Genomic DNA, 57,671 nt, shown 5'->3' with positions numbered 1-57,671 from the left:
AGAGAGAAAATACTCCAAAAGGTACTGTCGGTCATATTTTTTATCGCTATATTAATCGGATGTCAGAAAGATTATTTTGACCCGGAATATTTTGAAAAAAATTACATCATTCAAAATATCCCTAAAAATTTCGATTGGTCGAATATTTCGACCCTGGATGTGACAGTCCTCCCTTATGACACTCATAACAACAAATATTTTTATACCATCGAAATATTTGACGAGAACCCAGTATTCGAAAAAGAGAAGGCGATCCTATTGGCCAAAGGGGTAGGCAGTCAGAATCAGACGTTTCAAACATACGGCTCTGAGCAATATCAGTCGTCCCATAGAAGAAAGTACGGACGGTTTGATGTGGGGCTTGCTGGTACCCCGTTCTTTCCGTTATCCGTCCGAAGCGATCTCGATACTAAAAGCATACCCGGATTTCGAAAAATGGGTAAAATCAGGAGGTACAAATTATTTGGAATGGTATAAAGCCCCCAGCACAAACGATGCGTACATTTACAGATAACGGTAGAAACACGATTCCTATGAAAATGCTTTTTTTAATTTTTCATGGCTTTGCCGAATATAACGGCATCAGTAAAAAAATATTTTATCAAAAAGACGCGTTGAAAGCCTGCGGATGGGATGTCCGGTTTTGTTATTTGGACTCGGATGCGGAGGGCAATCACATCCGACGGGTCGAAGAAACAATAATAGATAACTACGGGAAAGGATGGATCGCCAAAATAAAAAAACGAACGGCATATAGCCACCTGTACCGGTATATACTGGACAATGACATCCGTTTCGTTTATATGCGATACGATCATAACGCCAATCCGTTCCTGATCCGCTTTCTAAAAAAATTACGTAACAAAGGAATTAAAACTGTCGCAGAAATTCCTACCTATCCCTATGATCAAGAGTATAACGGTCTGGCTTTAAAAGAAAAACTAATGTTGTACGCGGATAAATTTTTCCGGACATCCATGGCTAAACAACTTTTTCGGATCGTGACATTTTCCGGCTATACCTCCATCTGGCATGTTCCCACGATCAACATCTCCAATGGAATCGATTTCAGCCGGATAAAATTAAAAACACAAAACGACTATTCTTTCCGAGAGTTTCATCTGACGGGGGTGGCAGACATGCATCGCTGGCATGGCTACGACCGTATCGTGGCCGGCATGATAGAATATTATAAACAACCGCACGATACGGACGTGTATCTCCACCTGGTCGGAGGAGGAATGCCGGATATTTTAAACGAACTCCATCAAATGGCCACGGACCATCATTTGGAAGAAAAAATATTTTTCCACGGCCCCGTATTCGGGGAAGAATTAGACAATATATTCGAACAAACAGACATGGGAGTTGCCAGTTTAGCCAGGCATCGTAGCCAAATTTCAAAGATCAAAACTTTAAAAAACAGAGAATACGCCGCCCGGGGAATACCATTCGTCTATTCCGAAACAGATGAAGACTTCGATCGTATGCCCTATATCATGAAAGCCCCGGCCGACGATTCGCCTATAAATATCCAATCTCTTGTCGACTTCTGGCAAACACATCCCTTTATACCGGCAGAAATTCGGAATTCCATCGAACCGGCTCTTTCGTGGACACAGCAAATGCAAAAAATAACCGATGTCGTAACCTCAAGCAAAACTGAACCATGAATCTTAAAATAGCTTATTGTATCCCCTCTCTCTATTACCCGAGCGGCATGGAACGGGTTCTTACCTTGAAGGCGAACTATTTCACAGAAGTCTTTAACTATGAAATCTATATCATCATCACTGACGGGAAAGAAAAGGCTCCTTACTATCCGCTTTCTCCGAAAGTGAAACTAATACAATTGGATATAAACTTCGATCACCTTTACGGTCAACCCCTCCATAAACGAATTGTCGGATACCGGAAAAAACAACGACTATACAAAAAACGTTTGAAGGAGATCCTTTGCAACATTCGTCCGGATATCACCATATCCATGTTACGGAGAGAGATCAATTTTATCAACTCCATACCGGACGGTAGTATAAAACTGGGTGAAATCCATTTTAACCGTTCCAATTACCGGGATTTCAGCAACGAAAAGTTACCGCATTGGTTGCAACAAATAATAGCCAAATTCTGGATGAATCAACTGATACGGCAATTGAAGAGATTAAAGAAATTTATTGTTCTTAGTCACGAAGACAAAGGATATTGGAAGGAATTGGACAACGTCGAGGTAATTTATAACCCGCTCTCTTTTTTTCCCGACAAAACTTCTTCTTTGGAGCCGAAACAGGTCATAGCCATCGGAAGGTACGTACCGCAAAAAGGATTCGACCGCCTGATCGATGCCTGGCAATACGTGGCCCCCAAACATCCGGATTGGACATTAAAAATATACGGCGACGGCATGCGCTCTCAATTAGAGGCCCAGATACATCAATTACAATTGGAAAAATCATGTATTTTAGAACACTCCGTCACTGACATCGTTGATAAATATTGCGAAAGCTCTATATTTGTCTTGAGTTCCCGTTTTGAAGGATTCGGTATGGTCATTATCGAGGCCATGGCTTGCGGTGTTCCCCCCGTTTCATTTACCTGCCCCTGCGGCCCCCGGGATATTATTCGGGATGGACAAGACGGCCTCCTTGCAGAAGACGGCAATATAAAACAATTAGCAGAAAAAATATGTTATTTAATCGAAGAGAACGAGGAAAGAAAAAGAATGGGAAAAGCCGCACGTATACACGTGGAAAGATTCAAAATAGAACACATTGCCGAGCAATGGAAACATCTTTTTGAACAAATATTACCTCGAAAAATATAAACAAAAATCAGCCACTATGTCTTGGTATTCAAAATATCTATCCGTTTACAATAAAACCTATGATGAAATTCCTCCCCAAACACTACAAGAAATAAGGGAGAAACTACAACGTATCAATCAATCGGAACAACCATTAGTATCCGTCGTCGTCATTGCTCATAACGAAGAAAAACATTTGGCTGCCTGCCTTTGGTCCCTTAGCGATTCCCTTTGCCGTTATCCTATGGAGATCATAGGAGTAGACAATAGCTCTACGGATCGTACGGCGGATATTTATAAAGCTTCCGGTATTCCTTATTACAACGAAACACGAAAAAGTTGCGGATATGCCCGCCGATGTGGTTTGGAACAAGTCCGAGGTAAATATTACATCTGCATCGATTCCGACACCATGTACCCCCCCCGCTACGTGGAGACCCTTATCCAAAAATTAGAACAACCCGGGGTTGTTGCCGTATCTTCTCTCTGGAGTTATATTCCAGATAAAGATCACCCGTGGTTAGGTCTCAAAATATATGAATTCATGAGAGATACCCATCTCTTTTTACAATCTTTCAAAAGACCGGAACTAAGTGTCCGGGGATTGGTGTTCGCCTACAAGGTCGAATACGGGAAAAAAGTCGGCTACCGTGTCGACATCATCCGGGGCGAAGACGGATCTATGGCTTTGGGGTTAAAGAAATTCGGAAAAATCGCTTTTGTTCGAAAAAGAAAAGCACGGGCTGTAACAGGATACGGAACGGTAAGTGCGGACGGCTCCTTTTTCAACAGCTTTAAAACACGAATCATCAAATACCTTTCAGGTATGAAAAGTTATTTTACCACCAAAACAGAATATAAAGACGAAGATTCAAATCTTATCAAATAAAAATTATGGCAGCACTTCGATTCATGCTTTCTTTATTAATGATTCCAATTACGTTGTTCATCGCACTAAGTAGTATTACGGGAGCATTGGCCGTTTATGTTCATCCGGAAACCTCCTGGGCCATCGCTATTCTCGGCTTACTCCTTCCTGTCACATTAACTATGAACCTCCTGCTTTGTATATATTGGGCGATTAAAAAAAAGAGGTGGATTTCCGTTCCCATCGCAGCGATCCTGTTAAATATCCCTTATCTTTTATCCTTATTCCAATTTTCACCCTCTTCTAACCCCGAGGACGATAAGATTCGCATCGCGACCTACAACATTTTAAATTTTAAGAACTTAGAATCCAATCATACCTCCATTCCCGATATCGTGAACTTCTCGGAATCGAATAACGTGGATATTCTCTGTTTGCAAGAATACGGTGAGTCCAATCAAGAAAACGCAATCTCTCCGACTTCCCGTTTTTTAAGTTTACCTTATTCGGCTAAAAGCTGGTCGCACCAAACCCATACTTCCAATTACGGAATTGCCATATTGAGTCGCTACCCTATCATCTCCTCCCAAAATATAAGCTTTGATTCCCCGACAAATAATGCCCTGTGGGCAGATATAAAGATCGGGCAAGATACGATTCGCATTTTCAACGTACATATGCAAACGACCAATTTCAGCCAAAAAGAGAAACAATTACGCCAACAACTTTTGAAGGACACTCCGACAGGCGGGAAAAAGGCGGTAAAAGAAATCATTATGACGTTAAAAAATAATTTAGAGATACGGGCTCAACAAGCGGAATTATTGCGATCCATCATCGATACTACCCGGTTTCCGACTATCGTATGCGGAGATTTTAATGATCCTCCCACTTCTTACGTCTATCGTAAAATCAGAGGGAAACTGAAAGACAGCTTTATGACAAGCGGAAACGGATACGGATATACTTACCGTAATCTTTGCAAATTATTCAGGATAGACTATGTATTATATTCTCCTGAAATTCACGGGACTTCCTATCGCTCTCCCTCCCTCCCCTGGAGTGATCATAATCCTGTTGTTACAGGGATCGAATTAGTAAAATAATATTATCTTTGCTTACCTATAATTATTCGGAAATGGAAAATGATTTACCTCGTACGGACCCTATTCAACAGAAAACCTCTTCGGAGAAAGATTATCCCCCTTCTCCTGAAGAAACAGAGGAGATCATTCAAGCCATGAATTCGTCTAATGAAGAGATATATGCACTCAGAACCGACGGATCTCTTTATTATGCCAACGATCAAACCAAGATAAGTTACAATTTAAATAAACCGATCTCTACCTATTTTATTTGGGATTTTCATTTGGAAATAACTCAGAAGAATTGGCCTGAAAAATTAAAATTCTTCAGGGAGAACTCAACAGGATGCAGGTATATTTCCAGGCATAAATACCCGGACGGAAGCAGTAGACCCGTAGAAATAGTCTCCAGAATCATAAATTACCAGGGAGAAGAAAAAATATGGGTATTTTGTAGGGATATCTCTTCAACCATACGACACGAGAATAAGATTAAAGAATTAAACAGTCTGTTTAATTCCGTCTTAGATAATATTCCGGTCTATCTCTTTGTTAAGGATACCAAAGACCTCCGTTACCTGTATTGGAATAAAGCGTTTGAAATACATTCACATATTCCGACCGACTGCGTTATCGGTAAAACCGATTTTGAAATATTTCCCAATGAAAAGGATGCTGAACATTTTAGAAACGACGATCTTCGTTTATTAAGTACGGGCAAGGATATCGAATTCATCGAAACTTACCAAAACAAGTCAGGAGAATTACGTACCGTCAAAACATTAAAAACCCTAATCCGGGACGATAAAGGAGAGCCTACTTTTTTAGTGGGAATTTCATGGGATATCACGGATATGAAAAATTCTGAGCAAGAACTCATCAAAGCCCGGCTAAAAGCAGAACAATCGGATCGGTTGAAATCGACTTTTCTATCAAACATGAGTCACGAGATCAGAACTCCGCTTAACGCCATCATCGGTTTTTCCCGGTTGATCTGCGATCTTCCGGATCAGGAAGAGAAACGGAACTACATGGAAATCGTAGAGAATAACTCGGAATTACTCATCCAACTCGTCAACGACATACTCGATTTATCCAAGATCGAAGCCGGAACCCTGGAGTTTTACGATAAACCGACTGATATCAGCGAATTATGCCAAAAGATTTTGCAGATGTATCAACATCGTACGGCAAAAAACGTAACGCTGTTATTGGACCTCCCCGCGGAGTTAATCATACAGATCGATGGAAACAGACTGGCACAAGTCCTTTCCAATTTAATTACCAATGCTATAAAATTCACGTCCAAGGGGTACATCCGTTTCGGATATCATTTGTTAGGAGAAAAAATAGAATTTTATGTGATAGACACGGGATGCGGTATCCCACGCGAAAAATTAAATGATATTTTCAGCCGTTTTACCAAGCTCAACTCCTTTTCTCAAGGTACGGGACTCGGTCTTGCCATCTGCAAAATGATCGTCCAAAAAATGAAAGGGGAAATCTCCGTTGAATCGGAATTAAATAAAGGCACTACATTCAGGTTTACGATTCCTTATCGTTCGACTCCATTAAAAAGCACGGAAGAACCTGTAAATCGAATCAACGTAAAAGAAGAGATGGACACACAATACACGATTCTAATCGCAGAAGACGTAGAAAGTAATTTCTTGCTTCTAAAAGTCCTGATAGGTAAAAAATATAAACTATTACACGCCTGGAATGGTATTGAAGCGATTAAATTATTTAATGAAGAGAAACCGGATCTCATCCTAATGGATATTAAAATGCCGGAAATGGACGGTTTGGAAGCGACCCGTATTATTCGGGAAAAATCCAAAGACATTCCAATCATCGCTTTAACAGCTTTTGCTTTTAACGATGATCGTACCCGGACGTTGGAAGCCGGATGCAATGATTTTTTGACCAAACCGATATCCTCGTTACTCTTAAAAGAAACCCTCGAAAAATATTTAAAATAAGATGCTCGGAATAGACTATTTTTTCTGGATAGCCGCCATTATCGTTCTCTATACCTACATAGGCTACGGCCTCCTTCTCTATTTACTCGTCAAAATAAAAGAAAAACGACACCCTGTTCAACCGTTATACCTGCAAAAACCGACCCCGACGGCAACCCTCCTAATTGCCGCCTATAACGAGGAGGATATAGTGGATTTGAAAATGGAAAACTGTAACCGGCTCAATTATCCGAAAGGTAAACTAAACATCGTATGGGTCACGGATGGAAGTACCGATAACACGAATCTAAAATTAGCTGAATATCCGGAGATCACAGTCTTGCACGTCCCCGAAAGAAAAGGAAAAACAGCTGCCCTTAACCGGGGAATGCAATATATACATACCCCTTTCACTGTATTTACAGATGCCAATACCATGTTAAACCAAGAAGCGATACGGGAGATCCTAACCCCGTTTTCCGATCCCGCTGTAGGTTGCGTCGCCGGAGAAAAGCGAATTGTTGTCGAAGATAAAGATAACGCTGCCGCAGGAGGAGAAGGTTTTTATTGGCGATACGAATCCAAACTGAAATCGTGGGATTCCCGCCTGTATTCAACAGTAGGAGCAGCAGGAGAACTTTTCGCCATCCGTACTTCACTTTTCAAAACCATGCCGGAAGATACGCTATTAGACGACTTCGTCCTATCCATGAGCATTGCCTCTCAAGGCTATAAAATCGCTTACAGAGATGCGGCATACGCCATAGAATCCGCCTCCGCCGATATCGGGAACGAACAAAAAAGAAAAGTACGTATTGCCGCCGGCGGACTGCAAGCTATATGGAGGCTACTCCCCTTGTTGAATATCTTCCGTCACGGCATATTAAGCTTTCAATACATCTCCCACAGGGTCTTGAGATGGTCGATCACACCCGTACTCCTCTTTCTTCTGTTTCCTTTAAATATTCTACTCGTCAGTCTAAAGCCGGAACAAACAGGCTACATGATCCTGCTCGTCCTTCAATCTCTATTTTATCTTATGGCAATTGGAGGAAGTATTCTGCAACGACGACACATCAAAGTAAAAATTTTATTCATTCCTTATTACTTCGTATTCATGAATCTGAATGTAATAAAAGCCTTCTTCTATTTACAGAAACACAAAGGGACTGGAGCCTGGGAAAAGGCCAAAAGAAAACAATAAAGCCTCGAACCTACACGTGTTCCACGGCACTACCGAACAATTCCATAATTAAAAATACCTCATTCGGCCACTGAATTTTACATTTTCCGGAAATAATCAATCGTTCGTAATAACCCCTCTCGTAACGGAATAGCCGGTTTCCAATCCAATACTTTTTCTGCCATAGTAATATCCGGTTTTCTCTGTTTCGGATCATCCGAAGGCAACGGCTTAAATACGATTTTTGATTTAGACCCGGTGAGCTCTAAAATCTGATGAGCCAATTCCAAGATGGTGAATTCATTCGGATTACCTATATTCACGGGTCCTGTAAAACTATCGTCCGTTTGCATGGTACGGATCATACCTTCGACCAAATCATCCACGTATTGAAAACTACGGGTTTGCGAACCATCTCCATATATTTCTATATCCTCCCCGCGTAAGGCGTTAACAATAAAATTAGATACTACACGTCCGTCGTTTATTGACATACGAGGCCCATAAGTATTAAAAATACGTACAATTTTTATCCGAATCATCAGTTGCCGATGATAATCCATAAACAAGGTTTCAGCACACCGTTTACCCTCATCGTAACAGGAACGAATCCCGATAGGATTTACATTTCCCCAATAATCTTCAGGTTGCGGATGCACGATAGGATCTCCATATATCTCACTCGTAGAAGCTTGCAGGACCTTGGCATTGGACTGTTTGGCCATTCCCAGTACATTAACAGCCCCGATCACGGAGGTTTTCAATGTTTTTATCGGGTCATATTGATAATGAATGGGAGAAGCAGGGCAAGCCAAATTATAGATCTCATCCGCATCTTTTATAATATACGGGTATACAATATCGTGATTTACCAACTCGAAACGAGGATGATCCAATAAATGGGCAATATTTTCCCTTGCACCGGTAAAAAAATTATCCAAACAAGTAATCCGCGCTCCTGTTGCCAACAAACGTTCGCATAGATGGGAACCCAAAAAACCTGCCCCCCCGGTTATCAATATCTTTTTCATTTTTTCATATTTAGGAATTATAAATTTTCATTTACACCCCAACAGCCCCTTATAGCCCCTATCTATACATTTTCTCCGCTTGTGCTTTTATAGTATCACTCGTAATATAATCATCAAAATCCATACGTTTATCGATAATTCCGTCAGGTGTCAACTCGATAATCCGGTTACAAACCGTTTGAATGAACTCATGATCGTGCGAATTCATCAATACAACGCCTTTAAATGCAACCAACATATTATTAAATGCCTGAATAGATTCCAAATCCAAATGGTTTGCGGGAGAATCCAATACCAATACGTTTGCATTTGTCAGCATCATGCGGGCAATCATACAACGCATCTTCTCTCCCCCCGATAATACTTTCACCCGTTTATATATATCCTCTCCGGAAAAAAGCATCTTCCCTAAGAAACCGCGTAAAAAAGTCTCGCTCGTGTCCATTGAATATTGTCCCAACCACTCTACCAATGTCATATCCGTTTGAAAAAAGGCCGAATTATCCAACGGTAAATAGGCATTGGTAATCGTTACACCCCAAATATACGATCCTGTATCAGGCTTATCATTTCCGGTAATAATCTCCAATAAAGCCGTCATTGCCCGGGGATCTTTCGACCAGAATACGATCTTATCCCCCTTATCCACGGTAAACTCTACGTTCCTGAACAACCACTTCCCCTCGACCTGCTTACTCAAGCCACGTACATCGAGAATCCGATCTCCCACTTCCCGTTCCGGGGTAAAAATTATACCGGGATATTTCCGGGAAGAGGGAAGAATTTCCTCTACATTCAACTTTTCCAACATCTTCTTCCGACTCGTCGTTTGCTTTGACTTAGCGACATTAGCACTAAATCGCTGAATGAACTCCAACAACTCCTTCCTTTTCTCCTCCGCTTTTTTATTTTTAGCCTGGGCCTGACGTAAAGCCAACTGACTCGACTCGTACCAAAAACTATAATTACCGGCAAATAGCTGTACCTTACCGAAATCGATATCTACCGTATGAGTACTAACGGCATCCAAGAAATGCCGGTCATGCGATACGACTAATACGGTATTTTCGTAATTGGACAAATAATTTTCCAGCCACATCACAGTCTCTATATCCAAATCATTCGTCGGTTCGTCCAACAATAAATTATCCGGCTTACCGAACAACGCCTGAGCCAACAAAACCCGCACTTTCTGTTTACCGCTCAAATCTTTCATTAACGAATAATGCCACTCCTCCTCTATTCCCAATCCACTCAATAAAGATGCCGCATCACTTTCTGCATTCCAACCGTCCATCTCCGCAAATCTCTCCTCCAATTCGGCAGCCCTGACCCCATCCTCATCCGAAAAATCGGGCTTCGCGTATAATGCATCCTTCTCCTTCATTACATTCCATAAATCCAGATATCCCTGCATCACCGTATCCAATACCGTACACTCATTATAAGCTTGATGATCCTGTTTCAATACCGATAGCCGTTCTCCCGGACCGAACATCACGTTTCCACGCGTGGGTTCCAAATCCCCGCTTAACATCCGTAATAAAGTCGATTTTCCCGCACCATTCGCCCCAATCACACCGTAACAGTTTCCCGGAGTAAATTTTAAATTCACATCCCGAAATAAAACCCGTTTTCCAAATTGAATCTCTAAATTTGAAACTACAATCATTCTATTATATCTTTTTTATTGATAATCAACACATTTAACCTCTAAAGAAACGCCTGCAAAGATATGTTTTATTTCCAAATCTCACAAATAAAGATTAATACAATACTTTATATCGTTACTAATCCCACAAACGTTCCGATACCCGGAAAGCAATCCCCTTTCTCCCCCGGCAAATACTCTTCTCCGCCCAAATACTATGCTTTGAATCCTTTGTTCATACAGCGGATCAAGGCTTCTTTCCATTCCGGAATCTCTATTTCGAATTCCCGCTTAATCTTTGCCTTATCCAATACCGAATAGACCGGACGTTTCGCCTTTACCGGGTACTGATCCGTAGAAATAGGATTTACCTGACAACTCTCTCCGGATAAAGAAACGATCTCCTTTGCAAATTCATACCAAGAACAACTACCCTCATTCGTGTAATGATAGATACCTTCATGTTCCGGTAATTCATCATTCTCTAACATCTTTATTATAGCATCAGCCAAATCTCCCGCGTAAGTCGGAGTTCCCCATTGATCATCCACCACATTCACCTCCTCTTTTTCTTTAGCGAGGCGACAAATCGTCTTGACAAAATTATGCCCGAATGACGAATACAACCAAGCGGTGCGAATAATAATATGCATGCAACCGGAACGTTTGATAGCCTGTTCTCCTTCTAACTTGGTACGCCCGTAGACAGTCTGCGGATTCGTTGCCTCTTTTTCCGTGTAAGGATGATCATGAATTCCGTCAAAAACATAATCCGTGGAGATATGTATCAATAAACAGTCCAATCTCGCGGCAGCCTTAGCCAAATTAGCGACGGCATCCCGATTGATTAAAGCCGCTTTCTCCTCCTCTTCTTCGGCCCGATCTACCGCAGTATAGGCAGCACAATTAATGATCGTATCGATTTCATGCACCTCGATGAACGAACATATTGCTTTTAAATCCGTTATATCCAACTCCTCTACATCCGTGTAAAACACCTCGTCTAACAATGAAAACTTTCTTTCCTGAAATTCCGAGCCTAACTGTCCGTTAGCCCCTGTTATCAATATATTCGCCATACCTTAAAAACACTAAACATGAACTTTATCAAATTTCTCAAATTCCGAATTTTTGCTGATGTACTCCGGTACGATCATTTTCATTTTACAAATCATTTCCGGAATATTCACAGCCGACGATAATTCACAAATCTCCTTCAACTCCTCTTTTATCTCCTCATAGTCATACTCTCTGACTTTAGCAATACGGATCTTATCGTGCATCGTGGGGCTCGTATTCTCCTTATTACTCAACAACTCCTCGTATAACTTTTCCCCGGGACGTAAACCGGTATAAACGATTTTTATCTCTTTATCCGGAACAAACCCGGACAATTCTATCATACGCCGGGCCATATCCGCAATCTTCACCGGTTTTCCCATCTCAAATATAAAAATCTCACCGCCGTCACCCATGGTCCCTGCCTCTAACACCAATCGACAAGCTTCCGGTATCGTCATAAAATAACGAATAATATCCGGATGAGTCACCGTCACCGGTCCCCCGTTTCTGATTTGCTCCCTGAACCGGGGAATCACCGACCCGTTAGATCCCAAAACATTCCCGAATCGGGTAGTAATGAATCGGGTTCGTCCCGCGTATTTCCCGTCTCGAATAGCCACACTCAAACTCTGGACATAGATTTCCGCCAAACGCTTCGAGGCTCCCATCACATTCGTAGGATTCACCGCCTTATCCGTAGAGATCATGACAAACTGATCTACCCCGTATTTTACGGAATAATCCGCCATATTGCAAGTCCCACATACATTAACCAACACGGCCTCACAGGGATTCAACTCCATCAATGGGACATGTTTATAAGCCGCCGCATGAAAAACGACTTGCGGATGGTACTTACGAAAAACGAAATCCACCCGCTCCGGAGAGCGTACGTCCCCGATAACCGGAACGAAAGAAGTCCCCGGATAACGATCTATGAATTCCAACTGTATATTATGCATAGGTGTCTCGGCCGAATCAAAAAGAATCAACTGTCTGATCTTAAAACGAGTCAATTGCCTGCAAAGTTCGCTTCCTATAGAACCGGCAGCCCCGGTAACCATCACTACTTTACCTTCCAATTTAGCCGAAATCTCCCGCATGCTGATTCGAATCTCATCGCGTCCCAACAAATCCTCCAAGCGAATGGTTTTCATTCGGGGACGAGGCAGATTGCCATCGTATACCTCTTCGATTCCGGGAAGTATAAGCATTTCCAAACCTCTTTTTTGACAAAAACGTACCAACCGGTCCTGTTCGTCCTGGGCCGTCCAATAATCCGGAAAAACAATGCCTTTAACCTGCAAGCGCCTTACCAGACGATTAAAAGACTCCTCTCCCTTCACGGAATAAACAGAGACTCCGGATAAGCGGTAATGCTTGTATCGCCTGCCTATCGTCAAGTATCCCACTACCCGGTAATTAGGTAGGAAATTATTAGATAACGTAATATTCAACGAAGCACTTTTGCTATCCATACCATATATTAAAACCCGCTCGACCTGGCCTATCGAATGCGTCTTTAAAAATTCGTACACATTGATAAACAAGACCCTCAGGGAAACCAATACGACGGCACTAAAATTCAAATCGATAATCCCACCCAGCAACAAACGGTTTACCGAAACCTCCGGAATGATCCAATGAATGGTAAAATACAACAATATCACCTTCAAAATAATAGCCACCCCGATACGCCACGTTTCCTGCAGTGTCGTATGCCTCACGACTCCCCGATAAGCATGCAATCCCAGAAAAGCCAACAAGCTATACACGGCTGACCATACCGTCAATCCCCCCACATACCCCGCCTTTATTGGCGTTTCTGTCACATACATAATAATAAAATAAACAAACAGAGTCACGCCAACGGATAAAATCAAATCTATGGCCAATACGATCCATCTGCTTATGTATCTCGAGTGTACAATTTTAGAAGCCAAGCTCCTCAGCTCGAACAACTCATTCATGATTCACTTTAATTTAACCGATGCAACCTATAACTTTAAGGAATCATATTCCTTTTACGTCCTTAAAATAAGGACGATTCTTATCCTTTTCAGATAAAATCATAACATCCGCAGGCAATCTCCAATCAATCCGCAAATCGGGATCATCATAACAAATACCCGCCTCATACTCCGGAGCATAAAAGTTATCGCATTTATACTGAAAAACGACCTCCTTGCTTAAAACGACAAAACCATGTGCAAACCCTTTCGGGATAAATAATTGCCGCTTATTCTCTCCGCTTAACTCTATCGCCAAATGTTTTCCATACGTGGGAGATCCGGTCCGTATATCAACGACTACATCCAAAATCATACCGCTCACCGCACGAACCAATTTCGATTGCGTGTAGGGAGGCAATTGGTAATGTAACCCCCTCAATACTCCGTGTACAGAACGAGATTCATTATCCTGTACAAATACTACCTTTCCTACTTGACGTTCAAATTCCCGCTGAGAAAAACTCTCGAAAAAATATCCCCGCTCATCTCCAAAAACCCGAGGTTCTATGATCACGACTCCCTCTATATCTGTCTTAACTACTTTCATCCGATAGATTATTATACTACAATACTCTAAATAGCAGAACCGTACATCTTTTCATAATAGGTTTGATAACCGCCGCTCGTCACGTTATCCAACCACTCCTGATTTTCTAAATACCATCTTACCGTCTTCTCTATCCCTTCTTCGAACTGTAAAGAAGGCTCCCAACCCAATTCCTTATGCAGTTTCGTCGAATCGATGGCATACCGCAAATCGTGTCCCGCCCGGTCGGTCACATAAGTGATCAACTTATCGGAAGTACCCTCCGGCCGCCCCAACAAACGATCCGTTACCCGGATCATCACTTTTATCAAATCGATATTTTTCCATTCATTGAAACCGCCGATATTGTACGTATCTCCTACCCTTCCTTCATGAAATATCAAATCGATCGCCCTCGCGTGATCCACCACGTATAACCAATCCCGCACGTTTTCTCCCTTGCCGTATACCGGAAGCGGCTTATCATGACGTATATTATTGATAAACAACGGAATTAACTTCTCAGGAAATTGATAAGGCCCGTAATTGTTTGAACAATTGGAAATTTTTATCGGCAAACCGTAAGTATCATGAAAAGCTCTCACGAAATGGTCGGAAGAAGCTTTAGAAGCAGAGTAAGGGGAATGGGGATCGTATTTCGTCGTCTCCACGAAAAAACTTCCGTCGTTTTTCAACGCTCCGTACACCTCATCGGTTGAGACATGATAAAATAATTTACCCTCGAACTCTCCATCCCAAGCCAATTTAGCGGCCTGCAACAAACTCAATGTTCCCATCACGTTGGTTTGAGCGAACGAAAAGGGATCTTTAATGGAACGATCCACGTGACTCTCCGCCGCCAAATGAATCACACCATCGATGCCATATTGACGAAAGATCTCCTGAATCCTGTCGAAATTACAAATATCCTCCTTCACAAATACATAATTAGGACAATGTTCGATATCCTTCAGGTTAGCTAAATTTCCGGCATACGTCAACTTGTCCAAATTCACGATCCGATATTCAGGATATTTATTTACCATCCATCTGACCAGATGCGAACCGATAAACCCGGCTCCACCGGTAATCAATATATTTTTCATCTTATTTCAAATTAAAATATTTAAGCTAAAAGTTTATCGAAGAACAAGTATACGATGAATTTACCCGTATCTTCCGACATACGCTCCGCTTCAGTTACTCATTCTAACTATTTCAACAACTTCAAAAGGTATTGCCCGTATTGATTTTTAATCATCGGTTGTGCCAACTTTTCCAATCGTTCACTTGTTATCCATCCCTTCCGGTAAGCGATCTCCTCCAGACAAGCAATTTTTAAACCTTGCCTTTTCTCTATTACCTCCACAAAAGTAGAAGCCTCGGCCAAAGAGTCGTGAGTTCCCGTATCCAACCAGGCAAATCCCCGTCCCAATAGTTGGACCTTTAACTCCTCTTCTTTCAGGAACTCCTGATTTACCGTGGTGATTTCCAGTTCTCCCCGGGCCGAAGGTTTTATTCCTTTTGCAACCTCAACAACCTTATTCGGATAGAAATACAGCCCCACGACCGCGTAATTGGATTTAGGTACTTTCGGCTTCTCCTCTATGCTCAGAACATTCCCTTTGGAATCAAATTCGGCAACGCCATAACGCTCCGGATCGCTCACCCAATAACCGAATACAGTCGCTTTCCCTTCCACCTCCGCCATTTTCACGGCCTCCGATAAACTCTTCGTAAAAGATTGCCCATAAAAAATATTATCTCCCAACACCAAACAAACAGAATCCTCCCCCACAAACTCTTCACCTATAATAAATGCCTGAGCCAATCCATCCGGAGAGGGTTGCTCGGCATAGGAAAAACAAACGCCATAATCCGACCCGTCTCCCAACAAACGCTTGAATCCCGGCAGATCTTGAGGCGTCGAAATAATTAAAATATCCCGGATTCCTGCCAACATCAATACGGATATCGGATAATATACCATCGGTTTATCGTAGATGGGCAACAATTGTTTGGATACCCCTTTCGTGATCGGATATAAACGCGTGCCCGAGCCTCCTGCTAATACAATACCTTTCATTCGATACGACTATTTACTTTATGAATCGCACAAACATACAACTTTTTAACTTCAAATCTTAACTTTTAAAACAGAAATCCTTTATTAACTCATAAATTACTAATTTAAAAAGCAGAAAAGGAATATCGTTTCTTTCTCCTAAAAATCTATATCTCCATTATATTTTCCTTCCCCAAAGGCGTGTAAGGACCGTCCTTCACCTCGAAAATGACACTACCCCGCTCCAATACTTCTAACGTATGCCATTGTCCGGCGGGAATGTGAATGCCATGAATTCCCGCTAAAGGATTCAACTGGACACTCTCTGTCAATTCTCCTGTTTCATCGTAGAACAATACCTTTATTTTTCCTCGTAACAATATATAAGTTTCTGCCGTCGCGATATGACGGTGTATCGGCAAGATAGTCCCCGGTTCCAAAGCATTCAATAAACGCTGAGCCCTTGCATCCAACGTTTTATGAAAATTATAATTCATTCGTAACCTCGGATTCTCCTCCGCTTGCCGAGAAACCTCATTCAATAAATTTGTATCGATCAAATCCATATGTTTCATCTAATTCGCTAAATTAAAAATAAAAACCTTTATCCCTCCGTCTCCTGCCAGGCCTGAAACAAGACCTCGATCGGATGCAGGGCCGTTCGTCCCGTTCCATCCTTAATCTGTTGACGACAACTGGTTCCGGGTGCTGAAATACAAACGCCTTCATCCGCATTCCTTATTGCCGGAAACAGAACCTGCTCCCCTATCTTCATGGACAACTCGTAATGCTTTTTCTCGTAACCGAATGCCCCGGCCATACCGCAACATCCGGAAGGGATCACCTCCACCTCATAATTCTCAGGTAAAGACAACATGATCTTAGAAGGCTCGACCGATGCTAAGGATTTTTGGTGGCAATGCCCGTGCAATAAAATTTTCAACGGCTTACGAGTAAATTGCCCCGACCGGATATTCCCTTTCCGTATCTCCCGCACTATAAATTCATCATACAAAAGGCAATTTTTCCCCAAAGAAGAAGCTTCGGCTTTCAGATCGTCTCCGACCAAATCGGGATATTCGTCTCGAAAGGAGAGAATACAGGAAGGTTCAATTCCCACCAACGGGTTCTCGTCCGTCACGATATCCTTTAATAAAACGACATTTTTACGGGCTATTTTCTTTGCCTCTTTCAACAGCCCCTTGGACAGAGCCGTTCTTCCGCTTTCCACGTGCTCGGGAATCACCACCTCATATCCCAATCCGCTCAATAACTCGATCATACGTATACCGACCCGCACATCCATGTAATCGGTAAATTCATCGGCAAACAGGTATATTTTTCCCCGGGTCGTATCCTTATTACAAGACCGATGGCGGGTAGCCCAATGCCGTAACGTCGTTTTATACAATTTCGGTATACTCCTTTCAGGTGCGAACCGTAAAAGTTTTTTCAATAAGCCGCCTGTCAACGGATTGGATATAAATACATTATAAAGGGAAGGCAAGTACATACCCCAACGTTGTATCCGACTCAGGTTCGCTACAAGTAAAGCTTTCAGAGGCACACCGCAAACATCGTAATGGTGTTGCAAGAATTCAGCCTTATAACGGGCCATATCCACGTTTGAGGGACATTCCGATTTACAAGCCTTACAGGAGACACAATTATCCAATATTTCCAACACTTCCGGCTGGTCGAATATCCGTTCGGTTCTCGGACGAGCCAACAGTTCCCGAAGTACGTTCGCCCGGGCACGCGTCGTATCCTTTTCATCCCCCGTCGCCCGAAAACTCGGACACATCGTTCCCCCGAACTCGGTTTCCTTCCGGCAATCCCCGGAACCATTGCATTGTTCGATAGCGCATACCCATCCCTTTTGCCGGGAAAAATCGAAATAGGTTTTCAAATCATCCTCCCCGGCATGATCCTCTTTGACCCTTAAATTCTTATCCATCGGAGGAGTATCTACAATCTTTCCCCGGTTGAATATTCCTGCCGGATCCCAACAACGTTTTACCTCCCGCATCATCTCGTATACCTCTTGACCGAACAATACCGGAATAAACTCACCCCGCAACCGACCGTCCCCGTGCTCCCCGCTCAATGCACCCTTATGTTTTTTCACCAGTAATGCCGTCTCCTCCGCCACCTGCCGAAACAACCTCCGGTCCCTCTCTTTTTTCAAATCCAAAACAGGACGCAAATGCAATTCTCCGGTCGCAATATGGGCATGGTAGACGCAACTCAATCCCATACGTTCCAACATTGCCCCGAAATCCTTCATATAAGCCGGCAAACGTTCCGGAGCCACAGCCGTATCTTCAATCACCGAAACCGGTTTCGCACTTCCCGGCATTCCCGACAACAACCCCAATCCGGCTTTCCGCAAATCCCAAACCCGTTTGATATCCGTCCCGTACAATCGAGGATAATGATAACCGTATCCGTGCTTTTTAAAATCTTCCTCTATCGTATCCGCCAACCGATCGACCTCTTCACGGGAAGAACAAGCCAACTCTACGATTAAAATGGCCGCCGGATCCCCCTGAATAAAAAAACGATTTTTATTCTGCGCTATATTTCCTTTGCTCAATTCCAAAATCGTCCGGTCCATCAATTCTACGGCCATCGGCTTATGCTTCAAAGCCACTAAATTACCCTCGAATGCCTCTTCCAGCGCAGAGCAATGAATGCAAATCACCGCCTTTTCATCCGGAGGCAAAGCCACCAAATGCAATTTCAATTCCGTGATAAAAGCCAAGGTCCCCTCGGAGCCGGCTATCAACTTACAAAGATTAAAAGGTTCATCATACCGTTTATCGAAATAACCCGAATACAATAACTGGTCCATAGCATATCCCGAGTTCCTCCGACGCAATGCCGGATCCGGATAATGTTCGAGAATTTCCGTTTTGTGCTCCCGCAACATCCCCACCACCTTCCGGTATATCTCTCCTTCCAACGTATCCGACTCCAATTTTCCTTCCACCTCGTCGACCGTCAAACCTTTCAACACGACCTCCGTTCCGTCTCCCAACACCACTTTAGCTTCCAACAGATGATCCCTGACACTGCCGTATACCAACGAATGCAACCCGCAAGAATTATTTCCGACCATCCCTCCCATGCAACACCGGTTGGATGTCGAAGTTTCCGGTCCGAAAAACAGCCCGTACGGCTTCGTGTACGAATGCAAAGCCTCCAACACGACTCCGGGCTCTACCCTCACCCACTTTTCCTGCACATTCAACTCCAGGATCCGATTCATATGACGGGAAATATCCACGACCAAACCATCCCCCACGACCTGACCGGCCAACGAAGTACCGGCCGCCCTCGGGATCAACCCGACTTCATTTTCCCGCGCAAATTTCACGATCTCCTTTACATCCGAAGCATCTTTCGGGTATACGACCCCTAACGGCATCTCCCGGTAGGCCGACGCATCCGTCGCATAAATTACCCGATGGAGCAAATCAGACTCCACTTCACCTTTTATTCTTTGGGATAAAATATGTAAGTCCATTTCAATCTTAAATCCATTACACGCTAATAAGCTACAATATTATATAAAAAAGGCATGTGATAAAAACACATGCCCTAAACTTTTTATTATTACACTCCAATTACCTCTCCCATCCGAAAGGATGCTTCGCCAAAGGCAATTTGGCCAACGGGTGATAATCCCCTTTTAACCCGACAGGGGTCGCGTGCCGGATATCATGCACGATATTGATACAATTCCGGGCCTCTTCTATCCTGAACCCTTCTCCCGCCAATATTTTCCTGTAACTCTCCGTGTGTAATTCGGTAAATCCCTGGCTGAACTCGAATTCCTCTCCCTCGATCTGAATGGAACGATACGTTCTTTTCTCGCCTTCCACGGCATTCTCCGGCAGATTATCCGCGTTAATACTCAGGAAATAACGTACCCGTGCCCGTTTCAACCCGAGGTACCCCGCTACCCGGTCATGACTCATCACGTGAACGATGTTCTCCTTTACCGGACCGAATATCCAGGAAAGCATATCGTAAAAATGTACACCTATATTGGTAGCCACCCCACCGCTCTTGTGCTCGTCTCCCTTCCAGCTCGTGTAATACCAGTTTCCCCGGGAAGTGATATAGGTCAAATCCACGTCGTACACCTTATCTTCCGGCCCCTCGTCTATCCGTTTCTTTAACGCTTTTATGGCCTCGTGCAAACGCAATTGCAAAATCGTATATCCCTTGTGGCCGGTTTCCCGCTCCACCTCTTCCAAGGCATCGATATTCCACGGGTTCAACACCAACGGTTTTTCGCAAATCACGTCCGCCCCCAACCGCATCCCGTAACGCATGTGCGCGTCATGCAGGTAATTCGGAGTACATACCGACACGAAATCGATCTGCTTCTCCGTTCCTTTCAACTTCGAACAATGCCTGTCGAACAACTCCATCTCGGTAAAAAACGAGGCCTCCGGAAAAAAGCTATCCATAATTCCCACGCTATCGAACTTATCATAAGCGGCAATCAACCGGTTCCCCGTATCCTTTATCGCACGCAAATGCCGGGGTGCAATATATCCTGCTGCCCCTATCAACGCAAAATTCTTCATATTATCTGATTATTTTTATACATGTCAAAAAAATGATTTTAAAATACTCTTTCACGGAACGCCTATCAATATATTTCATATTATAACGAATCTTATCCGGCATAATCAATTCCACATACGCTTTATCAGGATTAGAGGCTTGTCCTAAAATCCGATTCTCGTCGATATACTCTATCGAAGCATAATCGGTTATTCCCGGAAGTACTGATAATACCTTTCTCTGTTCTCTTGTATATAAATCCACATATTTTCGTACTTCAGGACGCGGACCGACCAAACTCATATCTCCACAAAATACATTGAGAAGTTGCGGTAATTCATCTAACTTATATTTTCTCAAGAAACGTCCGACACGAGTAACCCGCGAATCATTTTCCCCTACCGTTATCAATCCTTTTCGATCAGCTCCTTTCGCCATAGAACGAAATTTATACAGTCGAAAATCGTTTCCGTTTTTCCCAACACGTACCTGTCGAAAGAATACCCCTCCCCGACTGTCCAATACAATGCATACGGCAATAACGATAAACAAAGGGAACAGGACAATCAGTCCTACCAAAGAAAAGAATAGGTCAAAAAAACGAATCATAAAACGATTATATCACATCTATAACTGATTCGACAACAGCTGTTACGACTTCATCCACCATTTCATCGGTCAATCCGTACCAAACAGGTAAAGAAATCTCCCGACTATAATTATCATAGGATATCGGATAATTTTCTACCCTGTAACCTTTATCCTTAAAAGCACTTAGTAAAGGCAACGGTTGAAAATGTACGTTCACGGCAACGTTTCGATCAAAAATCTTTTGAATAATCTCATCCCGTTGTTCTTCTGTAATCCCTTTTATCCTCAAACAATACACATGATACGAGCTTATTTTATCTGCCGTTTTATATATCGGTAACTGAGCCCATGCATATTTCGAAAAAGCCTCTTCGTACCGTTTAAAAATACGTTCTCTATAAACTAATGTATCCCCTTCGTAACGTTCTAATTCCACAATACCGATAGAAGCCTGAATATCGGTCATATTACCCTTGAACCCGGAAACTAAAACGTCATAACGCCAAGACCCTTTTCTGGTTTTGGCCAAAGCATCCTTATTTTGCCCATGCAACGTATAGGTACATAAATAACGGTAGACCTCTTCGTTATCGAATGGCTTCGGTAAATTCAACATAATTGCTCCACCTTCCGCCGTAGTCAGATTTTTCACCGCATGAAAAGAAAATACCGATACATCGGCCAGACTTCCCGCTTTTCGTCCTTTATATTCTGCTCCAATAGAATGAGCAGAATCGGATAAAACCAGAATTCGTCCCAGTCTCTTTTGTTCCTCTGTCATTGCGGTAAACATCTCTCGAATGCAGGAAGATCGTATCAACTCAAAAATAGCATCATAATCACAAGGCATTCCTCCTAAATCAACAGGTATTATAACCTTTGTCCGAGAAGTAATTGCCTTTTTAATACCTTCTACCGAAATATTAAAGTCATCCGCATTGACATCTACCATCACGGGTTTCGCTCCACAATGTACGATTACGTTAGCCGTAGCACAATAAGTATAAGCGGGAACAATCACCTCGTCGCCTTCGCCTACGCCGAACCACCGCAACACAACCTCCAAACCGATCGTATTTGAATTTACAGCCAATGTCGCTTTATTTCCGCAATAGGCGGTCAAACACTTTTCAAATTTTTTTGTTTTCGGACCGGTTGTAATCCAACCGGATTTCAACGTGTCAACAACCTCGTCGATGATCTTTTGATCCATCCGAGGCGGTGAAAAAGGTATCATATAATAAAGATTTTAAAATTAAGACCATACATTCCATTGCTTTATAAACTGCCGCCTATAAAAACATTTACTTAAAATAAACCACATGTAAAGCTTACCGAAAAAGTATAAAATTAAAGAGCAAGAAAAACAGTATATACACGATTAAAATGTTCGTAACACGTCTAATATTCTATCTCCAGCATCCCCATTTCCATATAAATGATTTTTAAAGCTGCCTTTATCTTTCAACCACAATTCTTTCACACAAGTCAATATCCGGTCCGCATCACGACCCGCCAACAAATTGAATCCACCTTCCACCAATTCCAACCACTCGTTTTATCCCGCATGGTTAAGCATAATTTATCAAAGAAATAAGCTTTTTTTTCAAGCCTCCACTACCTATCGTAAGCAAGTTACGGTTTTCTAATCACACAGCATTTCAAAAATACTGTTGTACGAAGTTTAGCTATCTATAAAAACAACCGGACTACTTCAAATGCTTCGGCAAATGGCGCTCCTACCTGGACACCACGGGCTTTTGCCAAGGAATAAATAAATTCTTCAGACAAGTAATCCCTCTTCCCCTGCGACTCATACTCCTTTAAAGCAAGAACTTTGGCATCTATATCTTCTTTTGAGAGTCTAAAAAAACATTGGGTATTAAATGTCATATTATTCCAGATCAATTCATAACCCAGTATTGTTGTATTTTTAAAAGCCCTGACACCTTCCTGTGCGATAGTAGTGTGATCCTGATGTATATCATGTAGACTGGGTATAAAAACCAAATCGTAAGCTTTAGTTTTCCTAATTCTTATAAGCTCCTCCAATATCTCCTGACGCACATAATTCAGCTTACGTACCTGATAATTATATATAATAAGATTTTCCGGTTTTATCCCTAATTTGAGTGTAGCTTTTTTAACTTCGGTTTTTAAAATATCTTTGGGAAACCCAACCGGAACTGACTCCTCAGCAGTAGAAAATGCTACATAGGTAACCTCCTTACCCTGTTGTATCAAAGAGTGTATCGTTCCCCCAAGTCCCAATTCCCCATCATCCGTATGAGGAGCCAAAACTAAAACATTATTAAAATTCATCATACCTACTTCATTAATTCTTTTGCAGGATTGCCAATTACTGTAGAATCCGCTTTTACATTTTTTACTACTACTGCCCCAAGACCGACCAACGCATTATCCCCTATACGTAATTGTTGTTTAATAGAAACATTCGGTGCAATCCAACAATTACTTCCAATATGAACGCCTCCACCAAGTACCGTTCCGGCAATAACCATAGAATTGTCATCAATTACAACATTATGGGCAATATGTACCAGATTATCTATTTTCACATGATTCCCAATGATCGTTGCGCCCAAGGTCGCACGATCTATAGCCGTATTTGCACCAATATATACATAGTCACCTATTACAATTTTGCCCAAATGACAAAAATGTACCGGAACTCCCCGTTCATCCTTTTCAAAGCCAAACCCGGACTGCCCGATTACAGCACCTGATTTAATATGCACATGTCTACCGATCTCACACACACCTTCAATAACAACGTTAGGAGAAATAAAAGATCCATCCCCTATTTTTACCTGCTTCCCTATATAACAGTTAGCCCCGATACAGACCTCTTTCCCTATTTCCGCACCCGATTCCACTACAGCAGTAGGATGTATTCCAACCTTTATCTCTTCTTTGGAAAAAAAATGCTCCAATACCCTTAAATAATCAAGTCTCGGATTGGAGGATAAAATATGAGATACGTGCAGCCGACCTTCATATTCGGAAGTAACAATCGCCACTATATTTTTCGCACTATTGAGAATATCTACTATAATCGTATCGAATCGTTTGGCAAATACCACACTACCCGGCTTTATGTCGTCTAAAGAAGCATAGGTAACAAACTCCCCATCAGCACCAATCAGGTTTTTATTTAAAAAATAAGCTATTTCAGAATATTTCATATTATTTTAATTGTAAAATTCCCTAATTTTAGAAACAATATAATCCTACTTTCAATACGAGATAAGAAAATGCCACAAAGCGCACATCGTGTCAACAGATATTTATCCCTTAACAGCATTTATAAACTTACCAGCCAAAATAGAGTAACTCAGATTCTGTCTTACGAATTCCTCCCCATTTTTTCCCTTTTCTTTCAACATAAGTTCGTCCTGCGACACCAGATACTCTATCTTTTCAGCGATTTTCTCGTGAGATTCGGCAGGCACAGAAACACCGCAATCATACTCGGTAACCCAGTCATTCGCAGCATTGATAGCATGCAAAATCGGTTTTCCGGACAACATATAATCAATCAATTTATTAGGAGAAATACCAAACCGATATAATGGATTATTCGCCCCACCAATATATAACACATCCATGCATAAAAGCAAAGCCGGAATCTCGTTTTTATGCACGGGATCTAAAAACATCACATTCTTAATTCCTTCTTCCGCAACTCTACACATTAGCCGTTCTTTCTCATGTCCTTTACCCACCAGAACGCATACTATATCGGGATTATTAACTAATTTCATCGCATCTATCAGAATATCAAGAGCATTAGATTTAGCATGTCCGCCTACATAACCTACTATTTTTTTCCCCGACAATTTCATCTGTTTCAACAAATCCTGATATTTACAAACTATATTTTTATTTTCTACAGTCCATTCCTCTTCATTAAAACCATTCGGAATATAGACGAACTTTCCACGTGCCAACCCGTGTTCCAACATATGCATTTCCGCATTAGGCAACATTGAAACAACTCTGTCCACGTTTTTATAAGCATAATTTTCGGCGAATTGAATGACCTGAATAAACGGATGCCATTTTGAATACCCTCCTATTTCCATAGGGGACAATGGCCATAGATCATGCACCTCAAATATTAATTTTGCATGATACTTTTTTGCTATTCTTCTTGCCGGAAATATATCTAACGGATAGGTAGAGGAGGCAATCACCACATCGGGACCGAATGATTTACATACATTCCTGAAACAAAACAGTAATTTAACGACAAATAAAAACATTGAACATATCCGTCCTATTCCATTCCCTTTATAAGTATTGGTCTTCACCCAATAATAATCGACTCCGTCAATATTCTGCTTTCCAGAAACAGGCTGTGTTTTTCTAAGATGGGAAAAAGTAGCACCCACAATTAATACTCTATTTCCGGATTTTATCCATTCCTTAGCCATATAATAAGGACGAAACTCCATACCCAGTTCAGGTGAACCAGCATAATGATTAATTAATAATATTTTCATCGAACCAATGAAATTACCGATTTCACTTTGCCATTTCCATTTACTGGCAATGTATCTACGTATTCGAAATCTACTTTTACTTCTCCGACTTGACTCTTCAATCTTTTTTTAATCTTATTTTCTTCAATTAAAGGTCGATACAAATTGCGATCGACAATTAGTTTTAATACAAAATCAGTATAAGTATGCTGAATTAATTGAGATTGAATGAGCCCATCAACCCCAATAAATAATCCATGAAAACGAACCATTTTTCTTCCATCAATGCCAACGACAACATCTTCAACTCTTCCTATTATCTCATCTATTTTAAGCATCTGATGAGCTGTTTGCAAATGCTGATCAGCTGCCAATTTTGCTAAATCACCTATACGATACCGAATCAAAGGTTGATCAAAATTCAATAAACCTGTTGAAACTATTTCACCTATTTCTCCATTAGACACAAAGTTTCCAGATTCATCTATAAATTCCATTATACCGACATCGGGATTCACTAATAATTCACCAGCCGGAGATTCCGAAATTAATCCACAACCTTCACATCCGCTGTAAGAATCAAATACTTTACATTGAAAAACTTCAGAAATAACTTGCCGCATTTCCGAGGTCAATTTTTCGCTAGAAGTTATCACGGCCTTCAATTGAGGAGCTCTTAATTTCGACTTTCTAATAAAATCTGCAATAAAATAATTACTCATCGCATACCCTGTCATCCACTCTATTTTATGCCTAAACATTCCTTCTACGTAATCCTCAATTGTTTTTTCAGAAATATGATAAGCTGAAAAATAAGTCTGCTTTTCAAAAATATTATAACGATAGAAAGGGGGAGTCATTCTCGCTTCGGGAACAACTCGACGTCCACCAACCATACCTCTTGGCATTTTGTAATCAATACCCGCCCAATTCCTAACGCGAGTTTCCATATATGCCGAAAGACGTTGTGCAACATAATCCGGCATATAAATATGTACAGGAGTCCCTGTAGAACCGCTACTGTGCTCAAAATAGCCTTTTGCCAATTTGGTTGACAACATCGTTGTATCACCATACCTTCGAAAATCATCTTTTGTCGTATATGGTAATAATTTTAATTGGTCTAATGTGATATTTGCCAAAAAATCTCTTTCAATACCCAGCGAACGATACCTTTCATTATAAAAAGGAACGAAATCAAAAGCATGTATTAGTAATTTCCGCAATATAACAGTTTGATAATTTTTCCATTGCTCGTAAGTGTATAATTCTCGTTCTCGAGTTGCTCTAATTTCTGATAAAAAATCTCCCTCCAAACGATGTTTTTTCCAGAAATAGCCATAAATAGAGATTCCTATATTTTGTAGGCTTACAGGTAAACTATTGTATATATTTTCTATAGATTTATTCATTCAATTTATATTCATAAAATTAACCTATCATATCTCTAGATAAATTATCATATAATTTAAGAAGCACAATTTCCTGAGTCCCCCAATTATATTTTTCTTCAACAGCACGCCTCCCATTTTGTCCCATAAGTTTTGCAGTGTCGGGATTCTTTAATAGAAATGATATCGCATCAGATATTTCTTTTTTATTTGTAGGATTAACACATATACCACAATTATATTTTTCAATAATTTCACGCCACTCTTCAAAATCAGTACATATAATCGGTAATCCCGCCATCATAAATTCAAAATTTTTGATAAATCCAATTCCTCCTTTTTTACCTCCAATACTCGGTATAAAATCAAGAATGGCAACACCTGCAATTGAACGATCATACATATCGTAAACTTGTTTTCTATTGACATATCCTAGATATTCCACTTTTCGCCAAGCTGATTTCTTTTGTAATATTGTCATATAATCTCTATCAACCGCTCCTGCTAGTAAATATTTCACGTCTTCTAATTCTTCCAATGCATCAAGTATTATATGATGCATGTATACAGGAGATATACTGCCCGCAAAACATATAGCTTGTTCTTTATTTATATCATGGTTCGAAACATATTCAGTCAAACATGGAAAATTTGTTACACATACAGTATTTTTATTTATTTTTTTCAATCTGTCTACAATCGTATTATTCACTGAAATTACCGCATCAAATATTTTTAAACATTTCTTTTCATAGATTTTATATGCAAAAGAGACAATATTTCTAAATAATATTGGAAGCCACCTTCTGTTTAATATTTGCTTCGGAACATCTTCGTGTGAATCAAAAATTACCTTCTTCCCTATTTTCTTCAACTTCACCCCATAAGGTAACAACTCAGGATCATGAATATGGTATATATCTGCATCAATTTCCAATGCTTTAGAAAAGACAATATTACTCGCCTTAAAAATTCTGTATAATCTATTTGCATAAGAAATATTTACACCTACAATGCTTACTCCATCAACTACTTCGTTAAAAGCATTAGGCGCAATAAGTGTAACCTCATAACCTGCAAATGCTAAGGATCGGCACTCTTTTACAAAAATGCGAACATCTTTTGCCGAGTGAACGCTTGTTAAATGACATATTTTTATTTTCCGCATAACACTTTGACTATTCTTTCACTTGCATTTCCATCTCCATACGGATTCACAGCCTTACTCATTCGATCGTAATGCTCCTTGTTATCCAACAGTACGGATACTTCTCCCACAATTTTATTATAATCGGATCCGACGAGCCTAACAGTTCCAGCATCTAAAGCCTCCGGGCGTTCCGTCGTGTCACGCATGACTAAAACCGGTTTTCCTAAACTGGGAGCTTCTTCTTGGATTCCGCCACTATCCGTGAGTACAATTGTACTTTTTTCCATAAGGTAGACAAAAGAGAGGTATTCCAAGGGTTCAATAAAGAACATATTGGGTGACTGTTCGGAATCAAAAACCTCGTGGATAGGCTTACGAACATTCGGGTTCAGATGCATGGGATAGACAAAATCCACATTTGGATATTTTTCTGTTAAAAATTTTATGGCTTTACACATGTGAATAAATCCATCTCCGAAATTTTCTCGTCGATGTCCGGTAATTAAAACCAAACGACGATTATTTTCTAATCGTTCTACGTCGTAACCGCTTTTCTGTAAAGATTGTTTCAATCTAATATTTAGAGCCTTATCACTTTTTATTTTTTCGACAACCATATATAAAGCATCGATCACCGTATTTCCGGTGACAGCGATTGATTCTTCTTGCACATTTTCCGCTAACAGATTTTTTTTACTCAATGGAGTCGGGGCAAAGTGAAACGTTGCAATTCTTCCGGTAATCTGTCTGTTGATTTCTTCTGGCCAAGGGCTATACAGATTGTGTGTGCGCAGTCCGGCCTCGACGTGCCCCACTGGAATTTGCTGGTAGAAAGTAGCTAGAGCTGTCGCTGTTGAGGTCGTGGTATCTCCATGCACAAGAACCACATCTGGTTGAGTTTTTTTTAATACGTCCCGCATACCTGTCAATACTCGAGCTGTCACATCGTATAGATCCTGCTCTTGCTTCATGATATCTAGATCGTAATCCGGATTTATATCGAAAAGGTCTAACACTTGATCTAACATTTCACGATGTTGCCCAGTCACACATACACTTACATCAAAAAAAGCAGGATACTTCTCAAGTTCTTTTACTAAAGGGGCCATTTTAATCGCTTCAGGACGAGTTCCAAAAACTAACATCACTTTTTTCATAATTATATTATTATCTTAATCAGACCAGATACCATCAGGATTTTTTCCTGTTCTTTCAAAATATTTATTTTTGTTAAAATTAGAACGATAGTCAAAATCATACTCTCTACCTAATGCACAATAAATAAAATAATTTGAATAAGGAATATAAGTATAACTGACATACATGTTAGAACAAAACGACATGATAAGATACATGAAAACAAAAACCCTTACAATCTTTTTGTATTTTATAATATTGACAAGAACTATAGACAACGTAACAGCAAACACCGGTTCATAATACATGGCAAGTCTATGCAAAGTCGGTAATGCATAGGAGAAAATATTAAAAAAAAAGAAAAGGATGGCAATAGAATAAAGTTCCTCACCATACTTTTTTTTCATTATTACCTCTTTGTTGATAACAATTATCAAAAAAAATATTAAACCCATGATACGTCCAATAGAAAATAAAGAGAAGGTTACTAATTCAGCATTATTATAATATCTACCTAATAATAATGCTATATCTGGATAAAAACGTTCGATAAAATAGACTGAATTACTCGGATTAACCAGAAAAAAAAGAAGGCAATACAAAATTATCAATATAAATTTGTTAATCCTTATATGCCGGAAAAAAATCGTAATTCCAATTACTAAAGAAGAAATGTGAAAAAAAAAGGCTATAGAACAAAATATAATAAATTTACCCATTTTCTTTTGCATAGCAGCTTCTATGGCATACATACAAATCCCTAATGCAATCATATATCTAAAAGGGTTATCGACAAAGAGGCTCATCCCTCTCGTCATCAAAAATATGGCAAAAGCTATATAAAAATCGTCAGCATATCTGTAAATGAATTTTGTTATAATAATGAAAACAATAAATTTAGTCAATATTAAAAAAGGAAAAAAACCGAATCCCAACGTCTTCATTAAACATACATAAAAGTAAAATCCCTTTTCGTGTTCATATGTTGATAATAAAGACCAATTGGCATGAGTATATATAACTTCATAATTTCGCCAGTCACTACCGGTCATATAGCCCCCACAAAACACAAATGCACCCAAAAATACAACAATGGAGACTATTTGGGGACTATATTTTGGTAACTTCCCTATTGAAAAGAAACCTAATAAACATGAAATAGAAACTGGCAACAAATATGCTAACATATTTCTTTATATATTTTCATTAATATATCTATAGTATTGCCATATTGAAATTTTCCCTTCAAATCCAAAGCAATTTCTCTATAATAAGAATACTTATCAAAGAATAACCTTAAATTAGGGAACTCAGGAATAAAGACACCATTATTAAATTTTTTGATAAAATCCGACAATGTAACATTTTCCTTATTAACAATTATCGGAACACCATTATTCACAGCTGAATATAATCGATTGGGAGCACAATATTTATTATTGTATGTTTGATCTCCATAAAATAAAACGGCAGCATCAATATAACAATACAGAGAATTCAGTTGTTTATAAGGAATGAAACCCATCCAATGTGTTCTTTCTTTATAATTCTCCGGAATATGACTTAGAAAATCAAAATAATCATATTCGGATACTCCAATAAAAAGAATTATCCAATCTTCTGGAATATTTCTCAAGATACTTAATAACAGATTTCCACCTCTATGGGGATCAATAGTACCCTGATGAAGTAATATTTTCAATCCTTTCCTTTTTATATCATGAATTTGTGCAATAAACCCTTGATCTAAAATGCCTATCGAAGGTTCAAAAACATAATTATCTATAGTAACACATTTCTTTATATCATTTTTATGAATGTAAAACACGGCTTTCCTTCGATATTCATTCGTTTCAATGAGTATATCTGAATATTTTATAATAGCATATTCTATCCAATAAAAAAAAGAAGGAATATTTTTATCCCTATAATGATATAACTCCTGATCATTATAAATCAACTTAGAACGTCTGAACAATAGTTTATATAATAAAGCAGGTAACAAACAAACTTCATAATGCAATTGAATTGTTACAGGCCTTTTGCGCAATAAAAAACATAAGGAGTACACATAAAATTCAAAAAATACAAATATTTTTGATAATTTATTACTCGGTAATCGTTTTGATAAAAGATAAGGACGTTTAATTATAACATTATCAGGAAAAACAGGCAATTCATAAGCATTTTCTCTCAACAATTCATATAAATATACTTTATCTTCAGGAAAAGCCAATGCTAGTGTCCTAATCATTGCACATACCCGTCCGTCATATCTTAGATCTGACCTGAAAGTGATGACATGATTTCTCATCGTAAAGAATATATAATGTTCATATTTCCGAGTTATATCTTCAAAATACTCTCGTGAAGACGTTCCACCATTTCATAGGCTTTTTTATGCTCCATTGAAATAATTAATTCTATTCGTTCCTGTATCTGAGTATATTCCCCTTGTATTTTTTTTATATAACCCATACATTCAGATATATCATACGGATAATGCCAACATGGCATCTCAAACAATTCAGCTATCATTTCAAGTTTAGGTTCTATGCCTATTGTAATAAAAGGCTTATTCATCAATGTTGCGACAACGGCACCATGATAACGTGCTGTTATGAATAAATCACATTTTTGCAACTCATTCATAAAACTATCCAATGACATTACATTCGGCTCCCATTGTTTTACATTAAAATTATTAGCTACCAAATATTGATAACATTCTTGATCGGCATAATCCGCAAAAGAAAAAAATGTGATATCATGATACTTCGTAAGTTCTACTATACTATGAATAAATTTCCCATCATCATCTGTAAACTTCCAATCCCTAAATATGATAGCAACCGAAGTTATTCTAGAATTTCTGTGATTATTATTTTTATATTTATCCCAGAAATATAATGGTATAGAATATACTAAATCAGATCCTAGGATATATTTAATCTTATTTTCTTCACATATTCTACAACTTAATAGATCCCTTACTATTAAAATTTCAGCTGATTGTAATAACTGTATTGTCGAATTATAATAATTATCTTTTTTATAAAAAGGTCCAACACCGATTCCAACAAAGATGATTTTTTTATAAGAAAAGGTAATTAACCCTAATTTATTTAACAACCGTAAACACAATATACCAGGATTTTGAATATAATACAACAACCTTTTTATTGCTGGAAAACTCCTATCAGTTTTATTTTTAAAACTAGCAAATTGAGTTCCTCCAGCGTATATAATGGCATCAAACTTTCCTTTTAATTCACAAGACTTTACTATTTTAATATCATCTACAATATTATCCAAATATTTGATATTTTCAGCAAGGAAATAATAATCGCACTTGTCTGACACTTGTGTCATAGCCAAAGAAATAGCATATATCAGTAAATCATCCCCAAAATTCTTATTACCTATACAACCTCTTATCAATACTCTTTTCATCATCTACCGAATCTAAATTTTCTAAAAATAAATTCAATTCTATTTTTTATATATTCTTTCTCAAAACTATCAAGTCCTAAAAAATAGATAGATAATACAGTACAAATAACACATAATACAATACTTAGTAAAAAATGTAATATAGTAAGATCATCTATATATTGCATTACATAAAAAGGTATTATAAAGGCGGTACAACCAACTAATAATGCTCTTATAATTACAACTTTCATATATATTTTTATATTTAAGGAGATCAATCTCTTAAGCATTACTAATCTTGCGACTAAAGCTATGCTTGATAAAATAATACCTACATACATCGAATATTCCGGTCCGAATCTGAATTTAAAGAATATATATGTTAAAGGTATATTTAAAAGCAATAAAGTTCCAACAACAAACTGATACAACTGAATTCTTCCAGTAGCCTGTGATGCTATCATCAGTGGATATGAAATACATCCAATCAAAGCATCTATAATAATTAATTTACAAAAAATTGAAGTATAATCAGGCACTATTTTTAACCACACTTTCAGTATATACTCTGTTTCCAATAATACGGGTAAGGCAATTATATATAATAAAAAAAAAGAATATTTTGAGCTTTGAAATATCAATGACATCATATACCTCTCATCCCCAGTTGCATAAGATTTAACAATCTGTGGATTTACTGCTAATTGAAAGTTACTAGTAAAAGATTGAATTGCGGTATTTACCTGAAAAGCTATTGCACGAGCCGCATTAATTACAGGACCGAAAAAGATATTCAATAAAATATTAATACCTTGATTATAGCCTATAGAGGCAGCACTTCCAAATAAACTCCAGCCTGCATAGGAAATCATAACTTTGAACAAATTTCTATCCCAAATAAAATTAAATTTACTTTCATTAAATCTTCTATTACAATAAATTTTATAAAAAGTTGTAGTAATAATTACTACAAACAAGGATAATACTGAATACAATTTTAGTTTATCATTACTCACACCAATTAATAGCAAAGCTGCTATCAATTTTAACACAACCTCAAAGATACTGAGATAAGCATAAGCATTCATTTTCTCGCGAGCAATTATTCCAGCCTGATAAGGTACTCGAACAATTAAGAAAAAAAAAGAAAAAATAGTACACTGATATACCCAGTGTGCAGCATCTATCCGTTCTATAGGAATATTTAAGTGGTGCTTAATAAACCAAAGTCCAATTGATTCGGCAAGTATTAATATAAATATACCTAATAGTAAATGAATCGTTACAGCAGTACTAAAAACTCTTTCCAATTCGAATTGGTTCTGACGGCCTAATTCAAACGACAAAAATCTTTGAGTACTGACAGCCATTGCTGCATTAAGAAATGAAAACATCGCAACAACACCTCCTACTACATTATAAATACCGTAATCTTCAACACCTAACGCATTCAACACAATACGTGATATATATAAGGAAATTGACATCGTAAATAATAACCTTATATATAACATAAAGGTATTTTTTGCAATCAGTTTACCCTTTTCGCTATTCAACATATTGTCTTGCTTATTTACTATGCTGTATTTTCAACTCGTACAAGGAATTATAGCCCAATATAGATTATTACAACTTGCTTTTTAATCCTCTGATTATACGAAATTTCCTAACGATATTTAATATAGAATTCGTCGAATATGAATAATCTGTATGTTGGCAATTTTCTCCTTTAATTAACCCTTCAAATTCGTCTCTGGTAATGTTTAACTTATAGAGCACGTTTTCAATATCAGCCTCCATTTGTGCTTCATTATACAAAGGTTTACCTAATTCAATTAAAGCCTCTTCCCGAGTCATTTGCCCTGAGACTATCAAGCTTGAAAAATGAGACTTTCTTTTATCTACACCAAACTTATGATATAACCAATACAACTGAATAACTTTAGTTAATGTATTCTCTAAGTGTTTTGCCTCATAATAATTAAAATCACAAAATTCCTCCAATTCTGTAATTGCTTTTGCCTTATTATAATCAATATAATTTAAGGGTTTAACTGTCTTTATCCCATAAAAAAAACGATTGATTATTCTCTTATTTTCTGAAATAAAATACAACTTATCTATTGGTTGCTTTCCAAAACGATCGTGAATAGCCTTTATATTTTTAACATCCAAAGAAGTGTGAGTATTACCTTTTTGCAATACAGACTCTAACGAAAAATTACCACCCGATAAAAAATAAGATATATGATATTTCTTCATTAAGTTATATATAAAAGCAAATAGTATATTATCTTGTGGAATAGCCAAATTAGGAACCTTTGCTCTTATATACGAACAAGTTAAATCATTAAATTGTTCCGAATCAGGCTTAATAATCTGCAAATCGAGATTTGCTTTATCACATAACTTTTCAATATTATTAATTGCCACAGGTGCGTCAAAACCATCATCTATATGAACAGCCAATATTCTCAGGCCCCATTTACTTCCGAGCATCGCTAAATATGATGAATCGAGTCCTCCAGAAATTCCCATTAAACAATCATATTTTTTAGATTTTCCAGCATTTTTAATCTGTTGTATCAAATTATTTAATTTCTCTTGCCCCTCTTTATTTGGAAAATATTCATAATTCATTCTAGCAATCGCTTCCGTACAATAATTACAATATCCGTATTTATCGAAAGTTATTAAATGATCCCCATGATTATCCATCACACATCTATTACATCTCCTATACCCCTGCATAAAACCTGTTTTTATTAATTCTTATAAGCTCCAATATTTCAATTCTTGAATTTTACCCCGGTACATCCCTTTCACATCAACCAAAACAGCGTTATCATACGTCAAGGATTTGAAGTACTTTTCATCCAGATTTTTGTAAGCGTCATGCGATACGGCCACGATAACCGCATCGTAATTATCACGGGGTTTCTCGATGAGCTTAAAACCATACATTTGCTTTACCTCCTCAGAATCCGCGTAGGCATCAACAACATCCACGTCTACTCCGAAGTCTTTCAGTTCGCTGATGATATCCACGACCTTCGAGTTCCGGATATCCGCAACATTCTCTTTAAATGTCATTCCCATGACCAAAACGCGGGCTCCCAGGATATTCTTCCCCATCCCGATCATCTTTTTCACGAGCTTTTTCGCAATATACCCGCCCATCGTATCATTGATAAAACGACCGGCACTGATGATCTGGCTATGGTATTTCAACTCGTTGGCTTTATAAACCAGATAATAAGGATCCACGCCGATACAATGCCCGCCAACCAGTCCGGGATAAAACTTCAGGAAGTTCCACTTTGTTCCGGCTGCCTCCAGCACATCGTAAGTATTGATCCCTATCCGGCTGAAAATGATCGACAGTTCGTTCATCAGGGCGATATTCACGTCCCGTTGCGTGTTCTCGATGATTTTCGCGGCTTCCGCCACTTTTACATTCGGGGCCCGGTGAACGCCCGGTTTTACGACCAGCTCGTACACCTTGGCTATCGTGTCGAGCGCTTCCGGGTCACAGCCGGAAACGATCTTTATCGTGTTGGGCAGGGTATGTACTTTCTCTCCCGGGTTGATTCGTTCCGGAGAATAACCGAATTTAAAATCGACCCTGGCCCTTAAACCTGAAATCTCTTCCAAGATAGGAATACAATCCTCTTCAGTACACCCGGGATATACAGTTGACTCATAAACGACATAATCCCCTTTTTTCAAGGCCTTGGCCACGGAACGGGTAGCCCCTAACAAGGGAGTCAGATCGGGTTGATTATGATCGTCGATAGGCGTGGGAACCGCCACGATAAAAAAGGAAGCTTCCCGCAACTCGTCGATAGAGGAAGTAAATTTTATATCCGTCTCCTCGAAAGCCTCGTGTCCTAATTCTTTACAAGGATCGATCCCCTCCCGCATCTTGGCAAGGCGCTCCTCGTTGATATCAAAACCGATAACCGATATTTTTTTGGCAAATTCGAGTGCTATCGGCAAACCTACATAACCTAATCCGACCAAAGCTAATTTGGCCTCTTTATTAACTAATTTATTGTACATAATGATTGTATAAATGTCTTATAACATTAGATGATCTTCCACGGAACGTGACTACAAAAATATTTACCCTCGAATTTTTGACACCAGCCCGTCTTTCAGACGGTACTTCTCGTGACTCTCCGGGCATTCGGCAACACCATCCTCGTCGAAATGAAGGCGGTGTCCGTACTCGCTCATCCAGCCTAATTGCCGGGCGGGATTGCCCACTAACAGGGCGTAGGCAGGAACGTTCTTCGTCACCACGGCGCCCGCCCCGATAAAGGCATAAGCCCCGATATCGTGACCGCAAACAACGGTGGCGTTGGCTCCGATGGTAGCCCCTTTCCCGACATGCGTCTGCGCGTACTGTGATTTTCGGTTAACGGCACTCCGGGGATTGGTCACGTTCGTGAACACGCAGGAAGGCCCCAAAAACACGTCGTCATCACAGGTCACCCCGGTGTATACCGACACGTTGTTCTGCACCTTCACGTTATTTCCTAACACGACCTCCGGGGAAATCACCACGTTCTGGCCGATATTGCAATTTTTGCCGATCGTGCAACCGCTCATGACATGACTGAAATGCCATATTTTCGTTCCTTCCCCAATCCGGCAATTCTCGTCTATCACCGCCGTCTCGTGGGCGAAATACTCTTGTTTCATGAACAATATATATTATTTGTAAAACTCCTTTATCCTCTCGATAACGATATCCTGTTGGCCGGGTGTCAGCTCCGTGTGGATCGGGAGCGATAACACGGAACACGAGAGTCTTTCTGCCGTGTCGAGCGTTCCCGCCGCCCGGGCGATCGATTTGAACGCCTCCTGTTTTTGCAAAGGCAAAGGATAATAGATCATGGCCGGTATTCCGGCTTCTTCCAAGTATTTTTTCAGGGCATCCCGTTTTCCATTCAACACTTTCAACGTGTACTGGTGATACACGTGAGTGGTGTAAAGCATCTCCTCCGGGACCACGATTCCCGGAATATTCCGTAACCGGGCCGAGTAATACCGGGCCGCCTCGTGCCGGGCCTTCCCGTACTCGTCGAGGTGTCTCAATTTCACGTCCAACACGGCAGCCTGAATGGTGTCGAGCCGGGAATTACATCCCAAAACGTCATGGTGATATTTCACCCGTTGACCATGATTGGCAATCATCCGGATTCTCCCGGCCAACTCCTCGTCATCGGTCATCAACGCCCCCCCGTCACCGTAACAACCGAGATTTTTCGACGGGAAAAAGGAGGTACAGCCGATATGGCCCATGGTTCCGGTTTTTTTTCTCGTTCCGTCCGCAAAGGTATACTCTGCCCCGATGGCCTGCGCGTTGTCCTCCACCACGAACAGCCCGTGTTCGGCAGCAAAAGAGAGGATCGGTTCCATGTCACAACTTTGCCCGAACAGATGCACCGGCACGATGGCTCTCGTCTTCGAAGACAAGGCATTCCTTATGTTATCGACAGTGACGTTAAAAGAGGCGTAATCCACGTCCACCATGACAGGCGTGAGCCCCAGCAAGCCGATGACCTCGGCCGTGGCCACGTAAGTGAAGGCAGGCACGATTACCTCGTCGCCGGGTTGCAAACCTAAAGCCATGAGAGCGATCTGCAAAGCGTCCGTGCCGTTTCCGCAAGGAATCACGTGTTTCACCCCGCAATAATCGGCCAGGTGACCGGAAAATTCCCTAACTTTAGATCCGTTAATAAACGCCGTCGAATCCAACACCTCCTGTATTCCGGCATTTACCTCTTCTTTTATTTTATCATACTGACCTCTCAGGTCCACCATCTGAATGTTCATCATATAAACTAATGATTATCTCACCATTAAAATGGATTAATTAAAGTAGAATAAAGATTCTTGAACGAGCTCTACTCCAAGATCAAATATCGACCGATTAATGATATATATCCTCAAATATAGAGTAAAATAAATATATGTTAATATATACTGTATTTTCTGATTAGAGACTCATGAGTTATTTCATAGCTCCGCCCGGTCAATCCCATGTGGGATCTAATCAGACTTTTCAGTTTTGTATCATAAATGATACATTTTCGACCGCATTATAACGAGTGCAAAAGTAAAAAAATAATACTACATACAAAATAAACGACTCTTTTATCTCGCATTTAGCAAGCTTTTTTATCGATCATGCTCTTCACTATCATTTTATTGTTGAATTCATTTTTTCTGTTGCCGACATTTATTTTTTATATAAACCATTCATCATAGAACGTAAAGTTCTGTCAGGATTTATTATGTATATAAATTAACTTAATTATATATATAATTACATATCAAACATCAACTGAAAATATCATTAATCGGTCGTTTATTAAAAGATTTTTCACAACATAAAAAAACATTTAATAAGGTTATATAAACCACTAACAAACAATAATTTGACATAGTCAAATATAATAAAAAACAACTAACAATATTTTATAATTTAAAGTACTAAATATCCGCTTGCTGAGAATTAAAATACAATTACAAATTAGTTATATCCCAAAATAAGTAATCATTGAGATACAATCGCTCATCAGGATAGTACTTCGCAATTTATTAAATAATGGCATTTGATTTTTTAGGTTTTTATAAAAACAGTTCTTTTGCGAGAAATGCACTGACCTTAACCATAGGTACAACCATTGCTCAATTTTTGCCACTATTAATTTATCCTGTTCTTGCGCGAATTTATAGTCCTGAGCAGTTCGGCATCTTGGCATTATTAACTTCGCTCATATCGATTCTAACTGTTATCTCTACAGGAAAATACGAATTTGCTATTCTGGTAGCAAAAGATGATAAAGATGCCGCCAACATCACTTGTTTGTCACTGGTAATCAGTGCTCTATTCTTATTATTTATTTTATTGCCATTGTTTTTCTTCCGGGACGAAGTTGGGAGATTATGTGGTAATAATTCGGAATATTGGATATTAATTTGTCCGTTTGCTGCTTTCTTTATCAATATTTTTAACTGTTATAATGAATGGTGTGTCAGAAAAAAATATTATTTCAATTTATCTATAAATAAAATTACCAATTCCGTATCCGTAACGTTAGGTAAACTACTATTCGGATTTACAAAATTTCAAAATTCAGGTTTGATCATCGGAGATATCATTGGGCGAATAATCACTGCCTTATGTTGTGTTTTCCGTGTGTTAAATAAAGATTGGGATATCTTTAAAAAGGTTACCTACAAAGGGATAAAAACAATGGCTCTTAAGTTCATCGAATTCCCTAAATATACAATGCCAGCCCAATTACTGAATACTATAGGAGGATCTGTTCCAATATTAATACTCGGAGCTTATTACAATAACACTGACGTCGGTTATTTTTCTATGGCAATAACAATACTCAGCGTACCGATCAGTGTAATAAGTATATCAATACGAGACACTTTTAGACAAAAAGCGAATGAAACATATTTGGAACAAGGAAATTTCAGGGGACTATTTGTGAAATTATTTAAGATTCTTTTTGTATTAACTTTAATGGCTTCCCTAACCGTTATCTATTTTTTACCCGATCTTTTTGCATTCGTATTAGGTAAGCCATGGTCAGTAGCAGGCAAATACGCCCAAATATTACTTCCCATGATCGCCATTGATTTTATTGCAATATCCTTATCTGGGGTATTAATCATAACCAACAAACTAAAACAAAATTTAATATGGCAATTATACTATACATTCGCCTCTATCGCACCGTTAATAATCGCTTATCTATGGGATTGTAACATTTACTATGCGTTAATATTATTTAGTGCCTTCAGAGCTTCTGCCTATATATACTTATTGTTTTTATCGTTCTATTATTCAAAAGGAGAAAAATAGACAATGATTCATTATCAAGGTTTAAGAAAAAAATTAATTAGAATCGCAAAAAGAATTTTGGGTATACCTCAAAATCAAACATTAACTCTTAGAAGTTTTCAGAAGTATTTTAGGTTAAGATTCGGACCTTGGGTATATAAAAAGAAAATAAATACTAAAGATATTATAGAGGAGATGAAAAAAATGGGAATGAAAAATGGAAGTAATATCTTCATTCATTCTACCTGGGATGAAATGTATAATTATAACGGCTCTGAAGAAAATCTGATAGATGCGATTTTAGAAGTAATCGGCCCTGAAGGGACATTAATCATGCCGGCCTTGCCCCTATTACGTAAAGGGAAAATTTTTGATGTGAAAAAGAGTATTACAGGAGCAGGGACTTTGGCCGAAACTTTTAGAAGGTATCCCGGCGTAAAAAGAAGCATCAATGTGCAACATTCGGTTTGCGCTTTAGGTCCCCAAAGTGACTTCTTACTCAAGGAACACCATTTAGGAGAATCTTGCTGGGATGAGAAATCTCCTTATTTTAGGTTGTCTCAGATTGACGCATTAGTTTTTACACTCGGTCTAAGAAGATATTATATCGGAACAATGCTACACTGCGTAGAATCTGTATTAAGAAAAAGTTATCCTTATTATTCTTCTTTTTACACCCGGGAGCCGGTCAAACATGAATATATAGATTATGACGGCGAACATAAGTATTATTATTGCTATGATAATAGATATGTCAGATATAAGTTTTTCGCAACCAAAAGAATGACAAAAAAGCATTTCAATAAAAATTGGTATGCCTGTTCTCAAATCTCAAATTTAATTATCGGAGTATATCACGCAAAAGAGATAATACCTCATTTAATCAACTTGGGAAAAAAAGGAATCGACATGTATCAAAACTCAGGAAAAAGAGGTTATAAATTTGACAAGTAATAAAATGAAGAAAGCATTCATATTTCCAGGCCAAGGCTGCCAGAAAGAAGGCATGGGAAAAGAACTTTACGAAAACTTTCCCCGGGCAAAGGAACTTTTTGAACGGGCTAATGATTTTTTCGGCAGGCGTATAACCGATGTTATGTTTCGTGGAGATGAACTGGAATTAATGGAAACTAAAAATACACAGCCTGCCGTTTTCGTGTATGAGGTCGCCACGGCCTTAACACAAAATGAAATTCAACCGAATGTTGTCGCTGGACATTCTTTAGGAGAATTCGCCGCTTTGGTTGTAAACGGTTGTTTATCCTATGAAGATGGTTTAAATCTTGTTTTGAACAGAGCTTTAATCGGCCAAAAAGTATGCGAAAAATTTGACACGGCCATGGGAGCCGTTATCGGTTTTCCGGATGAATATATTCAAAAAAGATTAAAAGAAATCTCTGAAGAGTCCGGTGAACCTATCTACTTTGCGAACTATAACGGCCCCGGTCAGGTAGTCATTACAGGCTCGAAGGCAGGAGTAAAAATAGCCTGCAAAACATTTAAAAAAGAAGGAGCCAAAAAGGCCGTACCCTTAGCCATCGGGGGATCGTTCCACTCCCCGTTTATGTTAGAAGCGGAAAAAGAATTAGGTAAAATAATCAGAGACACGGAATTCAGAAAACCACGTTGTCCCATTTACCAATGCGTGGACGGGAAAGCTCATGTCAACCCCAAAGAGATCCAAGATAATCTCGTTATCCACATAACACATTCCGTATTATGGACTGCCATGGTCAATAATATGGTAAAAGACGGAGTAACGGATTTTTACGAAGTCGGCACGGACGATACGCTGCAAAAGATCGTTACTCGCATGTATCCCGATAAAAAAGTAACTTCCATTTGGGAAATAGAAGAGTATAATAGTATAAATCCATTTAAAGAAAAAGAATCATGAAATTAGAAGAATTCGTACAGTTATTCGCAGAACAATTTGACGATACCCCGGTTGAAAAATTCACACCTTCAACAATCTATAAAGACTTAGGTGAATGGGGATCATTGGTGGCACTGTCTATAATTGCCATGGTCGACGATGAAATGGGGAAACGCATTTCGGGAGGAGATTTAAGATCTTGCAAAACCATAGAAGATTTGTATAATTTGATTGAGTCCAAGTAATGGCATTTCTTGAAGTCAAAAAAGTAAAGATAGCAGGAATTTCAGCTTGTGTTCCTTCCGGCGTGGAAGAGACATTCGATTACGATCTTTTACCAAGAGAGATGCTGGAAAAGTACGTAGAATCAGTAGGTGTATTGAAAAAACACCGGGCAAAGGAAGATCAATGCACCTCTGATCTCTGCTGTGAAGCGGCTGAAAAATTGATAACGGATCTGCAATGGGATAAATCTGAAATCGATTTGTTAGTATTTGCCTCGCACACGGGAGACTATAAACTCCCTTCCACGTCTTGTACTCTTCAGCATCGTTTGGGTCTACCGACAGACATCATGGCATTTGACATAAACCACGGGTGCTCCGGGTATTTATACGGTCTGAGCATCATCGGCAATTTGATGTCAACCGGATCTTTTAAAAAAGGTTTACTTCTAGTCGGAAATACGCAATCCAAAAATGTCAGCTATTACGACCAAAGTACCTATTTGATATTCGGCGATGCGGGAACGGTTACCGCTTTGGAATATCAACCGGACAATTACGACTTAATGAAGTTTCACTTTCTCACGGACGGTTCCGAGTTCAGCTCCGTGTATATTCCCGAGGGGGGATACCGGCATCCTATCACTCCGGACTCTTTCGTCATGGAAGAAGACGAGGAGGGCATAAAGCGGAACAAGACACACCTGAGAATGAACGGGACAGATGTCTTCTCTTTTGCCAATTCTTATATGCCTAAATCTATCGGGGCCTTGATGAATCACTACGATATCAATAAAGACGATATCGATTTCTTAGTCATGCATCAGGCCAACAAATTTTTATGCGAAAAGATTCGCAAAAAAATAAAGATACCGGCAGAAAAGACTCCTTATACGTTTCCCGATTACGGAAATACGAGTGGGGGTTCCATCCCGTTAACCATGACGTTAAAATTAAACCAGCCGTTAGCGAAAGAGAAATTAAAGTTACTGATGTCGACTATTGGAGGTGGGTTCTCCGTGGCATCTGCATACATCGAAACGCAAGGTGATATACATTGCTCTGACCTTGTATATTTATAAATCTACATGAATAACGCGAATACATGAATCCCTTCAATTTACAAAACAAGACCATACTTGTCACGGGAGCCTCGTCGGGGATAGGTAGGGCTACCGCCATAGAATGCTCAAAAATGGGGGCCTCCCTGATCATCACGGGACGTAACGAGTCCCGTCTACGGGAAACATTGAATTTATTGGAAGGAGAAAATCATCAATCCGTGCAGACCGATTTAACTTCCGATGCCGGAATTGAAGCACTATGCCATCGGATTGATAAAATAGACGGGGTCGTGTTATGTGCAGGTATTAATGATAAATCGTTAATTAAGCATGTCAATCGGGATAAAATAGATCGAATGATGAACATTAATTTATTCGCACCGATTTTATTAATTCGCTCTCTATTAAAATCAAAAAAACTGAACAAATTCGCATCGGTGGTCATATTATCATCCATTTCCGCCTACTATCCGGCAGTTTCCAATGGATTGTATGCAGCCTCAAAAGGAGCATTAAATTCATTCTCTAAAATATTAGCGTTGGAATTACTACCTCTAAAAGGCAGGGTTAATTGTATCCAGCCCGCTTTCGTTGAAACCGAGATGCTAAAAAAATATACATTGCAAGAAGAGATTGAAAAAATAAAAGAAGATTACCCATTAGGAAGATTTGCCCGACCGGAAGAGATCGCCTATGCAGCCATCTATTTTTTGTCTGACGCATCCCAATGGGTAACCGGTAATTTTTTCATCATGGACGGAGGATTTACTTTAAGGTAAGTATGTTATGAAAAAACTGATCATAATCGGCACCGGCAATTTCAGCAAAGTCGTTGAAGAATACGCACGCAAAAGCATGGCATACAACAAGGAGTGGGTGATAAAGGGATATCTAAAATCTGAATTCGATACACCGAATGACACACCCACCCTCACTTCAACGGTAGAGGAATACTCCATAGAACCGGAAGACGTTTTTATCTGTTCGTACGTGAACGGACAGGAACGGGAGATTGTAACACGGTTCATAGAAGCTAAAGGCGGACATTTCATCAACATTATTCATCCTTTCGCTAATATTTGTTCTTCCGCCAAATTAGGAAAAGGGAATATAGTAGGAGCTTTTACTACGATATCGGTCAACACGACAATCGGGAACCACACTATTGTACAAGATCATTGTAACGTGGGACACGACTCGGTAATCGGGGACTATTCCCATCTTTACGTTGGAACACTTGTCAGCGGTAAAAACAGGATCGGGAACGGAGTATCCGTTTTCACGGGATCGGTTATTTATCCCGGTTTACCAATCGGGAATAAAGCAACCGTAGGAGCGGGAAGCGTCGTGATGAGAAAGGTGAAAGAAAATTCGATCGTGGTGGGAAATCCGGCAAAGGTAATGGATTAAAGACTTGGTTCAGATAAAAAGAATAATAAATTCTCCGGTCTCTTCCAATTGCTATATCGTGTCGCTCCCGAATCGGAACGATTGCATTGTGGTGGATCCGGGAACACCCGATCCTGTTTCAATCGTTTCTTTCTGCCGGGAGAATAATTTGGAACCAGAATATGCCATACTGACACATGAACATTATGACCATTGTATCGGATATAACGAATTAAAAAGATATTACCCGGACATCAAGTTAATATGCTCATCCGTCTGCGCCCAAAATATCCGGTTACCGGAATGGAATCTTTCCAAATATGCAGAAAATGTCATGCAGACAAGTATTCAAGAGGCAGATATCCATATTGAAGATACAAGTAATCCGCTAAATTGGAATAATTGTTTCATTCGCTTCTTTCTAACCGAAGGGCACAGCAAGGGAAGTATCTGTTTCAGTATCGACGAGAAGTTTTTATTCACGGGAGATACTCTTATACCTGGTTATAAAACGATTACCAAATTAAAAGGCGGTTCAAAAGAAAAATTATCGGAATCTTTGAATAGATTATCAAATTATTTCAAGGGTAAAGAAAGTGAACTAATAATCTACCCGGGACACGGGGAAAGTGTTTTGTTCAAAGAAATTAATCATAAAGATTGAATCTTATTACAATTCGAAAAATGTTTGAAAGCAAATACGGCAATCTTTGGATTATTCTTTCAATTATCTTATACAGAATAACATTAGATTATTCTTATGAATTGGTTATATCAGATACATTCGCCTATATGGGACTTGGTAATAATTTTAATACAAGCAATTACATCATATCATGGTGTTTTTTATTGACATTCGTTCCGTTTATCACGAATATGAATAGAAATATCACATATTCCAATTGTGTATTATTACTGCTTTCCGCCATATCGCTCGTTCCTTCCACGACTTTAATAGCCTATTTGGATTTCGATGCTAAGTTTGTTTTACTGCTGTATATTTATTGGTTATGTTTTTTTTCATATAACGCCTTTTTTCCTAAATTTCAAATCAAAACGAATAGTAATAAAAAATTGTTTCTTCTGATAAGCCTGTTATTATGCATGAGCGTACTGTACATATCGTGGAAATACACCGGATTCAGATTCCATTTCGGGCTTAAAGATGTTTATGATCTGAGATTAGAGGCAAGAGAATACAACGTCGGAGCGATCGTCGGTTATTTAGCAACAGCAGCCAATAAATTATTGCCCATTATTTTGATTTATTGTATTTTAAAAAACAAGAAAATCGCATCTATCGCATTGATAGTTGTTATCCTTCTCAATTTTGGTATAGAAGGTAGTAAAGGTGTTTTATTTTCATTGTTTTTGTGTGTATTAGGTTTCTATTTTTTTAGGTATAAACGAACGATACTGGTATACGGAATGCTTGCTCTAATGAGTACTTGGAGTATTGTGGAATTTATTTTTCTTAAAAAATTTTTTTCCGGTTTTATAATTTATAGAATGTTATTGATTCCGAGTCAATTGAATTATTGCTATTATGACTTTGTTAAAGATAACGAGCTCGATTTCTTCAGACAAGGTTTTTTAAGACATTTGGGATTCGAATCTCCCTATGAAGGGGGAATCGAATTTTTAATTGGTTCCAGATATTTCAATGATTATGAGACACGGGCAAATAATGGATTATTTACCGATGCCTATTATAATTGCGGGATCATAGGAATATTAATGTTTCCCCTGATATTGATTTTTTTATTAAAATTAATAGAATCCGTATCGAATGGAGTAGATGAAAGATTGATGTTTGTTCCTGTGTATATGGTCGCTTTGGCATTTTTAAGTACGACATTTACAACGGCACTATTAACCCATGGCCTTTTATTGTTGATGTTGATGTTATACTGTATTCCCCGGAATAAAGATGTCTATCAATAAACTATTTCCACCCAACTATTCTTCTGTATTCTGGATTGTTTAAATTAATATATAAATAATTTATGAAAGCATGTTTTATGGGGTTAGGCTATATTGGCTTACCCACAGCTATTATTGCCGCCAAGCATGGCATACAAGTAACCGGTGTAGACATTAACCCTCAAGTGGTAGAACTTACCAGCAAGGGACAACTACATATTATAGAGCCCGGACTGGAAGAATATCTTCAAGAGGTAGTTCAAAACGGATATTTGCGTGCTTCTTTGCAACCTGAGACAAGCGATGCTTATTTCATCGTGGTCCCCACTCCTTTCAAAGGGAATCATGAACCGGATACCTCTTACGTTGAAGCTGCGACCCATAGTGTTTTACCTTTCTTAAAAGAAGGAGATTTATATGTCATCGAATCAACGTCCCCGATCGGCACCACGGATAAAATGAAAGAATTAATATTTTCTAAACGCCCGGAACTAAAAGATAAAATTTACATTGCTTATTGTCCTGAACGGGTTTTACCGGGAAACGTGATTTATGAGTTGGTCCACAACGATCGGGTAATCGGGGGTATAAATCCTGAATCTACCGAGAAGGCTTCTGCTTTTTACGGTCAGTTTGTTCAAGGGACCTTACATAGGACCAATGCACGAACGGCTGAGATGTGCAAACTTACCGAAAATTCCTCCCGAGACGTCCAAATCGCCTTTGCCAACGAGTTATCATTGATTTGTGACAAAGCCGGGATCAACGTGTGGGAATTAATAGAACTGGCCAATAAACATCCGAGAGTCAACATCCTTCAACCGGGTTGCGGAGTCGGTGGACATTGTATAGCGGTAGATCCTTATTTTATTACGGCTGATTTTCCCATGGAATCCAAAATTATTGCCGACGCCCGGGAAATCAATAACTATAAATCATTTTGGTGCGCAGAAAAAGTACAGAATGAGATGCTGAAATTCGAATTGAAGAACCATCGTAAGCCGGTCGTAGCTATGATGGGACTTGCGTTCAAACCCAATATCGACGATCTCAGAGAATCTCCGGCCAAATACATAACCAGCAAAGTAATGCAAAGCTGCAATAACGCCGATATTTTAGTTGTTGAACCTAATGTTCAGGACCATAAAGTATTCAAACTGACTAACTATAAGGAGGCTTACAACAAAGCTGACATCGTTGTTATGCTCGTCGCACACAATGAGTTCAGGGAACTACCTTGGACAACTCAAAAAATAATGCTCGATTTCTGCGGAATCTATAAAAAATAAGGATGAAAAAAATAATGCTCGTTTTTGGAACGCGTCCGGAAGCAATTAAAATGGCTCCTCTGGTAAAAGAGTTTCAGAAATACCCGGAACAATTTCAGACTGTTATCTGTGTTACAGGTCAACACCGAAAGATGTTGGATCAGGTACTACAAATTTTTGATATAAAGCCAAATTATGATTTGAATATCATGAAACAAGGCCAAGACCTGTATGACATAACAGCCAGGGTCTTAACAGGTATGCGAGATGTATTGAAGGAAGTTCTACCGGACGTCGTGCTTGTTCACGGGGACACTACCACCTCGACAGCCACGGCTTTAGCTTCTTTTTATCAACAAATCCCGGTCGGACACGTAGAAGCGGGATTGCGCACGCATAATATTTACAGTCCCTGGCCGGAAGAGATAAATCGACAAATTACAGGAAGAATTGCAACTTATCATTTTGCCCCGACGTCTTTGAGTCGGCAAAATCTATTATCGGAAGGGATACAAGAGGGAACAATCACCGTAACGGGTAATACCGTGATTGATGCCTTATATATGGTAGTTGAAAAAATAAAACAAGATGCGGCTCTAAGCTACCGATTAAAACTCTCTATACAAAACAGCGGCTATGATGTGGAACGGTTAAAAAACAATCGCCGCCTGGTTTTAATTACCGGCCATCGTCGGGAGAATTTTGGGGAAGGTTTCATTCATATGTGTAACGCAATAAAAACTTTGACAAAAAAATACCCTCAGGTAGATTTTGTTTATCCTATGCACCTTAACCCAAATGTTCGTAAACCTATTCACGACATTTTCGGTTCAGAGCAACTAATCAATATGTTTTTTATCGAACCGTTAGAATACCTGTCGTTTGTTTACCTCATGGAAAAAAGTACTATCGTACTCACGGATAGCGGCGGCATACAAGAGGAAGCTCCAGGGTTGGGAAAACCAGTTCTGGTAATGCGAGACACAACAGAAAGACCAGAAGCCGTAAATGCCGGAACAGTAAAATTAGTCGGGACTGATTATGAAAAAATCATTTATGAAGTATCCGAACTATTAGACGATATGAACTATTACAATCAAATGAGTAAAGCAGTAAATCCTTACGGAGATGGAAAAGCATGCGAAAGAATTATAGATAAATTAAAATAATCATCATTGAACAATAATGAAAATTTGTCATTTGACGGTAGCACACGGACGTTATGATGCACGTATATTAAAAAGAGAGTGTTACAGTTTGAAAAAAGTCGGCCATGAAGTAATACTACTATGCGCTGACAATAAACCGGATGAGGTTTTAAACGGTGTGAGAATTGTCTCCTGGGGTAAAAAAACTTTATCTAAATTTCAACGCGCAAAATTACTACTATTCCCAAGGAGGTTAGCGAAAGATGCATTAAAACAAAATGCTGATATATATCAATTTCATGATTTGGAACTTATCGTCTTGGGATTATATTTAAAAAAAAGAGGAAAAAAAGTAATTTTCGACGCTCATGAAAACTGGGAAGCCTATATAACGGAGATAAATTTTTTACCGAAATTTCTTTCTAAAATTTTATCAAAAAGGCTGACCTTTTTCTACAAAAAACATTTGAATGACTTTGATGCGATCTTCACAGTCTCCCCTAATATGGTAAGCAATCTGAAACAATATTCGGATCAGGTATATTTCGTTCCTAACTATCCAATAATAAATCATTTACATGAAATATCCCAACAAAAAGATCAAACATTCATATATGCCGGAACCGTATATGAAATGAGTAATCAAAAACAGATTTTACAAGCCCTCACTCGCGTGCCAGCAGCCAAATATACGATTGTAGGCAAGATTAATCCCGAATTAAAAAAACAACTTCAGACCATGCCGGCATCAAAACGTGTTACATTTATAGATTGGGTTTCCAAAACGGATTTAGACCAATATTATTCTAAAGCACTCGCCGGACTTGTCGTTTTTGATTACGTGGGAATCTGTTGTTATACCGAGGGACAGTTGGGATCGAATAAAATCTTCGAATACATGGACATGGGATTACCTGTAATCTGTACAGACTTTCGACTATGGAAAGAATTGATCATAGACAAGTATCACTGTGGAATATGCGTACCTCCAGGAGACAGCAAAGCCATTGCCCAAGCCATGCAATACATCATTGACCATAAAGATGAAGCTTACCAAATGGGTAAAAACGGACAAAAAGCAATCTCGGAAGAGTTTAATTGGGGAAAATACGAAAAAGAATTTTTGTTGAGATACAACGATTAAGTAATAATTTTAAATTATGACGTTAAATAACGTAGAGATTATACATCTCCCTCAATTTTTAGATAATCGAGGGAATTTATCTTTTATAGAGCAAATGAAGCACATTCCTTTTGATATAAAACGCTCCTACTGGATATACGATGTGCCTGGCGGACAGATTCGAGGAGGACATGCTTATCGTAAAAACGAGGAATTCATCGTGGCTTTGTCCGGAAGTTTTGATGTCGTTTTGGATGACGGAAAAGAAAAAAAGATTTTCTCCTTAAATCGTTCCTATTTCGGATTATACGTTCCTAAATGTATTTGGCGACAAATGCAGAACTTTTCAACGAATTCCTTAGCCTTGATATTAGCGTCAACTCCATTCGATGCAAACGATTATATCTACGATTACGAACTATTTAAATCATTATCAAATGAGGAAAGAGAGTAGAGTTTACGATTGTACGATCATCGAGCTGGATAAACACCATCAAGAAAGAGGAAATATTTCCGTTGTAGAGAATAACAAGACCATACCTTTCGCGATTAGACGGGCTTACTATTTATACGATATTCCGGGAGGAGAATCAAGAGGAGGGCACGCTCATAAAAATTTGTATCAATTGATAATTGCGGCAAGCGGTAGTTTCAATGTTACTCTCGATGACGGAGACGTGAAACGTACTTTCACATTAAACCGCCCTTATCAAGGCTTGTTAATCGTTCCGGGAATATGGAGAACATTGGATGATTTTTCCTCCGGTTCGGTCTGTTTGGTTTTGGCTTCGATGGAGTATGACGAAACGGATTATGTAAGGGATTATCAAGAATTTTTAAATCTCAAAAAATGAGTTTTATTCACCATTTATCTGATGTCCAGTCTAAGAAAATAGGAAAGGGGACAAAAATATGGCAATACTGCGTTGTACTTCCCAATTCGATTATTGGAGAAAATTGTAATATTTGTGCACACGTGCTGATCGAGAATGAAGTACAAATAGGGAATTACGTTACGGTAAAATCGGGTGTACAGCTTTGGGACGGAGTTATCGTGGAAGATCATGTTTTCATTGGCCCTAATGTTACATTTACAAATGATTTAGTCCCTCGTTCCAAAATTTATCCTCCCGCATTTATAAAAACTTACTTAAAAAAAGGATGCAGCATCGGAGCCAATACCACGATTATAGCAGGAGTAGTGATCGGTGAATACGCATTTATCGGAGCAGGGAGTGTTGTTACTAAAGATATTCCTGCTAATACGGTTTGGTATGGAAATCCTGCAAAACAAAAAGGGTACATAACGTGTGACGGAATTCTTTTAGACATGGAGATGAAGGATAAAAACGGAAAACAATACAAGATATGATTAAATTTTTAGATTTACAAAAAATAACGACCAAGTATCAGGGAGAAATCCATGCAGCAGTTAAGCGAGTTATAGATTCCGGTTGGTATTTGCAGGGAAAGGAAAACGAAGCATTTGAAATTAATTACGCCCGATATATAGGAACGAAATATTGTGTCGGTTGCGCAAATGGATTAGATGCATTAATTTGGATATTTCGAGCATATATAGAGATGGGAATCATGCATCCCGGCGACGAAATCATTGTTCCTGCAAATACTTATATAGCTTCCATATTAGCGATTACGGAAAACGGTTTAAAGCCTGTCTTGGTAGAACCCGATATAGAAACCTACCAAATAGACGATACAAAAATAGAAGCTGTGATCACGCAAAGAACGAAAGCGATTCTAATTGTTCACCTGTATGGGCAATGCGCCTATTCCGAACAAATCGGAGAGCTTTGTAAAAAATACAATCTGAAATTGATTGAAGATAACGCCCAGGCTCATGGGTGCCAGTTTAACGGTAAAAAAACCGGTTCGTTAGGAGACGTCAGTGGTCATAGTTTTTACCCGGGCAAAAATTTAGGAGCATTAGGAGATGCAGGTGCAGTTACCACGAATGACAAAGAGTTGGCAGAAGTAGTCAGAGCTTTGGCTAACTACGGGTCAAGTCAAAAATACATTTTCAAATATACAGGACGGAATAGTCGCTTGGATGAAATTCAAGCAGCCGTACTAAATGTAAAATTAAAATACCTGGATCAAGACATTGCGATCCGCAAACAAGTAGCCCGACATTATATAAAGAATATTAACAATCAAAAAATTACTCTTCCGATCGTGAAAGATTGGAAAGCTCATGTATTTCATTTATTTCCGATCCGTTGCAAATACAGGGACGAGCTTCAACAGTATCTTACTCAAGAAGGAATTCAGACTATCATTCATTACCCAATCCCTCCACATAAACAGAAGTGCTATAAAGAATGGAATGATCTATCATTCCCCATTACAGAGCAAATTCACAGAGAAGAACTTAGTCTCCCGATAAGTCCTGCTATGACTGAATATGAGATACACACGGTTATTGAAACTGTAAACTCCTTCAAATAATGGAACAGAAAAAAACGGTTTGGTTAGTTTGTGTAAACGCACAACCCCCAGAATTAGATACACATTTAAGACATCAAAAATTTGCAGAAATGTTAATAAAGAAGGGGTATCATGTTATCATTTTTGCAGGTAGCTTTTTACATTATAATAAATCGAACTCTATCAACAACTCTCAAAAATACCTCCTATCAAAATACGGGGACAAACAATACGTTTTCATAAAAACTCCATCTTACACTTCCAATGGATTAAAACGAATATTTTCCATTTTTTTATTTGCATGGAGATTATTGTATTACAGGAAAAAATTTCCCAAACCTGATATTGTAATACATAATTTAAGGGTCCCTTTCGATTTTCCCGTATATGTTGCCGCTCGAAAGTTAAAAGCTAAATATGTTACAGAAGTATGGGATTTATGGCCGGAAGATTTTGTTGCTACCGGACTCATGAAACCCAAAAATCCATTTATTAAAATAGCATATCGAATTGAAAAATTTCTTTACGAAAAAGCTGATCGATTGATATTTACAATAGAGGGAGGAAAAGATTATATAGTAAACAAGGGGTGGGATACGGAACACGGCGGAAAAATAAATATCGATAAATACAATTACATCAATAATGGCATCGATTTAGATGAATTCGAATATAACAAAAAGAACTACATCCTACAAGACGATGATTTATCAGACAACTCTCACTTTAAAGTCATCTATTTAGGTTCAATACGTTTAGCAAATAACATACAGCAATTAATAGATGCCGCCGCTTTTCTTCGTGACAATTCTAAAATCAAGTTTTTGATATACGGAGATGGAGACGAAAGAGAAAGACTAATAGAATATTGTAAAAAGAATAACATAAAAAACGTCATTTTCAAAGAAAAGTGGGTCGACATAAAATACGTTCCCTATATCTTGTCGTGTAGTTCTCTAAACTTAATGAATTATAAAAAAGTAGAAACTCAAAAATACGGAGGAAGTCAAGGTAAATTATTTCAGTATTTGGCGAGCGGTAAACCAATCTTATCCAATAACGTGATGGGATACGATATTGTAAACAAATATAAAGCGGGTATATCGAAAAATATAAGTAACGCCCAAGAATACGCGGAAATTATCAATGAATTTGCATCGTTGGATAAAGAGGAGTATAATATGCTATGCAATAATGCGCTAAAGGCTGCTCAATTTTTTGATTACAAATATTTATTCAAAGCTTATTTTAAACTTATAAACGAATTATCATAAAGATACTTTATGGACTATGAAATCAGACAATTATTTTTTGATGACGGTATAGCATCATTGCAAAAGATAGTTGATTTACAAAATATCGTATATGCCGGCTCTAACCACGAGTTCTCTGTTGCCGGGTTTAAATACCTGTACTTGGACAATCCTTTAGGAAGAGTAATTTCATTCAACGCTTTTCAGGGCAACGATCTTGTCGCTCATTACGCTTGTATCCCCATGAAAATGAACATCGCCGGCAAGCTTGTTCTCGGCTTGTTGGATATAGCGACGGTAACACACCCGGATCATCGAGGTAAAGGACTCTTTAAAATGCTGGCTCAAAAGACATTCGACCACGCTAAAAAGAGCGGTTTCGGGTTCATTTTGGGAGTGGCCAATGCCAACAGCATACACGGTTACATGAAGTACTTCAACTTTACCCTTATCTCTAAACTAACGGTAAAATACGGCTGGGGAACGAGCATAAGACCCGCTTCGAACAAGACGTATAGCGTTTACTGGGACGAGGAGTTGTTGAACTGGAGATTAAGAAAACAGGAATACGCTGTCCATAAAACCTCTATCGTCGGGAAAACGAACTTCTACAAATTCCGAAACGTGTTGGGAGTAAAAACATTCATGGGTGTTTTCCCGGAAAAATTGCTGTCTAAGCTAAATTTGAAAAAATCCAACAATTTCTTGCGACCGCTAAATCTTTACGTGGGGCTGGGGGCAGACTTGAAAAATGGCCACTATTTCGGTATACCGAGTTTTATCAAACACTCTCCTTTCAATTTAATCTTCATGGATTTAACAGGTAACTTACCTCCTGTTACGAAAGACAATATCTTTTTCCAACTGATCGATTTCGATGTGGCTTGATCCCAATTTATCATCCGGCATAACCCTTTTACCACATTATTATAATGAACATTCTGACCTTTGATATAGAGGACTGGTATTGTCATGACAATTACTCCCAAAACATGGAGTGGGACAAGCACGAAGTTCGAATACACGAGCCCCTGGAAAGAATATTATCGGAACTGGAAAAAAAGAAAGTCAAGGGAACTTTTTTCTGCCTGGGATGGCTCGCGCAAAAACATCCCGAAGTGATCCGGACGATTCACGAGAAAGGACACCACGTGGGATGTCACTCTTACCAGCATGAACTGGCATTAAGATTAGATTATAAAGCATTCAAAAACAACACTTTCAAATCGAAAGCTCTGCTGGAAGACATCACCGGAGAAGCGGTGGATGCTTTCAGGGCCCCCTCCTTTTCCGTCATGAAACAAAACCTGTACGTTTTTGACGTGCTTGCGGAGCTGGGTTTTAAATACGATTGCTCTATATTTCCCGCCAACCGGGAATTCGGGGGATTAAAAGAATACGGAGAAGGTGTTCCCGGGATTATAAACGTCAACGGTTACCGATTAAAAGAATTTCCGATGAACGTGTATCGTTTCCTCGGTAAAGATATCATTTTTTCCGGCGGCGGGTATTTCCGGATTTTACCTTACCGGTTAACAAGGTATTTCATGCGACATAGCGATTACGTGATAAACTATTTCCACCCGAGCGATTTCGACCCGGCACAACCGAGGATGAAACACTTGCCTTTGATGCGCCAAATCAAAAACTCGATGGGCTTACGAGGCGCTTTCGAGAAATATCAGAAACTCATCCGGGATTTCGACTTCGTCGATATTCGCCAAGCCGATTCCCTGATAGATTGGGACAAAGCAAAAACTTTCGACATCAAAAACATACAAGTAATATGAATTTACTTTTCACGGGAGCTTCCGGTTTTTTAGGGAAAGAGGCAGGTCCTTTATTATCAAAAAAGTACGAGTTAGAAACGATCGGGTTAACCTCGTTTGATAATTACACGGTAAACCTGGCCAAAGAGGTACCGGTCTTGTCCAAGAGGTACGACGTGGTACTGCATGCTGCCGGTAAGGCTCACGTCATTCCCGGAACGGAGAAGGAAAAACAGGAGTTTTACGAAGTAAACCTGCAAGGCACGAGGAATTTATGTGAGGCGTTGGAAAAAGCGGGAGTACCAGGTTCATTCGTTTTCATCAGTACAGTTGCCGTTTACGGGTGCGAATCGGGAAGGTTGATCGGTGAAGATCACCCGTTAAACGGGAATACTCCTTACGCCGACAGTAAAAAACAGGCGGAAATCTATTTACAAGAGTGGTGCTCGATACATAACGTCATATTAACAATCCTGCGCCCCTCTCTATTAGCGGGAAAAAATCCCCCGGGAAATTTGGGATCCATGATCGAGGGGATCAGAACCGGACGTTATTTAAGTATTGCCGGAGGGAAAGCCCGTAAGAGCGTGTTGATGGCGGAGGATATAGCCAGGTTATTATTCATGGCTGTCGACAAGGGGGGTATATACAACGTGTGTGATAACGAACATCCGAGTTTTCGGCAACTCGAAAAAACGATCTCGGTTCAATTGGGCAAGAAATTACCGGTGAACATACCTTACTGGTTGGCTAAAGCATTAGCGTTAGCAGGCGATTGTTTGGGAAACAAGGCCCCGATCAATTCCTCGAAATTAGACAAGATAACGAGATCGTTGACTTTCAGTAACGAGAAAGCGAAGAGAGTGTTGGGCTGGGAACCGTTAAACGTGTTGGAACATTTTAAAATTCATTGATCCGGTCGTGTATTATTTTTTAGTTTTTGCTTTATTGCTGGTCCTCGAATTGATCTACTTCCATATAGCGGACCGATTCAATATTATCGATAAACCGAACGAGAGGAGCTCGCATACACGAGTTACCCTACGGGGAGGCGGAATTATTTTCTATCTCGGAGCCTTGCTCTATTTTCTTGCGGACCATTTTGAATACCCGTGGTTCATGGCCGGCTTGACCTTGATTACAATCGTGAGCTTTATCGATGACATCCATTCCGTGTCCAAGAGAGTGCGTTTAGCGATACACTTTACGGCCATGTTACTGCTATTCTACCAGTGGGGGGGCACGGCCTTACCCTGGTGGTATATCCCGATCGCCT

At 39.2% G+C, this 57,671-nt stretch carries 55 protein-coding genes (1 of these 55 cut by a window edge); 28 read left to right on the top strand and 27 right to left on the bottom strand.

The window, feature by feature from the left end; genetic code table 11:
• The first annotated feature begins 352 nt into the window (after positions 1-352).
• From BN3283_RS14725 to BN3283_RS01810, 7 genes are read left to right on the top strand one after another with little or no spacing between them, the layout of a single operon-like run.
• A complete protein-coding gene (locus tag BN3283_RS14725; protein WP_082667041.1) occupies positions 353-514 on the top strand; it encodes a DUF4842 domain-containing protein in 162 nt (53 codons plus the stop codon).
• Positions 515-533: 19 nt separating this feature from the next.
• Positions 534-1,673: a glycosyltransferase family protein gene (locus BN3283_RS01835; RefSeq protein ID WP_059025519.1), complete on the top strand. Its 1,140-nt coding sequence runs from the start codon at positions 534-536 to the stop codon at positions 1,671-1,673.
• Positions 1,670-2,824, top strand: a complete 1,155-nt coding sequence (locus BN3283_RS01830) for a glycosyltransferase family 4 protein (protein ID WP_059025451.1) — start codon at positions 1,670-1,672, stop codon at positions 2,822-2,824. The genes BN3283_RS01835 and BN3283_RS01830 overlap by 4 nt, the downstream gene beginning before the upstream one ends.
• Before the next feature lie 16 nt (positions 2,825-2,840).
• A complete protein-coding gene (locus tag BN3283_RS01825; RefSeq protein ID WP_059025450.1) occupies positions 2,841-3,692 on the top strand; it encodes a glycosyltransferase family 2 protein in 852 nt (283 codons plus the stop codon).
• A gap of 5 nt (positions 3,693-3,697) precedes the next feature.
• Positions 3,698-4,777 carry an endonuclease/exonuclease/phosphatase family protein gene (locus tag BN3283_RS01820; RefSeq protein ID WP_082667040.1) on the top strand — a complete coding sequence of 360 codons (1,080 nt, stop codon included), beginning with the start codon at positions 3,698-3,700 and terminating at the stop codon, positions 4,775-4,777.
• 32 nt (positions 4,778-4,809) lie between these two features.
• Positions 4,810-6,738 carry an ATP-binding protein gene (locus BN3283_RS01815; RefSeq protein ID WP_059025448.1) on the top strand — a complete coding sequence of 643 codons (1,929 nt, stop codon included), beginning with the start codon at positions 4,810-4,812 and terminating at the stop codon, positions 6,736-6,738.
• 1 nt (position 6,739) lies between these two features.
• Entirely contained in the window at positions 6,740-7,921 is a 1,182-nt protein-coding gene (locus tag BN3283_RS01810) for a glycosyltransferase family 2 protein (protein WP_059025447.1), read from the top strand.
• A gap of 77 nt (positions 7,922-7,998) precedes the next feature.
• On the opposite strand, the gene BN3283_RS01805 is transcribed toward BN3283_RS01810, so the two are convergent.
• The 27 genes from BN3283_RS01805 to BN3283_RS01680 form a co-directional block, all read right to left on the bottom strand.
• On the bottom strand, positions 7,999-8,931 hold the full coding sequence (locus BN3283_RS01805) for a UDP-glucuronic acid decarboxylase family protein (protein ID WP_041502319.1): 933 nt from the start codon (positions 8,929-8,931) through the stop codon (positions 7,999-8,001).
• A gap of 58 nt (positions 8,932-8,989) precedes the next feature.
• The gene (locus BN3283_RS01800) at positions 8,990-10,603 is read right to left on the bottom strand and encodes an ABC-F family ATP-binding cassette domain-containing protein (RefSeq protein ID WP_041502320.1); all 1,614 of its coding nucleotides are present in this window, start codon (positions 10,601-10,603) and stop codon (positions 8,990-8,992) included.
• A gap of 194 nt (positions 10,604-10,797) precedes the next feature.
• Positions 10,798-11,661, bottom strand: coding sequence for a dTDP-4-dehydrorhamnose reductase (gene rfbD, locus BN3283_RS01795; protein WP_059025446.1), 864 nt, complete (start codon positions 11,659-11,661; stop codon positions 10,798-10,800).
• 12 nt (positions 11,662-11,673) lie between these two features.
• A complete protein-coding gene (locus BN3283_RS01790; RefSeq protein WP_059025445.1) occupies positions 11,674-13,614 on the bottom strand; it encodes a polysaccharide biosynthesis protein in 1,941 nt (646 codons plus the stop codon).
• A gap of 43 nt (positions 13,615-13,657) precedes the next feature.
• Entirely contained in the window at positions 13,658-14,203 is a 546-nt protein-coding gene (gene rfbC, locus BN3283_RS01785) for a dTDP-4-dehydrorhamnose 3,5-epimerase (protein ID WP_059025444.1), read from the bottom strand.
• Between the two features lie 26 nt (positions 14,204-14,229).
• On the bottom strand, positions 14,230-15,288 hold the full coding sequence (gene rfbB / locus BN3283_RS01780) for a dTDP-glucose 4,6-dehydratase (protein ID WP_059025443.1): 1,059 nt from the start codon (positions 15,286-15,288) through the stop codon (positions 14,230-14,232).
• Between the two features lie 107 nt (positions 15,289-15,395).
• Complete coding sequence (gene rfbA / locus BN3283_RS01775; RefSeq protein WP_041502325.1) at positions 15,396-16,268, bottom strand: glucose-1-phosphate thymidylyltransferase RfbA; 873 nt, start codon at positions 16,266-16,268, stop codon at positions 15,396-15,398.
• A 146-nt stretch (positions 16,269-16,414) separates the two neighbouring features.
• Entirely contained in the window at positions 16,415-16,813 is a 399-nt protein-coding gene (locus tag BN3283_RS01770) for a WbuC family cupin fold metalloprotein (RefSeq protein ID WP_059025518.1), read from the bottom strand.
• 38 nt (positions 16,814-16,851) lie between these two features.
• On the bottom strand, positions 16,852-19,776 hold the full coding sequence (locus tag BN3283_RS01765; RefSeq protein WP_059025442.1) for an FAD-binding and (Fe-S)-binding domain-containing protein: 2,925 nt from the start codon (positions 19,774-19,776) through the stop codon (positions 16,852-16,854).
• Between the two features lie 100 nt (positions 19,777-19,876).
• Positions 19,877-20,848, bottom strand: coding sequence for a Gfo/Idh/MocA family oxidoreductase (locus tag BN3283_RS01760; protein WP_041504806.1), 972 nt, complete (start codon positions 20,846-20,848; stop codon positions 19,877-19,879).
• Position 20,849: 1 nt separating this feature from the next.
• Positions 20,850-21,437, bottom strand: a complete 588-nt coding sequence (locus tag BN3283_RS01755) for a sugar transferase (protein ID WP_041502329.1) — start codon at positions 21,435-21,437, stop codon at positions 20,850-20,852.
• 7 nt (positions 21,438-21,444) lie between these two features.
• Positions 21,445-22,656, bottom strand: a complete 1,212-nt coding sequence (locus tag BN3283_RS01750; protein ID WP_059025441.1) for a DegT/DnrJ/EryC1/StrS family aminotransferase — start codon at positions 22,654-22,656, stop codon at positions 21,445-21,447.
• 144 nt (positions 22,657-22,800) lie between these two features.
• Positions 22,801-22,968, bottom strand: coding sequence for a UDP-N-acetyl glucosamine 2-epimerase (locus BN3283_RS14405; protein WP_147625515.1), 168 nt, complete (start codon positions 22,966-22,968; stop codon positions 22,801-22,803).
• Positions 22,969-23,111: 143 nt separating this feature from the next.
• The gene (locus tag BN3283_RS01745) at positions 23,112-23,744 is read right to left on the bottom strand and encodes a PIG-L deacetylase family protein (RefSeq protein WP_041502331.1); all 633 of its coding nucleotides are present in this window, start codon (positions 23,742-23,744) and stop codon (positions 23,112-23,114) included.
• A 2-nt stretch (positions 23,745-23,746) separates the two neighbouring features.
• Positions 23,747-24,625 (bottom strand): UDP-3-O-(3-hydroxymyristoyl)glucosamine N-acyltransferase, encoded by an 879-nt coding sequence (locus BN3283_RS01740; RefSeq protein ID WP_059025440.1) that lies wholly within the window; start codon positions 24,623-24,625, stop codon positions 23,747-23,749.
• A gap of 102 nt (positions 24,626-24,727) precedes the next feature.
• Complete coding sequence (locus BN3283_RS01735) at positions 24,728-25,945, bottom strand: glycosyltransferase family 4 protein (protein WP_059025439.1); 1,218 nt, start codon at positions 25,943-25,945, stop codon at positions 24,728-24,730.
• A complete protein-coding gene (locus BN3283_RS01730) occupies positions 25,942-27,336 on the bottom strand; it encodes a phenylacetate--CoA ligase family protein (RefSeq protein ID WP_059025438.1) in 1,395 nt (464 codons plus the stop codon). Before BN3283_RS01730 ends, BN3283_RS01735 begins: the two co-directional genes overlap by 4 nt.
• 19 nt (positions 27,337-27,355) lie before the next feature.
• Positions 27,356-28,483, bottom strand: coding sequence for a glycosyltransferase (locus BN3283_RS01725; RefSeq protein WP_059025437.1), 1,128 nt, complete (start codon positions 28,481-28,483; stop codon positions 27,356-27,358).
• A complete protein-coding gene (gene wecB / locus BN3283_RS01720) occupies positions 28,471-29,622 on the bottom strand; it encodes a non-hydrolyzing UDP-N-acetylglucosamine 2-epimerase (RefSeq protein ID WP_059025436.1) in 1,152 nt (383 codons plus the stop codon). Before wecB (BN3283_RS01720) ends, BN3283_RS01725 begins: the two co-directional genes overlap by 13 nt.
• A 15-nt stretch (positions 29,623-29,637) precedes the next feature.
• Positions 29,638-30,789 carry an EpsG family protein gene (locus tag BN3283_RS01715; protein WP_082667039.1) on the bottom strand — a complete coding sequence of 384 codons (1,152 nt, stop codon included), beginning with the start codon at positions 30,787-30,789 and terminating at the stop codon, positions 29,638-29,640.
• A complete protein-coding gene (locus tag BN3283_RS01710) occupies positions 30,783-31,916 on the bottom strand; it encodes a glycosyltransferase family protein (RefSeq protein WP_147625514.1) in 1,134 nt (377 codons plus the stop codon). Before BN3283_RS01710 ends, BN3283_RS01715 begins: the two co-directional genes overlap by 7 nt.
• A 32-nt stretch (positions 31,917-31,948) precedes the next feature.
• Complete coding sequence (locus BN3283_RS01705; protein ID WP_059025433.1) at positions 31,949-33,058, bottom strand: polysaccharide pyruvyl transferase family protein; 1,110 nt, start codon at positions 33,056-33,058, stop codon at positions 31,949-31,951.
• Positions 33,055-34,596 (bottom strand): MATE family efflux transporter, encoded by a 1,542-nt coding sequence (locus BN3283_RS01700; RefSeq protein WP_059025432.1) that lies wholly within the window; start codon positions 34,594-34,596, stop codon positions 33,055-33,057. Before BN3283_RS01700 ends, BN3283_RS01705 begins: the two co-directional genes overlap by 4 nt.
• A gap of 67 nt (positions 34,597-34,663) precedes the next feature.
• Positions 34,664-35,788, bottom strand: coding sequence for an N-acetyl sugar amidotransferase (locus BN3283_RS01695; RefSeq protein WP_070807438.1), 1,125 nt, complete (start codon positions 35,786-35,788; stop codon positions 34,664-34,666).
• A 21-nt stretch (positions 35,789-35,809) separates the two neighbouring features.
• Entirely contained in the window at positions 35,810-37,099 is a 1,290-nt protein-coding gene (locus BN3283_RS01690) for a nucleotide sugar dehydrogenase (RefSeq protein ID WP_041502347.1), read from the bottom strand.
• A 63-nt stretch (positions 37,100-37,162) separates the two neighbouring features.
• Positions 37,163-37,744, bottom strand: a complete 582-nt coding sequence (locus BN3283_RS01685; RefSeq protein ID WP_059025430.1) for an acyltransferase — start codon at positions 37,742-37,744, stop codon at positions 37,163-37,165.
• A 12-nt stretch (positions 37,745-37,756) separates the two neighbouring features.
• The gene (locus BN3283_RS01680) at positions 37,757-38,881 is read right to left on the bottom strand and encodes a DegT/DnrJ/EryC1/StrS family aminotransferase (RefSeq protein ID WP_041504840.1); all 1,125 of its coding nucleotides are present in this window, start codon (positions 38,879-38,881) and stop codon (positions 37,757-37,759) included.
• A 775-nt stretch (positions 38,882-39,656) separates the two neighbouring features.
• Here BN3283_RS01680 and BN3283_RS01675 point away from each other — a divergent pair.
• The 21 genes from BN3283_RS01675 to BN3283_RS01575 form a co-directional block, all read left to right on the top strand.
• Complete coding sequence (locus tag BN3283_RS01675; RefSeq protein ID WP_059025429.1) at positions 39,657-40,931, top strand: lipopolysaccharide biosynthesis protein; 1,275 nt, start codon at positions 39,657-39,659, stop codon at positions 40,929-40,931.
• Positions 40,932-40,934: 3 nt separating this feature from the next.
• The gene (locus BN3283_RS01670; RefSeq protein WP_059025428.1) at positions 40,935-41,864 is read left to right on the top strand and encodes an AAC(3) family N-acetyltransferase; all 930 of its coding nucleotides are present in this window, start codon (positions 40,935-40,937) and stop codon (positions 41,862-41,864) included.
• A 4-nt stretch (positions 41,865-41,868) separates the two neighbouring features.
• Positions 41,869-42,807, top strand: a complete 939-nt coding sequence (gene fabD / locus BN3283_RS01665; protein ID WP_041502350.1) for an ACP S-malonyltransferase — start codon at positions 41,869-41,871, stop codon at positions 42,805-42,807.
• Positions 42,804-43,031 carry an acyl carrier protein gene (locus tag BN3283_RS01660; protein WP_041502351.1) on the top strand — a complete coding sequence of 76 codons (228 nt, stop codon included), beginning with the start codon at positions 42,804-42,806 and terminating at the stop codon, positions 43,029-43,031. Before fabD ends, BN3283_RS01660 begins: the two co-directional genes overlap by 4 nt.
• Positions 43,031-44,092 (top strand): 3-oxoacyl-ACP synthase III family protein, encoded by a 1,062-nt coding sequence (locus BN3283_RS01655; protein ID WP_041502352.1) that lies wholly within the window; start codon positions 43,031-43,033, stop codon positions 44,090-44,092. The genes BN3283_RS01660 and BN3283_RS01655 overlap by 1 nt, the downstream gene beginning before the upstream one ends.
• 23 nt (positions 44,093-44,115) lie before the next feature.
• A complete protein-coding gene (locus BN3283_RS01650; protein WP_041502353.1) occupies positions 44,116-44,853 on the top strand; it encodes an SDR family NAD(P)-dependent oxidoreductase in 738 nt (245 codons plus the stop codon).
• Between the two features lie 7 nt (positions 44,854-44,860).
• The gene (locus tag BN3283_RS01645) at positions 44,861-45,484 is read left to right on the top strand and encodes an acetyltransferase (protein WP_041502354.1); all 624 of its coding nucleotides are present in this window, start codon (positions 44,861-44,863) and stop codon (positions 45,482-45,484) included.
• A gap of 4 nt (positions 45,485-45,488) precedes the next feature.
• A complete protein-coding gene (locus tag BN3283_RS01640; RefSeq protein ID WP_041502355.1) occupies positions 45,489-46,127 on the top strand; it encodes an MBL fold metallo-hydrolase in 639 nt (212 codons plus the stop codon).
• A gap of 212 nt (positions 46,128-46,339) precedes the next feature.
• Complete coding sequence (locus BN3283_RS01635) at positions 46,340-47,407, top strand: hypothetical protein (RefSeq protein ID WP_147625513.1); 1,068 nt, start codon at positions 46,340-46,342, stop codon at positions 47,405-47,407.
• Between the two features lie 62 nt (positions 47,408-47,469).
• On the top strand, positions 47,470-48,675 hold the full coding sequence (gene wecC / locus BN3283_RS01630; protein WP_041502357.1) for a UDP-N-acetyl-D-mannosamine dehydrogenase: 1,206 nt from the start codon (positions 47,470-47,472) through the stop codon (positions 48,673-48,675).
• 2 nt (positions 48,676-48,677) lie between these two features.
• Positions 48,678-49,823, top strand: coding sequence for a non-hydrolyzing UDP-N-acetylglucosamine 2-epimerase (wecB, locus tag BN3283_RS01625; protein WP_059025427.1), 1,146 nt, complete (start codon positions 48,678-48,680; stop codon positions 49,821-49,823).
• A 16-nt stretch (positions 49,824-49,839) separates the two neighbouring features.
• On the top strand, positions 49,840-50,946 hold the full coding sequence (locus BN3283_RS01620; protein ID WP_041504789.1) for a glycosyltransferase: 1,107 nt from the start codon (positions 49,840-49,842) through the stop codon (positions 50,944-50,946).
• Between the two features lie 16 nt (positions 50,947-50,962).
• A complete protein-coding gene (locus BN3283_RS01615) occupies positions 50,963-51,379 on the top strand; it encodes a sugar 3,4-ketoisomerase (RefSeq protein ID WP_041502360.1) in 417 nt (138 codons plus the stop codon).
• Positions 51,363-51,779: a sugar 3,4-ketoisomerase gene (locus BN3283_RS01610; RefSeq protein WP_041502361.1), complete on the top strand. Its 417-nt coding sequence runs from the start codon at positions 51,363-51,365 to the stop codon at positions 51,777-51,779. The genes BN3283_RS01615 and BN3283_RS01610 overlap by 17 nt, the downstream gene beginning before the upstream one ends.
• Complete coding sequence (locus tag BN3283_RS01605; protein WP_041502362.1) at positions 51,776-52,297, top strand: acyltransferase; 522 nt, start codon at positions 51,776-51,778, stop codon at positions 52,295-52,297. The genes BN3283_RS01610 and BN3283_RS01605 overlap by 4 nt, the downstream gene beginning before the upstream one ends.
• Positions 52,294-53,394 carry a DegT/DnrJ/EryC1/StrS family aminotransferase gene (locus BN3283_RS01600; RefSeq protein WP_041502363.1) on the top strand — a complete coding sequence of 367 codons (1,101 nt, stop codon included), beginning with the start codon at positions 52,294-52,296 and terminating at the stop codon, positions 53,392-53,394. The genes BN3283_RS01605 and BN3283_RS01600 overlap by 4 nt, the downstream gene beginning before the upstream one ends.
• On the top strand, positions 53,394-54,647 hold the full coding sequence (locus tag BN3283_RS01595) for a glycosyltransferase family 4 protein (protein WP_041502364.1): 1,254 nt from the start codon (positions 53,394-53,396) through the stop codon (positions 54,645-54,647). Before BN3283_RS01600 ends, BN3283_RS01595 begins: the two co-directional genes overlap by 1 nt.
• Positions 54,648-54,656: 9 nt before the next feature.
• Positions 54,657-55,514 (top strand): GNAT family N-acetyltransferase, encoded by an 858-nt coding sequence (locus tag BN3283_RS01590; protein ID WP_052634389.1) that lies wholly within the window; start codon positions 54,657-54,659, stop codon positions 55,512-55,514.
• 44 nt (positions 55,515-55,558) lie between these two features.
• Positions 55,559-56,416 carry a polysaccharide deacetylase family protein gene (locus BN3283_RS01585; protein ID WP_041502365.1) on the top strand — a complete coding sequence of 286 codons (858 nt, stop codon included), beginning with the start codon at positions 55,559-55,561 and terminating at the stop codon, positions 56,414-56,416.
• Positions 56,413-57,309, top strand: coding sequence for an NAD-dependent epimerase/dehydratase family protein (locus tag BN3283_RS01580; protein WP_041504788.1), 897 nt, complete (start codon positions 56,413-56,415; stop codon positions 57,307-57,309). The genes BN3283_RS01585 and BN3283_RS01580 overlap by 4 nt, the downstream gene beginning before the upstream one ends.
• Before the next feature lie 7 nt (positions 57,310-57,316).
• Positions 57,317-57,671 carry the 5' portion of an MraY family glycosyltransferase gene (locus tag BN3283_RS01575; RefSeq protein ID WP_059025426.1) on the top strand. Its footprint extends 599 nt past the window's final position, so the window shows 355 of its 954 coding nt (coding positions 1-355); its start codon is at positions 57,317-57,319; its stop codon lies beyond the right edge, outside the window.

It is taken from the genome of Gabonibacter massiliensis, assembly GCA_001487125.1.
GTDB classification, from domain to species: Bacteria; Bacteroidota; Bacteroidia; order Bacteroidales; family Marinifilaceae; genus Gabonibacter; species Gabonibacter massiliensis.
Note: the sequence above shows the minus strand (reverse complement) of the source record. Positions and strands in the feature narration are given on the sequence as shown.

Excerpts from the sequence above, each read along its gene's own strand:
- BN3283_RS14725 (WP_082667041.1), top strand. The coding sequence starts at position 353 with ATGTGGGGCTTGCTGGTACCCCGTTCTTTCCGTTATCCGTCCGAAGCG.
- BN3283_RS01835 (WP_059025519.1), top strand. The coding sequence starts at position 534 with ATGAAAATGCTTTTTTTAATTTTTCATGGCTTTGCCGAATATAACGGC.
- BN3283_RS01830 (WP_059025451.1), top strand. The coding sequence starts at position 1,670 with ATGAATCTTAAAATAGCTTATTGTATCCCCTCTCTCTATTACCCGAGC.
- BN3283_RS01825 (WP_059025450.1), top strand. The coding sequence starts at position 2,841 with ATGTCTTGGTATTCAAAATATCTATCCGTTTACAATAAAACCTATGAT.
- BN3283_RS01820 (WP_082667040.1), top strand. The coding sequence starts at position 3,698 with ATGGCAGCACTTCGATTCATGCTTTCTTTATTAATGATTCCAATTACG.
- BN3283_RS01815 (WP_059025448.1), top strand. The coding sequence starts at position 4,810 with ATGGAAAATGATTTACCTCGTACGGACCCTATTCAACAGAAAACCTCT.
- BN3283_RS01810 (WP_059025447.1), top strand. The coding sequence starts at position 6,740 with ATGCTCGGAATAGACTATTTTTTCTGGATAGCCGCCATTATCGTTCTC.
- BN3283_RS01805 (WP_041502319.1), bottom strand. The coding sequence starts at position 8,931 with ATGAAAAAGATATTGATAACCGGGGGGGCAGGTTTTTTGGGTTCCCAT.
- BN3283_RS01800 (WP_041502320.1), bottom strand. The coding sequence starts at position 10,603 with ATGATTGTAGTTTCAAATTTAGAGATTCAATTTGGAAAACGGGTTTTA.
- rfbD (WP_059025446.1), bottom strand. The coding sequence starts at position 11,661 with ATGGCGAATATATTGATAACAGGGGCTAACGGACAGTTAGGCTCGGAA.
- BN3283_RS01790 (WP_059025445.1), bottom strand. The coding sequence starts at position 13,614 with ATGAATGAGTTGTTCGAGCTGAGGAGCTTGGCTTCTAAAATTGTACAC.
- rfbC (WP_059025444.1), bottom strand. The coding sequence starts at position 14,203 with ATGAAAGTAGTTAAGACAGATATAGAGGGAGTCGTGATCATAGAACCT.
- rfbB (WP_059025443.1), bottom strand. The coding sequence starts at position 15,288 with ATGAAAAATATATTGATTACCGGTGGAGCCGGGTTTATCGGTTCGCAT.
- rfbA (WP_041502325.1), bottom strand. The coding sequence starts at position 16,268 with ATGAAAGGTATTGTATTAGCAGGAGGCTCGGGCACGCGTTTATATCCG.
- BN3283_RS01770 (WP_059025518.1), bottom strand. The coding sequence starts at position 16,813 with ATGGATTTGATCGATACAAATTTATTGAATGAGGTTTCTCGGCAAGCG.
- BN3283_RS01765 (WP_059025442.1), bottom strand. The coding sequence starts at position 19,776 with ATGGACTTACATATTTTATCCCAAAGAATAAAAGGTGAAGTGGAGTCT.
- BN3283_RS01760 (WP_041504806.1), bottom strand. The coding sequence starts at position 20,848 with ATGAAGAATTTTGCGTTGATAGGGGCAGCAGGATATATTGCACCCCGG.
- BN3283_RS01755 (WP_041502329.1), bottom strand. The coding sequence starts at position 21,437 with ATGATTCGTTTTTTTGACCTATTCTTTTCTTTGGTAGGACTGATTGTC.
- BN3283_RS01750 (WP_059025441.1), bottom strand. The coding sequence starts at position 22,656 with ATGATACCTTTTTCACCGCCTCGGATGGATCAAAAGATCATCGACGAG.
- BN3283_RS01745 (WP_041502331.1), bottom strand. The coding sequence starts at position 23,744 with ATGATGAATTTTAATAATGTTTTAGTTTTGGCTCCTCATACGGATGAT.
- BN3283_RS01740 (WP_059025440.1), bottom strand. The coding sequence starts at position 24,625 with ATGAAATATTCTGAAATAGCTTATTTTTTAAATAAAAACCTGATTGGT.
- BN3283_RS01735 (WP_059025439.1), bottom strand. The coding sequence starts at position 25,945 with ATGAAAATATTATTAATTAATCATTATGCTGGTTCACCTGAACTGGGT.
- BN3283_RS01730 (WP_059025438.1), bottom strand. The coding sequence starts at position 27,336 with ATGAATAAATCTATAGAAAATATATACAATAGTTTACCTGTAAGCCTA.
- BN3283_RS01725 (WP_059025437.1), bottom strand. The coding sequence starts at position 28,483 with ATGCGGAAAATAAAAATATGTCATTTAACAAGCGTTCACTCGGCAAAA.
- wecB (WP_059025436.1), bottom strand. The coding sequence starts at position 29,622 with ATGAAAAAAGTGATGTTAGTTTTTGGAACTCGTCCTGAAGCGATTAAA.
- BN3283_RS01715 (WP_082667039.1), bottom strand. The coding sequence starts at position 30,789 with ATGTTAGCATATTTGTTGCCAGTTTCTATTTCATGTTTATTAGGTTTC.
- BN3283_RS01710 (WP_147625514.1), bottom strand. The coding sequence starts at position 31,916 with ATGAGAAATCATGTCATCACTTTCAGGTCAGATCTAAGATATGACGGA.
- BN3283_RS01705 (WP_059025433.1), bottom strand. The coding sequence starts at position 33,058 with ATGATGAAAAGAGTATTGATAAGAGGTTGTATAGGTAATAAGAATTTT.
- BN3283_RS01700 (WP_059025432.1), bottom strand. The coding sequence starts at position 34,596 with ATGTTGAATAGCGAAAAGGGTAAACTGATTGCAAAAAATACCTTTATG.
- BN3283_RS01695 (WP_070807438.1), bottom strand. The coding sequence starts at position 35,788 with ATGCAGGGGTATAGGAGATGTAATAGATGTGTGATGGATAATCATGGG.
- BN3283_RS01690 (WP_041502347.1), bottom strand. The coding sequence starts at position 37,099 with ATGTACAATAAATTAGTTAATAAAGAGGCCAAATTAGCTTTGGTCGGA.
- BN3283_RS01685 (WP_059025430.1), bottom strand. The coding sequence starts at position 37,744 with ATGAAACAAGAGTATTTCGCCCACGAGACGGCGGTGATAGACGAGAAT.
- BN3283_RS01680 (WP_041504840.1), bottom strand. The coding sequence starts at position 38,881 with ATGAACATTCAGATGGTGGACCTGAGAGGTCAGTATGATAAAATAAAA.
- BN3283_RS01675 (WP_059025429.1), top strand. The coding sequence starts at position 39,657 with ATGGCATTTGATTTTTTAGGTTTTTATAAAAACAGTTCTTTTGCGAGA.
- BN3283_RS01670 (WP_059025428.1), top strand. The coding sequence starts at position 40,935 with ATGATTCATTATCAAGGTTTAAGAAAAAAATTAATTAGAATCGCAAAA.
- fabD (WP_041502350.1), top strand. The coding sequence starts at position 41,869 with ATGAAGAAAGCATTCATATTTCCAGGCCAAGGCTGCCAGAAAGAAGGC.
- BN3283_RS01660 (WP_041502351.1), top strand. The coding sequence starts at position 42,804 with ATGAAATTAGAAGAATTCGTACAGTTATTCGCAGAACAATTTGACGAT.
- BN3283_RS01655 (WP_041502352.1), top strand. The coding sequence starts at position 43,031 with ATGGCATTTCTTGAAGTCAAAAAAGTAAAGATAGCAGGAATTTCAGCT.
- BN3283_RS01650 (WP_041502353.1), top strand. The coding sequence starts at position 44,116 with ATGAATCCCTTCAATTTACAAAACAAGACCATACTTGTCACGGGAGCC.
- BN3283_RS01645 (WP_041502354.1), top strand. The coding sequence starts at position 44,861 with ATGAAAAAACTGATCATAATCGGCACCGGCAATTTCAGCAAAGTCGTT.
- BN3283_RS01635 (WP_147625513.1), top strand. The coding sequence starts at position 46,340 with ATGAATAGAAATATCACATATTCCAATTGTGTATTATTACTGCTTTCC.
- wecC (WP_041502357.1), top strand. The coding sequence starts at position 47,470 with ATGAAAGCATGTTTTATGGGGTTAGGCTATATTGGCTTACCCACAGCT.
- wecB (WP_059025427.1), top strand. The coding sequence starts at position 48,678 with ATGAAAAAAATAATGCTCGTTTTTGGAACGCGTCCGGAAGCAATTAAA.
- BN3283_RS01620 (WP_041504789.1), top strand. The coding sequence starts at position 49,840 with ATGAAAATTTGTCATTTGACGGTAGCACACGGACGTTATGATGCACGT.
- BN3283_RS01615 (WP_041502360.1), top strand. The coding sequence starts at position 50,963 with ATGACGTTAAATAACGTAGAGATTATACATCTCCCTCAATTTTTAGAT.
- BN3283_RS01610 (WP_041502361.1), top strand. The coding sequence starts at position 51,363 with ATGAGGAAAGAGAGTAGAGTTTACGATTGTACGATCATCGAGCTGGAT.
- BN3283_RS01605 (WP_041502362.1), top strand. The coding sequence starts at position 51,776 with ATGAGTTTTATTCACCATTTATCTGATGTCCAGTCTAAGAAAATAGGA.
- BN3283_RS01600 (WP_041502363.1), top strand. The coding sequence starts at position 52,294 with ATGATTAAATTTTTAGATTTACAAAAAATAACGACCAAGTATCAGGGA.
- BN3283_RS01595 (WP_041502364.1), top strand. The coding sequence starts at position 53,394 with ATGGAACAGAAAAAAACGGTTTGGTTAGTTTGTGTAAACGCACAACCC.
- BN3283_RS01590 (WP_052634389.1), top strand. The coding sequence starts at position 54,657 with ATGGACTATGAAATCAGACAATTATTTTTTGATGACGGTATAGCATCA.
- BN3283_RS01585 (WP_041502365.1), top strand. The coding sequence starts at position 55,559 with ATGAACATTCTGACCTTTGATATAGAGGACTGGTATTGTCATGACAAT.
- BN3283_RS01580 (WP_041504788.1), top strand. The coding sequence starts at position 56,413 with ATGAATTTACTTTTCACGGGAGCTTCCGGTTTTTTAGGGAAAGAGGCA.